Below are 57,671 nucleotides of genomic sequence, written 5' to 3'. Positions count from 1 at the left end.
TAAACACTTTACTCATCTTGACCCTTCCGTAATTTGTCGCATAGCAAAGTGCTTCTCGATGAGTCGTGAATGTTTCTTCCGTCATTTCCCCAACAATTGTTTCGACTTGAACTAAGTACTGATACTCCATATCTTTTCCCCATTTCTTTTCAAAACCGGCAGCGAGCAAAATTCATAGCGAGACTTTAGGCCAGGATCACCTAACTACTTATTTCTGTGGCTTAAGCAGTCAGTCCCTAACTCTGTTTTTATAATCATAGCGAGTTTTTATCGGGATTTCAATAACTTATGTTATATTTACTTACATAGAATAAAAATAATTTTCATTTTGCAACATTTTGTGTAACTTTTCATTACATGAAGTTGGCAAAAAAAACGGTTCAAGCAAATCTGCTTGAACCGTTTCCTACACTCATACGTATTAGTTGGTCTTTTGAAAATTTTCGATATTATCGATTACTTTCTGCGCCAAGCGTACTTTTGCCATAGAGGTCAGTCCAGCGTTGGTTTTCCCAGCAAAAACATTCGGCAAACCGATTACGTCTTCTCCTAACCCTGCTTCCGTATCGCTGAACGCATAATTTCCCGGTTGCGCCAGCCAAGTTTTTAGCGCCGAAACTTCATGGGAGGGTGCAATCGACACGTTCATCAAAATTTTTCCATTGCCATATTTGTTAAAGGCTACTTCATCTAGCAAGACAACATTCTTGTTCAGGCAAGTGATTAAAATATCGACCTTCCCTAATAAATCGTCCAATGATAGATAGTCCATACCTAATTCTTTTTCTATTTCGGGTTTGCGCGTGCGACTGTAATAACTGACGTCCATCCCAAAAAAGTTCATTGTCCGCGCTAATAGACTGCCCACTGTGCCCATACCGACAATCCCAACTTTGACATTCGTCAATTCCATCGGTTCATCTTTCCACATTGCAGGACCACGGCCTTGCAATAGGCGAACCAATTCACTGATGGCATATTCCTTCACACCTTCATCGCCATAATCCCGCACACCAGTTACCAAGATTCCCTTTTTTTCCGCATGAAGAATATCTACATTTGCATTTTCAGGTGCATATAAGCTGGCGCAAATGCCGATGTAGCGAATGTTCGGACAAGCATCCAATACTTCTTTGTCAATAAAGCTGGTAAAACTCAACATCACACAATCTGCATCGCCGATACGTTCAATGATTGTTGATGATTCAGTTGGAATATCTTCATAAAAGACGGTCTCCTCCGCCAACGTTTTCAACTTTTCATCCCACTCAGGCAATAATTTGGTTGGCTCAATCGCCACCATTTTTTTAAATTTCTTCATGTCAGCCTCCTAGATAATCATACTCCCTTCATGATAAGTCCTACAAATTTCTGCGTCAATGAAGAAGAACGATTCTGAGTCCTAAAGGCAACGAAATCTATTTACTTTCTATTTTTCTTTTTACCAAGCTGCCTGTCTACCACTCGCTTAAGACGCTTAGCTTCGCGTCCTTTCTTAATGCGCTCCATGCTTTTGCGATCATGTCCGTATGGATTATCCAACTTTGCCGCTTGCGTTTTTGTACCCACTTGACTTGATACTTTATTCTTCTCAGCCGAAAATGCCGTTTTTGCGACTGGCGATTTCAGTCCATTTGACAGTGGTTCTTCTGAAAGTAGAGGCTTTGCGTCCTTTTTCTCTGCGGTTTTTTTACCAGACCCAACAGTCGAAGCGCTCTTCGGTTGCTGAGACGACGGCTCATAATCAGCGTTCAATACATCGGTCTTGTCAGCTGAGCCATTTTGAGCAGAACTTTCCTGCTCCTCTTGAGTCATCTCATGTTCCGCATCAAGATACGTTTTATGGCTTTTGAATTTCACATATTCCGTGAAGCGACGAACACCGGCGTCTTGGAAAATTGTCAGGCTCGATAACATTTTTAAGACCTCACTCGTTTCAACTTCTGAACGAACCTGTTTGGCATCGCGCAGAGTCCAGGTGTTTTTTTGCCAGCGGCGTCTTTAAAAACGGACACAATGTTGAATTGATACTCCGAAGGTTCAGGTACCTCCTGATTTTTCTTATCTAAAAGCTTTTTATATAAACAAGTCTCCTTGGTAAACTTCTTGTATTCCTTACGGTTTTGAAAAAGGCGGTCAAGAACCTGCTGCCATTCCTCAGCTTCAAAATAATCTTGAAAAAGGACGCAGTACTGACGCAGCGTGTTATTGGGTTTCGAAGTAAGAAAAATCTCGCGGAGCAACGTTTTGCAGCAATTTGAAAAATCTGCTAAACATAAAGTGTGCCTTATGAGGGTCGCTACAGCAAACTCCACTACTTCCGCAGTATTTCCCGTTTGTTGATAAAATTGGCCTAGGCGTTTACTTAAGCTTTTTTCTCCCATAGCGAACAACTGTCTTTGCCCTAACTTTACTGCTTCCATCCTCCATCTTCCACCTTTAAAGAAACCGCTTGCATTTTATGCTTTAATAATATAACTAAAAATGCAACAATGTAAATAGTTTTTAGAAATACTCTTAATTAAAATAAATGATAAAAAGTTTGGGTATTTCAACTTTTAGAGGTTCTATTTGCGTACCTTTATAATTACACTTTTTTTCAAAAAAAAGATAAAAAAACATCAACAGAATAATCTGCTGATGTTTTCACTTTATTTTTTGGACTTGATTTCAACGATCTCATCGACTAATTCATCAATCGCTGGATCTTGCAAGTAATTTTTCAACGTCACAATCGTCATTTTCGGATGGGCTTTACGGGTTCGTTCTTCCAAGTCTTGGTGAACGACCACCATATCACTATCTGTCGGCACATCCTCGATGCGATAATTTTTCACTTCGATATCCGTGATACCCGCTTTTTGAAGTTTCTTTTTAAATGTTGTGGCCCCCATCGCACTGCTGCCCATTCCCGCATCGCAAGCGAAGGAAACTTTCTTTATTTCAGCAGTCATTAGGTTGGCTGCTTTAGAGTTTTCGCCATTCAATAATTCTTTTCCTTCTGATTTCATTGATTTTGATTTTTGAACAGATTCTTCAAAACTTTCATCGTCGTCGGCCGTCTTGTCCGCCTTCAAAATTACAGCGGTCACTAAGAATGAAACGGCTGTCGCTATCACCACTCCGGCAATTACACCAAAGAAATTTCCTCGAGGAGTCAGCGCCAAGTAAGAGAAGATCGAACCAGGACTAGGTCCAGCTACCAAACCAACTCCAAGTAGTTGGAATGTCATCGTCCCCGCCATACCACCTGCGATCATCGCCAAGATCGTAATCGGTTTCATCAACACATAGGGGAAATACATTTCATGAATTCCGCCAAAGAAGTGAATAATGATCGCTCCAGGCGCTGTCCGCTTCGCTACTTTCTTGCCAAAGAACGAATAAGCCAATAGTAATCCTAGACCTGGTCCAGGGTTTGAAGCCACCATGAAGTAGATCGATTTCCCTGCTTCTAGTGTCTGCTGCATCCCTAATGGATAATAAACACCTTGGTCAATCACATTATTTAAGAACAGGACTTTCGCCGGCTCATTGATCAGAGACAGCAATGGTAAAAATCCAGTTGAAACTAATGCCTCGATCGCATTCGTAACAAATTGGTTGGCTGATTGAATCGTCGGGCCAATCACTAAATAGGACAAACACATTAAGACAAATCCAATGATTCCGATTGAAAAATTGTTAACGACCATTTCAAAACCAGCCGGGATCTTTCCATCTAAAAAGTCATCCGTTTTCTTCATGATCCAGCCGCCCAATGGACCGATCACCATCGCGCCCATGAACATCGGAATATCCGAACCGATAATCAAGCCGATTGTTCCGATTGACCCTAACACCGCTCCGCGATGTCCGCCGATCATACGGCCGCCAGTATAAGCGAGCAATAATGGCAATAAATAACTGACTGTCGGACCGACTAATTCATTTAATGATTCGTTTGGAAACCAACCTGTTGGAATAAATAATGCGGTCGCGATCCCCCATGCGATAAATGCGCCAATATTTGGTAACACCATATTCGTTAAGAAGCCGCCAAATGCTTGGACTCTCGCACGCATTGATACCTGTTTACCTTCATTCGTTACATCCATTTCCTTCTCTCCTTTATTCCTTGATCAAATCAAACAACGCCTGCTCAGTTTCAACCTCAAATAATTTCTGATATAATTCCTCATTACTCAATAGTTCGCCTAAATTGGCGATCAACTCCAAATGCCCGTCGGGAGAATCGGATGATAAGGTAAATAATACCTCGACCGGTTCTTCACCCGGAAACATCACGGGCTCCTTCAAATGTAAGAAAGTCATCCCAATGCCGTTGCTTCCATGTTCCGGACGTGCATGAGGCATCGCAACTTTCGGCAATAGAATGATGTAATTACCGTTATCTAAAACATTTTGGATCATCGCCTCAACATACGATTCTTCAATAATACCTTTTTCCAGGAGCGGTCTGGCGCCCATTTGGATGGCCTCCTGCCAAGAATCTATCGCCTCAACAAACATCGTCTGTCCTATTAACTGTTCTTTTAACATTTCTGCCTCCTATTTCTGCGATTCATAAGCAGCAGCCACTTCTTCAAGCAACGTTCCATCCAAATTGGAAATTTTTTTAATCGTGGCTTCCAAACCTTCTTCAGCAATCAATGACTTTATCTTTTCGGCCTCTGGATCAGCGGAATTACGATAGTGATAACCGGCCGCGATAATTTTTACGCCCGCATCGTGGGGCAAATCCTCAATAGTTAGTTTTGCTACCGGAGCAACTAAACGATCCTCTGGGCCCAGCTTCCTGATTGGCGAGCCGCCCACACGAGCAATCTCATCTGAAAGCTTTTGATTTCCTTGGCGTTTCAGTGTTTTTTCGATAAACTGCTTTAAATCTTCTCGTGAAAACGAATATTTTTTTACAAAATACTCTAAATTCTCCGCTAAAAACTGATTGACCAAACGAAGAATTTTTGAATCCTGAAGCGCTGCTTGAATGGTCTTATAGCCTTGCAATGCGCCTAAATACGCTACTGCCGCATGAGCCGCATTGACGATATAAAGTTTTCGTTCGATATACGGCTGCATCTCATCGATCATGACCGCTTTTTCCAGTTCAAACGGTGTCGCCGGATCGAATTGCTGCCGATTAATCACCCATTCATAATACGGTTCGACGATCGCGATCGCTTTTCCGTCAACGATTTTCCCAAGAGATTGGCGATCGATTGCCGTATTCACAAAATAAGCATACTGATCAAAAGTAGTTTGCTCTGCTTCAGTCAATAGGGCATAAACTTCTTTTTTCAAAATATCACTGGCGTTGATTATATTTTCATTCGCCAAAATATTGAGACTGCGCTTTTGTTCAAACCGTTTACTTAACCCCTGTGCAATAACTGGAGCAATTCTTACTAAATTATTCGCACCCACAGAAGTAGTTAAAATATCTGCTTCTTCAATCGCTGTTAGCACCTTTTCTGTCTCGGTGATACTATTTAAAGCTGTCACTTGATCAATAAAATCAGTTGTCGCATCTTCATCAATGATCTCGATCGAATAACCGCCAGCCTTATTCAGTTGTTGAATCAAAGTCTCATCCGTATCAACGAAACAAAGCTCAAATCCATTTTGATGTAAAATTTGTCCGATAAAACCTCGACCAATATTGCCTGCGCCAAAATGTACCGCCTTCATTTTCTTCACCTACTCCAGATTAGCATGATATTGCCACAAACTAGGCATATCTATCGCTTTTTCTTCTACCATCATCAAAGCAATGCTGTCTCCTAGTAAGAGTAAACATTGTTCGAATAAGCTCGTCATCGGCTGAACCGAAGGAATCTCACCCGGTAAAGCCAGTTTTGTTTGTACTGGAATCCGAACAAAAAGGTCCGTATATTCCTTCATTGAACTATTAGCATTTGATCCAATATGTGCGACCGCCGCTTCAAAACTTTTGGCTTTTTTGGCAATAGCCAATGGGAAAGAGCTTTCTCCGCTGCCTGATCCGACAATCAACAGGTCCTTTTTTGTGATCGCGGGCTCTGTAATTTGACCAACCACGACTGTTTGAACACCTAAATGCGCTAAGCGCTTGGCGATCCCTTCTAATGAAAGCAGTACACGACCGACACCAACAAAGAAGACTCGTTCCGCTTTTTCAATCTCTGATACTAGCCGATTTACATCCTTTACTACGATATTATCTAATGTTGCCGCAATTTCTTTTACGATTTTTTGTTCGACTGCTGTATACCCCAACGTTTTCCCTCCTTATCTCACTAAGACTGATTTGTTCACTGCTTCAGACAATAACTGACGATTCTCTGCTAATGTGTTGCCGGCAATGAAGAGACTCGTACTGCCTAACACTAGGTTCGTTGCTCCAGCATCCAATAAATCGGGAATCGTCGCTAACGATACCCGACCGTCAACTTGAATATCTATTTCTAAATCTTGTTCCTCGACCAATCGACGTAGATCAGTAATTTTTTTCAAGGCATAAGGAATTTGTTTTTCAGCCTTATTGGTCGCAAACCCTGGATTGATCAGCATCAGACATACCCGATCGATTTCTGGTAGAGCATAATCCAAAACATTTAAAGGTGTTGCCGGATTCAATGCTACGCCAACTTTGGTTCCCGCATTTTTGATTAATTGAATATAGCGATCCACGTGCAGGCTTGTTTCATGGTGAAAAGTGATTCCTTCAACGCCGATCTTCAGCATCTCACCAATGAAGAATTCATTGTCGTTCGACATAATATGGACGTCGAAGTTCATTGAAGTAATCTCCCGCATTCTTTTAATTGTTTCAATTCCTAATGGCATGCTTGGACTAAATGAGCCATCGATGACATCGATATGCAAAGTATCCATGCCGACAGCTTCCAATTCATTGATACTTTTCTCTAAATTCACTAAATCTCCGCACATGATGGATGGCGATAGAATGATTTTCTTTTCCATAAACTTCCTCCTACTTTCAATACACCGATTCTCTCCGGAAAAAATCAGCGTGGTTCGAATGCCGTACATCCTTCATTTACAAATCCAGTGTAACCGCTTAACAATCACAAGTCAATATAAACATGCATATTTTTTATTTTTGTTTGCACGTTTATGCACGAAAACTTGTTAAATCGCTATCTATGTTGACACAAAACCGCATGCATGGCATGATGAACAGGAAGAAACCAGAAGGAGTGCGCACAATGTTAAAAGAAGAACGTCATCAAAAAATTGTCGATCTATTAAATATTGAACAAAAAGTTATTGCCAGCGATCTCAGTCAGCGCTTTAACGTTTCTGAAGATACCATTCGACGAGATTTGAAGGAGTTGGATAATCAGGGGCTTTTAAAAAGAGTTCATAGCGGCGCCTTGCGCGTTGGACCGCCAATCACAGATTTTAATTATCGCGAGACTGTAGCTAGTGACCGAAAAAAAGAGCTGGCTCATAAAGCCCTCCCTTTCTTAAAAGAAGATTCCGTCATTATTATTGATGGCAGCACGACGAATCTTGCTTTGGCTAAAGAGATTCCGCAGGATTTTCGAGCAACCATCATTACGAACAGCCCGCCGATCGCTTTGGAACTGGCCCAACATTCTAACCTCGAAATTATTAATATCGGCGGCGTTTTTTATAAACAATCGATGATCAATATCGGTGTACAAGCCTATAAACAGCTCCAGAATATTCGGGCCGATCTTTATGTCATGGGGATTTATAATTTGGATTTAGAGGCCGGAACCAGCGTTCCCACTACACAAGAATCAGAAATCAAACGCGAGATGGTCCGCATTTCGACCGAAGTCCTAGGCATGATCACTAACGACAAATTCGGTACCATCAGCAACCACATCGTCGGTCCAGTCGATGACTTGACTTATTTGATCTCAGAAGAAATTCCAGATAAGGTGCGCAAGGAATACAACAAACAAAAAATTGTTTTGATCGACTAATCCTATTACACAAAAAAGACGATGACCAGATTTTGGTCATCGTCTTTTTTAAGCTAAATCTTCATCTAAAATTGTTCCATTAACCACGATATTCGTATCGCCGATCAAATAAAGCTCATCAGCTATGACGTTCACCTGAAGCTGCCCGCCTAAAACTTCGATCACTACCGGATCATTCTTAACCAGGCCTTTTTTAGTTAAAGCAAAAGCGGTCGAACCGGTTCCCGTTCCGCAAGCCAAAGTGAAGTCTTCAACACCACGTTCATAGGTGCGCTCCACAACCGTTTGATCAGGTAAAATATCATAGAAGTTTACATTCGCGCCTTTCTCAAAAGCCGCGTGATTTCGCAACTTTCTGGCAAAATCAAAAATCGTTTCTAACTCCGTCATAGCAAGATCGGGCACGTGAACGACTAAGTGTGGAATCCCCGGATTGCCCAACTCGACATAATCCACGATTACTTCTTTTCCATCCACTTGGATCGTTTTATCTGCTTCAAAAACAGTTGGCGAATTCAGCTGTACTCGATACGTTCGGGCATCTAAACGTTCCGCCGGCACATCTCCCGCGATCGTCTCGATAATCATTTTTTCTTTCGCGATCCCCGTCTCGTAAGCCCAACGAGCAACACAACGAGCGCCGTTCCCGCACATTTCTGCTTCTGATCCATCCGCATTGAAAAAACGAGCATAAAAATCACCTGCGCCGCGGGCCTCTTCAACCGCGATCAATGTATCCGCACCGACTGAAACGCGCCGGGTACAAACACGAGCTGAAAACTTTGTTAATTGGTCACTGGAAAAATTCAATTCTCGATTATCGATCAGAATAAAATCATTTCCAGCGCCCTGCATTTTATAAAAAGGTACCTTCATGCTCCAAGCCTCATTTCAAGAATTCAGGAATCTCCTCATTTTGAATGATTTGATCCAACGTCTGTCTTTTTACAATAATCTCCGCTTGTCCCGCTTTTGTCAAAACAACTGCCGGAATTGCCAGTTTATTATAGTTGCTGGCCATTGAGAAACCATAAGCGCCCGTTGAAAAAGTAGCGAAAATATCGCCTGTCTCAACCGTCGGCAACTCGATATCTTTCACTAAAATATCGGTACTTTCGCAAGCTTTCCCAGAAACAGTCACTTTTTCAACTGCCGCATCGTCAGCCTTATTGGCCAAAATCCCCGTATACTCTGCTTCATAAAGTCCCGGACGAATATTATCAGTCATTCCGCCATCAATGCTTACATATTTTCGCAAGCCCGGAAGTTCTTTGATTGCGCCGATCGTGTGTAAACTGATCCCTGCTTCCGCAACAATACTGCGGCCCGGTTCAATAACTACTGCTGGTTGCGGGAATTGCTCTGCTTCGCAAAATTCCAGAACCTTTTCCATCATTGGATCTGTGAAATAGCTAAACGGTTTCGGTTGATCAGCATCGGTATACTGCACCCCAAAGCCTCCGCCAAAATTCAGCTCTTTGATCGTATAATCAAAACTAGCTTTTACCAATTTAACTAGATCCAAAGCAATTGTGACTGCTGACAAATGCGCGTGATTATCAAACAATTGACTGCCCACATGAAAATGGAAGCCTAGGAAATTCACTTCCGGTGTTTCAATGGCGTTTTGAATCTGTGGGAACAAAATAGCTTCATCAATTGGAATACCGAATTTCGAATCCTTTTGCCCGGTCGAAATAAATGAATGTGTCTGAACATTGACTTCCGGCGTAATTCGGAACAGAATATCCACCGTTTTGTTTTTTTCTTTGGCAATCGCGGCAATTAAGTCCACTTCTTGTAAGCTGTCGACGATGATCCGACCGACACCATAGTCGATCGCCATCGCTAATTCTTCGATTGATTTATTGTTGCCGTTCATCTCAATATGCGCCGCCGGAAAATCGGCTTTAATTGCGGTATACAACTCTCCATCCGAAACAACATCCAAAGAAAACCCCTGCTGCTGCACGATTTTTAACATCGCTAAGGTCGAAAATGCTTTACTGGCAAAGGCCACTCGTACATTTTCGTATTTTTCGACAAAATCTCGTTGCAGTTCTTGGCATTTTTCTTCGATCATTGTTTGCGAAAATACATATAGCGGTGTGCCAAATTTCTCTGCTAAAGCGACGGTGTCGCAGCCATCCCACATCAAATGTCCATTTTGTGTTTCAAATTCCATTATAAGCCCCCTCAATTAATCTTCGTTCAATCCAGCAATCAAATTTACATACGTCTGAATCCCTAAAAGCAGATTCACTTCATCAAATTTCATTTTTCCGCTATGCAGCGGATACGTGTAGCCCTTAGCTTCATCCCGAATGCCTAAAAAGAAAAACATCCCCGGAATCTCTTGCTGATACATCGAGAAATCTTCCGCGATCAAATACGGCGGTGTCTCTACATAATAATCTGCCGCAACTTTTTCCAGTGTCTCCACCATTTTCGGATCATTGTCTACCACTCGATACATGTGATTGAAATCAACCACTGCTTCACAACCGTATCCCTTTGCGATTTCACCCGCTAATAAGTTCACTCGACGAACGACTTCATCGTAGACCTGATCATCAAAAGCTCGCATAGTGCCATGCAAAACGACTTCTTTCGCCACAATATTCATCGCTTCGCCGCCATGAATGGTACCAAATGTCAAAACAACATTGTCTAACGGTCCGATATTTCTTGCTAAAATGCTATTTAAACCAGAAATTACACCGCCAGCAGCTACAATCGCATCTTCGCCTAACTGAGGTTGAGCGCCATGAGTACTGACACCTTTAATCGTAATCGTTACCTCCGCATTGCGGGCCATCATTGGCCCTGGGCGGCAGGAAATATTTCCCGCCGGCAAATCAGGAAAAACATGCAATCCGACGATTTCCTCCACACCCAGCTTCTGTAAAATCCCCGACTGCATGATTAATTCTGCTCCGCCTGGCCCCTCTTCCGCTGGTTGAAAAACAAATACTAATGTTCCCTGAATTTTTTCAGGATGTTTGTGTAAATAAGCAATGAAACCTAAAAGTGTTGACATGTGTCCATCATGCCCGCAAGCATGCATTTTTCCCGGAGTTTTTGAGGCAAAGTCATACCCTGTTTGTTCCTCTACCGGCAATGCATCAATATCTGAACGAAAAGCGAGGGTTTTTCCCGGCTTTTCTCCCCGTAAGACCGCGATCGTACCTGTTTCGATGACTTCGTACGTTTCCGTGACACCAAAGGCTGCCAACTTTTTTCGAATATACGCAGCCGTTTGCTTTTCCTTCAATCCCAATTCAGGAATTTGGTGCAATTCGCGGCGCATGGTAGTAACTAATTCTTCTAATTCTTTGACTTCCGTATCGATCATCGTCTCACTCATTTCCATAAATATTCTTAGAATAATGCTTTTTAGATTAGAAATCCATTGATAGTTTCTCATATTATAGTACAGATTGCTTCTTTGGTCATTAATTTGTTTCGCAAATTTTCAGTATATAGAAAGAAAAGTATTTCTATCTGTAAAATAGGCCTATTCGGACAGACTAAGCATCCTACTATTTGAATTAAATTGACCATTTATCCGTGAGCATCCTCACAACCCTTTTATGTTCTGCTATACTAAAATTAAAACTGCGGAGGTTTTCAATGCTTTCTCAACCCGATCATTACACTAAAAAACAAGGACTCAGTGCGTTCCTGCTTTTTCTGATTGTCTTTCTTTTCGCTTTTCTTCATGGCTTCTTAATAATGAGCTCGCTTCCCATAGCGCTGATAAATAGCTTAAATTTTGTTTTTCCTTTGTTGGATCTGCTTGTTCTGGTTATTTTTTTAAGAGCGTTTAAAGACAGACTGTCGTCGATTGGCTTGCATTCAAATCGACTTAAAAGAAGTATCTTTTGGGGAATTCTTTTGCTCGGAGTACAGCTCGTATTTTATTTCATCGTTACATTTTCTTTTAATAATGTGACTAAAATTATTTTAGGATCGACAAATTTGACCATGGTACTTCTCTTTTTGAACAGCGCTTTTGTGGAAGAAACCATTTATCGCGGATATATCGAAACGCGTCTAACAGGTCTATTCAGAAATGAGCATATCGCTTCCAGCGTTACCGCTATCCTATTCATTCTTGCCCATTACCCTGTTAAGTGGATCAGTAGTCAGCAGTTCAATGCACTGACATTTCCGCATATTCTATTGCTGCTTACCTTGCATTTCACCTGTTCCTATACCTACCGAAAATCTGGCAGTTTATGGGGATCTGTGCTGCTGCATACCTGCTATAACTTAGCAAATTCTCTGATTATTTTTATTTAGACAAAAAAACTGACGAAAACACCTAAACAGTGTTTTCGTCAGTTTTCATTTATTCTGTAAAACCATGATTGTCCGCCACTGTTTTGAACCAGTGACCAGATTTCTTGATCGTTCGTTTGCCTTCATTAGTGATATCGACCGAAATAAAGCCATAGCGATTCTTGTAGGCATTGGTCCATGACCAATTATCCATGCAAGTCCACATATGGTAACCGAGACAATTGGTTCCTTCTTGAATCGCTTGATGAACGTATTTCAGGTGATCTGAAACAAATTCAATCCGGTAATCGTCTTCGATCTGTCCATCTTGATTGATGTAGCGTTCTTCGCCTTCAACCCCCATCCCATTTTCCGAAATGAAGCAGCGGATATTTCCATAATTTTCCCGTGTATTCGTTAAGATATCATAAATCCCTTTTTCGTAGATCTCCCATCCCCGATAAGGATTGATTTTCTTTCCAGGCAGATCATAATAATCAAAATAATCATCCGGCATCGGACCATGGCTTGGATCGATCGGCGTTTCCTTTGCTTTGATCCGTCGCGGTTGATAATAATTAATTCCCAGCAAATCAACCGTATTGTTTTTTATGATCTCCAAATCTCCCGCTTGAACTTCCGGTGCAATGTCTAACTCTTTCACTACAGCTACTAATTCTACGGGAAACTCGCCCTTCACTGCTGGGTCAAGAAACGAACGATTGAAAAAGACGTCAGCTATTTCTGCAGCTTTGACATCGTCAGGATTGTTCTCGTCTCTAGGGTAGCTAGGCGTTAGATTCAAAATGATCCCAATCTCTCCATCAAGACCCAGTTCACGATAGGCTTTAATCGCTTTTGCACTAGCAAGATTTTCATGATACCCCACCATCACCGCTTCTTCCATAATGACATGCTTTGGATAATGAAATTGATAAAGGTAACCACCCTCCACTGGAACGATCGGCTCATTATGAGTGAACCATTTTTTCACTCGATCACCAAACAACTCAAAACAAGTTTTTGCGTAAGCAACATATGCATCAACTGTTTCGCGATTGGTCCAACCGCCTTTTTCTTGCAGCGGCAACGGCATATCAAAATGATATAAGTTTAGAAATGGTTCGATATCATTCGCGATTAATTCATCAATATACTGATTATAAAAATCGACTGCTGCTTGATTCACCGCTCCCGTTCCTTCTGGTATCAAACGACTCCATTGAATTGATGTACGAAAAGAGTTATGACCAATCTGCTTCATCAACTGAATGTCTTCGCGAAATTTTTCATAGACACGAGATGTTTTATTAGGACCTACCTGATTGAAAAACTTTTCTGGCTCCAACTCAAACCAGTAGTCCCAAATATTCTCTCCTTTGCCATCTCCTTCAACTCTGCCTTCTGTTTGCGGGCCGCTGGCGGAAGAACCCCACCAAAACTCTTTTGGAAATGTATACTTCATCTTCTTCTCCTCCAAATTCTTCTTTTTAATACTTATCATGGATCTCACTCAATGAATCTTTTCGAATGAGCATCCTATCTTTCATCATCATGATAAACAATTTCTAAATAAAAATCAATCATAATTAAATATATGACTAGACATACTTAAATAATCATGATAAATTATAGCTGTAATCGATTACAAAAAAATATAGAGGTGAAGAAAATGAATGGGTTTATGGATAAACTGGCGGAAAAAATCATGCCCCTAGCGAACAAGTTAGGGCAAAATCGATACTTGACTGTCCTAAGAGATGCATTTATGCTGTCATTCCCGCTGACCATGTTTGGGTCAATTGTTGTCGTTGTTAATAATCTACCTTTCTTTAATGATGCGACTAAAGGAACGTTGTCTGAGCTTTTTGGTAATGGACAAAATGCCACAATGAGCATCATGTCCGTCTTTGTCACATTCGGGATCGGCTATTATTTATCTGAATCATATGAAGTAGAAGGAATTTTTGGCGGTGCGGTTTCGTTTGCCAGTTTTCTAATTTTGACTCCCTTCGTCATGACATTAGAAAATGGTGAACAGATCAGCGGTATCTTGACGTTGGATCGTTTAGGGGCAAAGGGAATGTTTATCGGTATGCTGGCCGCATTTTTAGCTGCTGAAATCTATTGCCGTGTTACCAAAAGAGGCTGGCAGATCAAGATGCCTGACGGTGTTCCCCCTGCTGTCACAAAATCTTTCGCCGCTTTAATCCCCGCAGTCGTGACTTTGACTGTATTCCTGATCGTTAATGCAATTATGACCGGCGTATTCCATGCGAATCTGCACGATGTTATCTATGAAGTCATTCAAAAACCATTGACTGGTTTAGGCAGCAGCCTGCCAGCGACTTTGTTAGCACTTTTCCTAGTTCAGTTTTTATGGTTCTTTGGTCTTCACGGGCAAATCATTGTCAATTCTGTGATGGACCCGATTTGGAACACGTTAATGTTAGACAACTTGGAAGCCTATAAGGCAGGCAATCCTCTACCGCATATTATTACAAAACCCTTCATGGAAACCTTCACGGTTGGTTTAGGCGGTTCCGGTATGACTCTAGCCGTTGTACTATTAATGGCCTTCGTATTGAAGAAAAAGCAATACCGAGATGTCGGTCGTTTAGCTCTGGCCCCTGGTATTTTTAATGTGAATGAACCTGCAATTTTCGGTCTGCCGATTGTTTTAAATGCGACGATCTTGATTCCTTGGGTATTAGCACCTTTGGTTGTTACAACACTTAATTATTTAGTCATGGCTGCAGGGATTGTTCCCCCGCCAACCGGCGTCTCTGTTCCATGGACCGTGCCGATTGTTGCCAGCGGAATCTTGGCAACCAATTCTTGGTTAGGCGGAGCCTTACAAGTTCTTGACTTCATCATCGTTGGCTTTATCTGGTACCCATTCTTGCGTATCCTTGATCGCCAACAATCCTACGATATCGAATAGTTTCCATAAGTAGTTAAGACAAGCCTAAAAAGTTTGTCTTAACTTTTTTAGTCATTGTATAGACATATGAACTTAGGTATAATCATATTGAGGTGATGACGTTGCCAAAATACGAAGAAATCGCAAATACATTACGGAATCGAATAAAAAATGATACTTATCCCGCGGGGTCTTTGCTGCCAAAACAAATCGAGTTGGTCAAAGAATTCTCAGTTAGTCGCATGACCGTTCAAAAAGCGTTAGAAATTTTAACGTTAGAAGGGTTATTAGCGTCAAAAAAAGGCGTTGGAACCACTATTTTGAACCATCCGTTTTTGACAAAGGATACCTCTGTCCTTTCTTATTATGAAGGATTAAGCACTGAGATGGAAAAAGCAAATCGGAAATTAGAAAGCAAAGTCATTGAGTTCAATGTCGAGTTTCCTGATGCAGCGATCCAAGAAAAATTGCACATTTCGGAGGAAGAACCTGTTTATAAAATCATTCGTTTGCGAATTTTAGACGATAAGCCCTTTATCTTGGAGCATACGTATATGCCGATCCAAGCGGTGCCAAACCTAAAAAAAGAAATTATTGAATCTTCGATCTACCAGTACATCAAAAAAGAACTTGGCATAAAAATCACTGGTGCCTATCGAACGATTCGAGCAGACAAGAGCTCTGAATATGATCAAACCTACCTTGATTGTGCGGTAGATGATCCTGTTCTGGAGATCCGCCAAATCGCCTATCAGCAAAACGGTGATCCGATCGAGTATTCTCGCAGCCGCAATCGTTTTGACGTTCGTGATTATTCTTATTTAGATATGAAGGGAAATTAAATTTGAACGACAAAGAAGCCTATTCAAAAAATAGGCTTCTTTTCTTTTACTTATCAACTGGCAGAATGAGCGTTACCTTTCCGCCAACATGCGTATTTTCCAACTTCAATTGTCCATTATGGAATTTTGCTACTCGATCAACGATCGACAAACCGATCCCATAATTATGGTCAGAGGTGCGACTTTGATCCTGCTGCCAAAACATTTCTTTTGCATGCAGGATGGCCTCTCCAGAAAAACCGGGACCATTGTCTTCAACTATAAACACTATTTTTTGCTCGGCTTGTTGGACTTTGATCGTCACATCGCCTGAGTCTGTAAAGCGAATCGCATTTTCACCGATGTTCACCAAAGCGCGCATCAACATGACTGGCGCCGCCAAAATTGTTTTTACTGCACTTTCATTGCGAACAGTCAGAGTGATCTTTTTCTGTTTCGCTAACGGTGACAATGTCTTGGTCAACTCTTCCATAATACTTTCAAGTGAAACCACGATTTTTTCTTCTTGAATCACGTCAAAATTTGAAATTTGCTGCAGCAGTTCAATGTATTGTTTTGTTTTTATTCCGGAATCATGAATGTTTTCAATTAATTGTCGTTGTTCATTTCCCAGCTGATCTTCCAATAAAAGCTCCGCATTCCCGTTGATGACCGTCAATGGTGTATTAATATCATGCGTTAAAGCCGCGATCTCCTGTTTACGTTGCTGCTGTGTTTCCCACTGCTGCATCAGTGATTCTTTTAATGCCCCTCGCATGTCATCAATCGATTGCAGCACATGATCAAATTCTACAATTCCCGTTTCAGTCTTAATATCGGAATCAAGCTCTCTTTGCGCAATTTGTTGACTAGCCTTTTCGACTAAGATCAGTTTTGCTTTCAATTGTTTACTCGTCCTTCGAACAAATAAACTGAAAAAAAGCAGCAGCACAATCGTTATTCCAATAAAGAAAAGAATCTCGAAATTGGGGAAAAGCTTCCTTAATGCGTCATTTGTAAATTGAGCTTTGTATTGCCAGAAAACCAGCGCATAGGTTCCGTCAGAAAACGTGACATATGCTGCCGTCGAATAAGACTCGTTTCTATCCTTATAATCCTTAATCGTCTTTTTTAACGCATCTCCGGATACTGAAGCAGACTTGACCGTTCCATTTTCTGCAAAATGGATATAGTCATAAAACTTAGGTGTCAATTTACTCGGAAATGACTGACTCTCTTTTAGTTTGACCACTTCTGCTCGCGCTTCCGTTTCACCAGCATTGGCTGGCGCGATTTTTCCTGATGAAATCAACAATTGAAAAGAGACTAATGCGACTAATAAGATCGCAACGATTCCTGAAAAAGCCAATAATAAAACGTTGGTCACATACCTCGTTAACCCGATCGTTTTTATTTTCGCCATCGGTACCCAATCCCCCAGACTGTCTCAATTGGATCTTCATCGTAGACTTTCAATTTTGCCCGAATATTTTTAATATGCTCAACGATCACACTTTCATCTGACTCTCCCTCATACCCGAAGACCGCCTCGTATAACTGCGTCTTGGAAAAAACCTGTCCCGCAGATTTCAGCAAATGAACACAAATCAAGTATTCTGATTTTGTAAAAGAAATTTCCTCTGAACCATAAAAGATTTTCTTACCCGCAAAATCTAAAGAAAAATTTCCCACTCGCAAACTATTTGTATGCCCGCGCGTTTCCCTTCGTAAATGAGCCGAAACACGAGCACGTAACTCTGAAACAGAAAAGGGTTTCCGAATATAATCATCGCCGCCAATGCCCAGGCCGTGAATCATTTCGCTCTCATTCGTTTTAGCTGTTACGAAAAGAATCGGACAATCAACTTCATTGCGGATTCTTTGACAATACTCAAAGCCATCCTCACCCGGCATCATGACATCCAATAATAATAAATCAGCAAACTTGGTTTTCTCCGAAGTGACTGCTGCCGTGCTCGTAAATGTTTCCACTTGATGCCCTTCACGCGTCAAAGCGGTTTTGATAAAAGTCAAAATTTTTTCATCATCATCAATTGCGAAAATTGTTGCCATCTTCTCACCCCACTCCTTCCATCATACGTTTAAAAAAGCTCTGCCACAAGCGCATTACGCTTCATTACCTCGTCCTTCCCATTTGCTGAACCAAACAAAGAGAAAAATCAGCATAATTCCTGTTAAGCTGATTATACTGCCTAACCCCATTTCGATTTTTGGCAAAGCTTCAAGAGTGTTTCCGCTAAAATAAGTCGTAACTAAAGGAACCAATCGAATCCCCCATGCACATGGGAAAAAGAACCAGATCGTTTCACCTAATCCCGTCAGCAGCAAAGCGGCAAGTAAAAACTCGACTGCTGCAAGCGCAAAATTTACATTTCGGCCAAAGCAAAATCCTAACCACAAATGAAAAAAATAGAGAAAGAGCGCGCTGCCCCAGATCACTATTGTTAAGATAAAAATCAAAGAAAGCGGCAGTGAATAGTCCGAGCTGATTTGCGAAAGAACCAAATGATAGCCCAGCCCGATAAACAAACAAGAAAATACGCCCGGCGTTAACAGTAAGATTATTTTTGAGAACAGCACACGCGCTTTAGAAGACGCATTGAGGAGAAAAAAGCCGCCGCCTGCTTCGATTTCCTGATCAACTAGAATAGTCGTCATCCATGCTGCAAGTATCGGGTAGATCAGCGCAAGAAGCTGAAAGTAATTTATCGTTAACGCGTCCGCTGGATAATTCGTCAATTTTTGATAACCAAAGAAAATAATAATACCCAAGAATGGAACGACTAGGTGTAGCCAGAAAAATGCTGTTTTTCTTAGTTTAAATAAATCTGCCTGTATGTCCTGTTTAAGCCCTCTCATGGGAATACCTCCCCTTAGCAAACCACCTCGTTGTCAACAAATAACCAACAATGAATAAGATACTCGTGATAATTAATCCCGGAACAATCACGCTGGTGTCATGCAAGGGACTTCCTACTTCCAAAGGGACACCATTCGGATTGATCCCAAGAATCGGAGTCATTACACGCGGTGCAATTGCAAACGGCAAATACCAAAGATTTCCGCCCGCAACGGTTTGAATCGAACAAACAATATTTAGAAACAAGAAACTGATAAAGGTCACGATCGAGTTAAACCGAGCAGCCACAAACAGACCAAAAGGGATCTGCCATGCCCAAGAAAGCGTTAAAACCAATCCTGCTAAAAGCCCTCGCCAGATAGGATATTGCGCCGTAAAAAAAATGCCCGAAATCGTTGTAAGCCCAAAAACTAATCCATTGCCAAATAGTAAATACAGAATGCCCGTCCAAATCTTCCCTCGCCAGATTTTTGCAGCGGAAATCGGCACTACGTTGACATTGAAAAAGGACAGTTGCTTATCTGAATCAATCAGATTGATACAAATCAGCGCTGCTACCATTGGTAACAGCAGCATGTACCACCAATTATAGGCACCAATTTGAGTGAACTGCCCGCCCATTAAAAAAATTGCCATTCCGCTGACTAACAGTGGAAAGATAACCAGACCTTTTCTGCCAAAACTGCGCCTTCCCTTCAATAATTCAGCCTGAATTAGTCTACCCATGATATAGCGCCTCCTCTGTTTGCTTTTCTCTCACTACATCCATAAACAATTTTTCCAATGCCGCACTATTTTCTGGCAGTTCGCCCTGATAGCTCAGCTGACCATTGGCAATGATGCCGATCGTATCCACTGTATTTTCGACTTCTGATAATATATGGCTGGAAAGAATCACCGAAATTCCTTGTGCCGGAAAAGATCGGATTAATTCTCGCAGTGCTTGAATCCCTAGCGGATCTAACCCATTCGTCGGCTCATCCAAAATTAATAATTTAGGACGGTTCAATAAAGCCAACGCCAAGCCTAATCGCTGCTTCATTCCCATTGAAAATTGCCGAGCTCTTTTCTTACCGGTATTTCGCAGATCCACCAGCTCCAAAACTTCTGCTATGCGTGTCTCCGGCAAGCCTAAAGTCGTCGTGCGTACCAACAAATTTTCGTGTGCCGTTAAGTTTCCGTAAAGCGGAGGACTTTCAATCAAGGCACCGATCTCTGCTAAGTTCTTTCGCTGCCACAGTTGATTGTTATAAAAAATTGCTCCTTCCGATGGTTGAATGAGTCCCGCGATCATTTTCAAGGTTGTCGATTTCCCGGCACCGTTCGCACCCAAAAGTCCATAGACTTCATTTTTAGGAATTTCTAAGGATAATTTATTAACGGCTTTTTGCTGCTGATAGGTTTTAGTCAAATTTTCGGTTGTTATAATCATTTCTTTCATCATTGATTCCCCCTTGTTGTACCCTTAGTATGAAAAACAAATATAAGGAAACAATAAGGATGACAAAAAAAGTGATTCAACTCAATCAAGAGCGAATCACTTTATAGCTTAAAGATTAATTTTTACGACTTCACAGGAAAGATCTGTTGAATGCTGTTGAATCAACACTTGAATGGCCGATTCAAGCTCGGGCTCCGCACGCCACGAAATCCCACAACCTGCGGATAATTTACGCGGGATCGGCATCAAGCGCCCCTCTAACTTTGCTTGTTTGCATAAATTTGAAAAATGCAACGCATCATATTCAGTCTCAAAAGTCACGATAAGCCATTCTTTTACCACCAGAAATCTCTCCCTGCTTCATTAATTCGCGGAAGCTTCCGCTTTTTTCCCTAAATTCGTAAACGCGATAATAAACAGTAACGCAATCGATAGAATGATCGCGATCCGCCCGAAACTGGTCGTTCCTTCGCCAGACGAGGCCAAACCAAAATTATGCGCAAAAGCCGCACCGACCAGCATTCCGATCACTGTCACTCCAGCGTCTGAAGAACCTTGTCCCGTCAAAATCAATTGGCGCAACGGACAGCCGCTGAGCAATACTCCGGCAAAACCAACCACATATAGTCCAAGAATATTCCATAGATGCTCCATATGAGCGATCGGCTGATCAGCAAAACTCAAATGAAAGTTTCCAGTCGCGATATTATAGATTAAGACCACCACAAACAATGTCAGAACCCCTGTGATTCGATTGAAATTCTTCATTAAGAAGATATCTCGGATACTGCCCGAAAAACAAATCGCAGACAATTGCGCCAGCCCGCCAAAAACTAACCCGCCGACCAATGAAATCACTACAGGCGCATGGAAGCTCCCCGGTCCTTCTTTACTCACTACAAATAGTGATGGAACAACTAAGAATAATAGAAACAGCGCTAAGAAGAAGCCCGGCACCATAAATCCGCTAGATTTTTTAGTCTCTTGCGGTTTCCCCAATGAGTAGCCTTGTTTTAAAAAGATGCTTCCCGTAAATACACCGCCAACAAATCCGATTAATCCCACATAAGCGTTCAAGTCGCCGCCGCTCATCCGCAAGACCATCCGTAATGGACAGCCAAGAAAAACCAATGCCCCAATCATCATCGTAAATCCTAGTAAGAAACGCGTTGCCGTAGAAGAGCCGCTTCTGGCTTGAAATTCTTTTCTAGGAATCGCCATCAGCATCGCGCCAAAAATAATACCAATAATTTCATGTCGTAAATACTGCACTGGCGGCGCTCCATGAAGCTTCGCCGAACCAGCAATATCACGAATAAAACACGCGACACAAATTGCCATATTTGCTGGATTACCAAAATAGGCCAACATAATTGCTACTAAACCAAATCCTACCCCAACCGTCAAATACATTTTCTTATTTGCCATTGATCATTACCCCTTTTGACTAATTTTTTGTAAAGCCGCAATCGCTTCCCAAATCTCATGTTCAGTCGTAAAGGAGGAAAAACTAAAACGAACCACCCCTTGTTCTTTTGTTCCTAGCGCTTCATGCATCAAAGGTGCGCAATGACCACCAGAACGAGTGGCAATCCCATATTCATAAGACAACAAATCACTAATCTCTGCAGAATCTCTTTGACCAAGGTTTAATGACACGATCGGACAACGTTGATTCGTTGAAAAATCACCATACACGATCAGATCATCGATCTTTGAAACCTCCTCATAAAAAAGCTTTGATATCCGACCAGATTCTTGACTCAATTTTTCAAGAGTCTGATCTAACAAATAGTGCACACCGGCACCTAATCCCGCGATTCCATGACCATTCAAAGTTCCCGCTTCTAACGCTGTTGGAAAACTTGTGGGATGCTGCGGATTAAACGTATCGATCCCGCTTCCGCCAACCTTTAATGGGCGCAGAGAAATACCCGGCCGAACGTACAGCCCGCCGGTCCCTTGTGGCCCATAAAGACTTTTATGTCCAGTAAAGCACAATAAATCAATCTTCAATGCTTGAACATCAATTGATAAAATACCCGCTGACTGCGAAGCATCTACGATCAAATAGAGTCCGTGCTTTTCACAAATTCCACTGATTTTTTCCAAATCCACAATATTTCCGGTTACATTTGAGGCATGAGTGACGATTATCGCCTTCGTCTGTTCCTTGATTGCCGCCTCAAAATCAGAATAGTCTAAGTTACCTTGTTTATCCGCTGGAATTATCGTCAGCATTAATCCTTTTTCTTTTTGCATTCGATAAAGCGGCCGCAAGACTGAATTATGCTCAAGCGCAGTCGTGATCACATGATCGTTGCCAAATAGCATTCCTTCGATCGCTAAGTTCAGACTTTCTGTAGCACCCGAAGTAAAGACTATTTGCCGCGCCTGTTCACCATTGAATAACCGGCATAACGCTTGGCGCGTTTGGAAAATCACTTCCGATGACTTCAAAGAATCCTCGTGCACACCGCGCCCAGAATTTCCTAATTGACTCAATGCATTTGTCACGGCCTCAATTACGACAGCCGGTTTTTTTAGTGTTGTCGCAGAGTTGTCTAAATAAATCATAGTTCATTTCTCCTCTTGTTATGAACATCCTTCCCGATTCAGCTGGGAAAGACTCTGTTGAGCAGGGAAAATAGAGTGCTTCTTAGAAACTTCTAAGTAAGGACTTCCTCACACTCATGTAAAAGCAGCCGTATACTTCTTCATTTTCCCCACCTCCTGACATTTCATAACAACAGCATCGTTCAATCAATCACAATATTAGTGTAGCGGATTCTTTGGAAGAAAGTAAAGTTAAAAAAGCAAACTCTTCTAATCTTCCAAAAACTCAAAATTAGATGAACTTGCTTTAATATACAAAAATAGAATTAGATTGATTCTCCCAAAACTAGTCTAGGAAGAATTTTTTGGGCTTCCTCAACTATTTCACTGCCTTCGACTAAAGAAATCAGCGTATCAACCGCCAATTTACTTAGATCCTTCAAGTTATGGTCAACAGAGGTGATTCTTGGATTATTGAAAATACTCTCTGTAAAATGTTCACAGCTGGCAACACCGATTTTAGTTGATTCCTCGACTACGTCAATCAAGCCGCGTATCACGCCTTGGGCAACGCGATCATTAATAGCAATGATCGCATCGAATTCAACATTACGTTCTAGCAAATGCAGAACACCGTCATATCCGTCCTGAGCATAAAAGTTATTGTTAACAACCCGCTGTTCATCAAATGCTAGTCCATGTTGCCTTAGCGTATTTTTAAAAGCATTTACTCTAGCAACTGTAACCCACCCTGATGCATTTCCTCCTATAAAAGCTATTTTTTTATATCCCTTTTTTATTACATGAGTAACCAAAAATTGTGTTACTAATTCTTGATCTCGCTCAATAAAAATAATCTTTGCTTTTTTATTGTTCAGCTGAGAAATTCTCCTGCCTACTATGATAGTAGGTATATCATTCGCTAAATTTTGCAAACCTGTTAAATACTCATCATCTAAAGTGACTCGATCAATGAGGCCGCCTAAAAGAATCACTGCATCAAAATTGTTTTCCTGAATCTGTTTGAAAATATTTATTTCGATTTCTTTTTTCTTTGAATCACTATGGGCGTTGGCAGTTTGCGTATCAAAAAGCGAAAGTGTGTATCCCTGATCGATCAATGTCTCCTCAATATTGGCAATAAATTGATAAAAATAAGGATTCGTAATATCTGAAACGATCAGCGCTATCATATTTGTTCGTTTTGAGACCATTCCTCTAGCCAACATACTTGGACGATAGTTCTGCTCACGAATAATCGCGTCAATTTTTTCTTTTGTTTTTTTTGATACCTCATTATCATCATTAATTGCGCGTGAAACAGTACTCACTGAAACTCCAGCAATTCGAGCAATATCTTTGATGGTCACTTTAGTATTCATATACACCCTCACATTCATGAAACGTTCTCTACTCATTATGTTTTAAAACGATAACCAGGTCAAATTAAAATCAAATGTCGGTAACGTTGCCGATTATTACGTATTATTATAAAAACAATATGAAAAACACTCTTGCATTACTGAGTGAAATATTATACACTGATTCCGGAAACGTTACCGAAAATAAGGAGGCAATTTTTATGATTCAAAAAAATCCAACCATGATGACCTATATCAACGAAGAACCTGAAATCTTTAACACCATATTGAAAGGGTATCCAGAAAATGTCCCTAGCATTACGGGAACAAATTGGCTAATTCTGGCTACTGGTTCAAGTATCAATGCCGCTTTCAGCGCAAAATATTACATCGAGAAAATGACTAATATCCATATTTCGATCGAGGAACCTTTCAAGTTCGATTATTACGAGAAACTTCGTCCAGAAATCGATGTAATTATCGGTATCTCTCAAAGTGGTGAAAGCACATCAACAATCAATGCCTTGCAGAAAATCAGTCAAGAACACCCCCAGATTCAACGCATTGGACTTACTGGAAAAACAACTAGCGAAATTGCTACTGTTGTTGATACGGTAATTGACATTGAAAATGGTGAAGAACGTGTCGGCTACGTCACAAAGGGTTTTTCTGCCACTATTTTAAAATTGATGCTTATGGGATTGAAAGCAGCAAGAAACGTAAACTTATTGGATGCTTCTCAAGAAGAAAGTGAATTACAAGAGTTTAGAAAAGCCATTGCAGAGTTGCCTGCCGTGATTGAAAAAACAGAACGCTTCTTCGATCGTTGGGCAGTTCAGTTAGTTCAAGCATCCCGTTTCACTTCTCTCTGCTGTGGATCAGCGATCGGCACTGCATTAGAAATGCAAACGAAATTTTGTGAAACCGTTCGAGTTCCTAGCCAAGGAATGGATATCGAAGTATTCATGCATGGACCCTATTTGGAAGTCAATCCAAATCATCAACTATTTTTTATCGAAACGAATTCTCCGGTCAATGATCGCTTATTGCGATTGCGTGACTATGAACAGCAGCATGTGAAAAATCTCTATACTCTGACTTTGAACAAAAGCAATGATGACCGAACACTTGGACTGGACTTAGAGATTGATGAGTACAAAGCACCTCTATTCATGATCGTTCCCTTCCAACTGCTGGCTCATCATATCGCTGAAGCATTAGGTAATAATTTACCCAAACGAATTTATACGGACTTTGGCGTAGCCATGAACAGTAAAACGAAACCTGGGGATTATGCATAAAAAATTAGGAGGAAAATGAAATGACTGCAAATTATGATGAAACTGCTAAAGTGATTTTAAGTAATGTCGGCGGAAAAGAAAATGTTTTGAGTTTGACCCATTGCGCAACACGACTTCGTTTTACGTTAAAAGATTATGGGAAAGTTCAACAAAGTCAATTTGATAATCTGCCGATTGTCATGAAAGCTCTAAAAACCGGCGGACAATATCAAGTAGTTATCGGACCAAAAGTAACAGATGTCTACGAGACACTCACTCAATTCGTAGGTGATCTAGGAACTGCCGAAGGAGAATCTTCGGCAGAACCGCAAGAAAAGAAAAAAATCTCAGATCGTTTACTATCAACAATTTCTGCAATTTTTACACCTTATATTAATATTCTAGCAGCTGTCGGCGTGCTAAAGGGATTAGTTGTTCTTTTACAAATGACTCAAGTAATCGATGAGGCTTCTTTTGTATTCGCCGTTTTGAATGCCTTATCATCCGGAGTTTTTACTTTATTACCTATTTTTATCGCGATCACTGCTGCTGACAAGTTTAAAGTTAGTCGCTATACTGCAGTCGCTCTTGCTGCAGCGTTAATTTTTCCATTGACTTCCGCAGATTTTCCAAGCGAGGTAGTCATGGGAGCATTCACGATTCCGTTGAAAATATATGGCGGTGCCGTTTTACCGACTGTTTTCGCTGTTTACTTTTTGGCTCACGTGGAGAAATGGATGAAGAAAATCATTCCTCAAGTTGCGGCCTTAGTCTTCGTACCTACTTTTTCTCTATTAATTACTGGTTTTATCGTTTTTGCACTCATCGGTCCCCTTGCCAACTATATTGGGATTGGAATTGCGAACGGATATGCTTGGCTCTATGAGTTGAGTCCAACAATCTCCGGTGGCTTGTTAGCGGGAATCGGACAATTCTTCGTTATTTTCGGTGTACATTGGGGAATCATTCCAATTGGGCAAATCAATACGCAAGTGCTGGGATTTGATACCATCATGGCTATGTTTATGTCAGCCGTCTTCGGTCAGTTTGGTGCAGTCGTGGGTTCTATTGCCACCGCAAAAAATCGTGATGAAAGACAAATTTCTATTTCCGCCGCCGTTTCTGCTTTCTTCGGAATTACCGAACCTGCACTTTACGGTGTGAATGTGAAGAAAAAGTATCCATTCATTGCAGGCTGTATTGGTGCGGCTGTTGGTGGCGCGTTAACTGGATTCTTCCGAGTAAAACTTTATGGCTTTGCCCCTGTTTTGAATGTCTTCATGCTAGGAATGTTCAATGGTCCGGAATCAAAAATGATTTATGAAGTCATCGCAATCTCAGCTACGTTCATCATCGCGGCGGGTTTAACGATTCTTATCGGAAAAAGACAAAACAGCAAGGAAGATGAATTGTCTAATGTATCTGAAAAAATCAGTACAAACCTTTTTAATCCGGTAAAAGGAAATGTCATCAACTTAGAAAAAGTGAATGATGATGTCTTTTCAACTAAAATGATGGGCAATGGTTTTGCAGTTATTCCAGAAAATGGAGAAATCTACTCCCCCATTGCTGGAACTATTAAATCAATTTTTCCAACAAAACACGCGATCATCATCCAGTCTGAAACTGGCACAGAAGCTTTAATTCACATGGGCTTGGATACCGTTTCTCTAAATGGAGAAGGCTTCGATATCCTTGTTAAAGAGGGCCAGCAGGTTTCGGAAAAAACACAAATTGCAAACATTGATCTTGATTTCTTTAAACAAAAAGAAATTGATGATACGATTATTGTGGTGTTCCCAGAGAATAATGAGCTTCAAGTCGATGTAAGAGAATCCATTCTATCTGCGCAAGAAAGAATTTTTGCCTAACCTTTTGATTGATCTATCTCACTTCAGCCAATGTGAAGTGAGATTTTTTATAAATAAAATAGTCATTCTGTTTTATTTGCTTAAACAATTAGGGTATTTATTCTATAGACATCAAGAACTTCCTTCTATAGAATAGAAAGAAAAATTCTTGGAGGTCGTGCTGTTGGCTGGTTTAGTCTTAGGAATCCGCTTTTTACTCGAAGTCTGTACGGTTATTGGACTTTTCAGCGGTGTATTTATTAAAAAGGAAATCTATCAAAAATTAATTTTCGTTGCTTTAGCGGTGATCATTACGTTCGTTTGGGCAAAATACGGTGCGCCAAAATCACCTACTGTACTGACGGGCGGCGCAAAATTAATTTTGGAGCTTGCCGTTTATTCAATCGGTACATTCGCCTTCTTTTCGCTTTTCGGCAATAAAATCGGGATCGCTTACTTTTTGATTGCCAGTCTGGATTTATTGTTGATGTATCTCTTAAACTTACAAGGACACTAATTGTCCTTGTTTTTTTTGATTACCCTTGATTAAAAAATCCATGAGATTTACGTTGGCATTCACTCATAATTAAGATATAATTCTACTATTAAAGAGCCTTTCTTATAGAAAGGCCTTTTCTAAAAATAAAAAATGAAGAAGGAGTTGTTTCCCTTGAGAATATTTGAAGGATCTGGTGTCGCATTAGTCACACCTATGAAAGCCGATGGTGCTGTTGATTACAAGAAATTAGAGGAACTTGTTGAGTGGCAAATCAGCGAAGGAACCGATGCAATTATCGCTTGCGGAACTACCGGCGAGGCATCTACCTTAGCCAATGACGAACATATTGCTGTAATTGAGGCAGTCGTCAAAAAGGCCGACGGACGAGTTCCAGTCATTGCTGGAACAGGTGTAAACGACACACAGCACGCTATCGAGTTATCGACTGGTGCGGAAAAAGTTGGCGCCGATGCCCTATTAATCGTGACTCCTTACTACAATAAAGCCTCAGACGAAGGCCTGTTTTTACATTATCAAAAAATCGCACAAAGCGTGAAATTACCGATCATTTTATATTCTGTAGCTTCACGTACCAATATGAATATCGCGCCAGAAATGGTTAAACGCTTAGCGGAGATCCCAAATGTGGTAGCAATCAAAGAAGCCAGCGGAAATATTTCCCAGATCGCTGAAATCGCTCGGATCATGCCGGAAGATTTCACCATCTATTCTGGAAATGATGATCAAGTATTGCCAATTATGGCGCTTGGCGGACGCGGTTCTATTTCAACAATCGCAAACATTGCTCCCCGTCAGACCCATGAATTGACCCAAGCATTACTGGACGGTGATTTCCCATTAGCGAAGGACCTGCAATTAGCTCAATTACCATTGATCCATTCAATTTTCTTTGAAGTAAATCCAATTCCAGTCAAAACTGGCGTTGGACTATTAGGAAAAATCGAACCGAACTTCCGCCTTCCCCTTTCAGCTGCGAAAGCAGAAACAGTTGAAGGTTTGAAAAAGGAAATGACTGCTTACGGTTTGGAGGTCGCTAAATGATCGAAATTATTTTAAGCGGCGCCAATGGTCGAATGGGCCATGTTTTGCAGACAATGATCGCACAACAACCTGAAATGCAAGTCGTGGCCGGAATCGACCGCGAAACGTTTTCCGCTGACTTCCCTACTTACCAATCTATCGCAGATTGTCAGGTAGATGCGGACGTAATCATTGATTTTTCTCATTATTCAGCCGTTCCTGCGGTATTGGACTATTCAGCAGCAAAAAAAATCCCGGTAGTCGTGGCGACAACCGGACTGACTGATGAGATAAAAGAACAAATTACAAAAACGGCTGAACAAACGGCAGTTTTCTTCTCAGCTAATATGTCTTTGGGAATCAATCTGTTAGCAAAAGCGATTCGTGAAATCACTCCTGTTTTAGAGGACGAATTCAATATCGAGATCGTTGAGAAGCACCACAATCAGAAAAAGGATTCTCCAAGCGGCACCGCCCTTCTGCTGGCCGATGCGGTCAATGACGCAGTCGAAGAAAAGAAAACCTATATCTATGGCCGTCATGGCAACGATTTAGAAAATCCTTTGTCAGAGTTAGGTATCCACGCTGTTCGCGGAGGAACGATTCCAGGTGAACATACAGTAATCTATGCTGGTCCTGATGAGGTGATTGAGTTGAATCATTTAGCTTTATCACGTAATATCTTTGCTAGCGGAGCAGTCAAAGCCGCAAAATACGTAAGTGATAAAACGACCGGCCTATACGACATGGAAAAATTAATCGACGAAAGCTAGTTTTCGCTGTTGAAAAAAACTACTTATATATATGTCAAGAAGCAGATTTATTTTTTACTTTTTGAAAAATAATTACTTTTATACGAGATAGGATGTCAGTCCAACTTTTCGCAGTAAGACCTGATTTTATATCAGGATAACCGCCGAATGCTAAACTTCGTATTCAATGTTTAGTTGGATGATATACGTGATGAGAATCAAACTTATTTTTTCGTTTTTTAGAAAAAATAATTACCTTTATACGAGATAGGAGCAGATTCAATGACTTTAACCGATCCTTATGAAATTGCCAAATATATCAAAAACGCCGAAAAAATGACCCCGGTGAAAGCCTATATCCAAGGAGACTTAGCGGGGATTACAAAAGAAAAGGTTCAATTTTTCGGTCAAGAAAAGACTTGGATCTTGATTGGTGAAAGTCAGGCCGTACAAGAAGTATTAAATGAACAACAAGGCAAAATCACAGATGTTCATGTAGAAAATGACCGTAGAAACTCAGCGATACCGATGCTGGATATCTCATCCGTCAATGCACGAATCGAGCCAGGTGCTTTGATTCGTGACCGTGTGGAAATTGGTGATAAAGCAGTCATCATGATGGGCGCGATCATTAATATCGGCGCGTCAATTGGTGAAAGTACGATGATTGACATGGGAGCTATTTTAGGTGCTCGAGCAACCGTTGGAAAGCATGCGCATATTGGCGCAGGTGCAGTGTTGGCAGGAGTCCTTGAGCCACCTAGTGCTTCACCGGTCGTTGTGGAAGATAATGTTTTAGTTGGTGCCAACGCCGTTATTTTAGAAGGTGTTCACATTGGCAAAGATGCCGTTGTAGCAGCTGGTGCAGTTGTTACAAAAGATGTCCCTGCTGGCGCAGTCGTTGCGGGTACCCCTGCTAAGATCATTAAAATGAAAGACGAGATCGACCCAGGAAAAACTGAATTTTTGGATGATTTAAGATAAGCAAAGCAGTTACGAAATGGTACTTTAATTTCGTAACTGCTTTTTATTTATACCTCGAGAAATGATAAAAGGACAAGAGACCGATCGGTATAAAATAAATACTCCAAAACAACAAAACCGCCACACCGATCCACTCCCCGCCTACCATTCCTGGCTTAAATAAACCAAGCATTGGCATAAAGAAGCAGCTGAAAAAGAAAATACCGTGAATCAATAATAAAATTTTTAACCATTTGTCAGACCTGCTACTCGCGGTTAACGTTAATCCAGCAAAAAAAGTGGCTAATGACATTAACGCATAACCTAACATATCGTAGTTGAAAAACAGTCCGAATTGCTGAAAATCAAGAATGGCGGTCATTTCATTAGATAAACCGCCAGCCTGAACAGCAGTCACCTGAGCATAGTAAACCAGCAAGATCAGCGAAGCATACATTACCGAAAATACTATAGCCAGATTCCCCGCCAATTTCACTTCCGGCTTTGCGTAAAAACAAAAGGCACACATCATTGGGACAAAACTAAACGCGATAAAAATGGCACTGAAGTAACTTAAAAAATCTGAACCCGCAATCATAGATAATGCAAAGCTGAAAACTGCCAGAACATTGATCAATGAGGAAATTTTTACAATTTGCTTATTCATCGGCTCACCCCTTTTAATCGTCGACCAAAATTGTAGTTACTAACATCTCAATGTATCGCGCTCGATCCGTTGACTTTTTGAAGTCGTAACCCAATAAATCCTTCATCGTACCGCCGCCTAAAAAAGCGACCTGCATCGCAGCTGTTAGGATAAATGAGACATTTGCTTTTTTCGAACTATCCGTTTCTTTTTTCAATGCATTTTTGAACCCTAATTGAGTAGATACCGAGTTGCTCTTCAGCGTATAATTTTGCAAATCAGATAGAATTGAAATTTTGGCAATGGCTGGATGCTCAAACAGAAAGTGAAAAACATGTGTCGCACTGGCGATAAGTCGTTTCCTATCTGTCGAATATTCCTTTGTCGGATCAAAATTTGAAATCACTTCGCTAATAATTCGTTCCACACAAATCGAAATCAACTTTTCCTTACTGCCAAAATGATAATTGATCAGTCCTAATCCAATATTGGCTTTTGCTGCGATCACTCGGGCGGTAATACGATCTACGTTTCCATTATTTTCTTCAATAAGTTCAGTAGTTACTTTAATAATTTCCTCTTTAACATTGTTTCTTTCACTCATGATTCCACCTCCCTGAACATCGTTCAGCTCCATTATACTGAACGATGTTCAAATAGTCGACAAGTTAATGAAAACTAATTTAAACTCTATTTAACCAAAATTTCGTTCATTTTTTCGAATCAAATAACATCTTTTACCTTATTCTTACTGCACTTTTAGTGAAGTATGCTATAATACAATCGGATTAGAACAATTCTTAAAAGAAAGCGACTGAATTATACTCGTGAATTTAAAAAGTATCAAAAAAACAATCAAAAATCGCAACAAACAAATTAACAAAACTTTTGCTCAAGTCGAAGAAACATTAGCTAGTCATATCCATAGTGATGTAAAGATTTATTTCGACAAAGCAGAAACTCACCGAATCCATCTCGATGAGAAAACACCTGACGGAAAAACACGTCATATTCAAAGTGCTGAGCAGGATCACTCATTCAAGGACCTAGTTGATGCGCATATTAAAAAACCGCAAACAGATACGTTGAACCAATTGACTAATAGTATCTATAACCTATGGTCAGAAAGCTTCAAAAAAAAGACTCCTGTCGATGTTGATACTGATAAAGCAACGGAACTTGCTCAAGATATCTTAACTGATGTAGTCAAAGAACCAGCGAGTACTGGAGTAACTGCCGAACAAGCAGAAGCTTTGAATCAATCATTAAAATCAAAGACAAACTACTCTGCAGAATGGTCAGACACTGACAAATCAATCGAGGTTTTCTATAACCCGCCTAAAAAAGACCGTCAATTATTAGCAACGGTCGTAGCTGATCAAACAATTACTTATACTGACGCTCTATCAACAAAACGCGTTATGAAAAAAGAATTGCCAGATATGATCGCAGCTGTCTTAGCGTAAGCAAAAGTCCCATCGCCATAATTGACGATGGGACTTTTCTATTACTCCAACACCCCGTAGAAAAAAATTTCCACGGCTTTGTTTAGATTTTCTTGTTTAATCTCTGCTGGCAGATCAAGATATGCGGAGATTAAAATGAACAATTGGCGCACCGCAAACTCCGAATCGACCGTGGACCGAATCTTATCTTCTTGCTCAAACACAGTGACAAAGGGCTGTTTGTAGCCTTGTTCCCACAGCGAAAAGAGTTTTTTTGATACTTCTGGTGAAACAGTGTGCTGAATATCATGCATCATCATAAACAAGCTGAACGGATGTCTTTCTTGTAAATAAAAAGCCATTGCCTTGATTTTCTCTTCAAAGGTTGTGTCCTTAGCGGATAGTTCGCTCAAATTTTTTCCAACCTCATTTGCCAGACGCAGCATCACCTGATAATAAATCTCTTCTTTATTTTTGAAATGATAGTAAATGTTCGGTTGCGTAATCTCAAGAATCTTTGCGATTTGCCGAGTGGAAGTGTCATTATAGCCTTGCTTCATAAACAGTTCTTCGGCAACATCCAAAATCTCTTCGTACATCGAATCGCCTCATTTTTCTTTGATACTTTATTATACGCTATAAGACTCCTTTTCATCCTCATTCATTGACTTTTCTTTTAATTGACCGTCCTTCATTTCCAACACACGATCACAATATTTCACTAAACGAGTATCATGGGTCACCATGATCGTCGCCTTATTTTTTTCTTTGGTTTCCTTCGCCAAAATTTTAACGACTTCATAGGCTTTCTCGGAATCCAGACTTGCTGTCGGTTCATCGGCCAAAATAATCGTTGGATCATGATACAATGCGCGAGCGATTGCGACACGCTGTCGTTCCCCACCGGATAATTCTTCTGGATATTTATTTTCTAAACTGTCGATGCCCAGCTGTTCGAACAGCTTTTCAGCAACCTCGGAATTCTCTTTTTTGCTGACTTTATCGACCAATTTTAATTGCTTTTTGACCGTCAAAAACGGAACAAGATTCGATGCTTGTAAAATAAAACCAATCTCTTTGAACCGCAGCTTCGCCCGATCTTTCTCTTTCTTTTCGCTAAAGTCTTCATCATTGATCAACACCTCGCCGCTTGAGGGTGATTGCAGACCGCCCGCAATCGTCAAAAAGGTACTTTTCCCTGAACCAGAAGGACCGATGATCGCGACAAACTCTCCTTTTTCGACTGAAAAATTGGTTTCCTTTAACGCTTCGATCGTTGAATCGCCATCTTTAAATGTTTTTTCTACTTGTTTAAATTCAATTGCACTCATGTTTTCTCCCCCTTACCCGATTGCTTTCAATGGATCGATCTTGACGATTGTTCTAACTGAGAAGAACGCACCGATCAACGCTACCGCAATCATCATCAAACTAATACCGCCAAAGAACAGCATATTGACTTGGAAAGGAACCGCATCGGGCAGCACCAGTGCCGTTCCCAATGTTGCGGCCAGTCCGATCACTACTCCAACAGTCGCAAGTAAAAAGGTTTGCGCAATTACGGAATTAGAAATGTATCTGCTAGAAATACCTTGGGCCTTCATAACACCGAAGATCTCTGCCTTTTGCATCGTTAATACATAGATAAATATACCGATTACGATCGCGGCAATTACGATCAAGAAGCCGATCATAAAGCCAAAGGTCAATACTTGAGCACTATAGCCTGGCAGATCATTGATAAAACTTTTTATATCCGTCTTATCTAAATCGTCAGGAGTGGATTGAACTTTCCCACGAGTGATGATCGCGTTAATTCGAGTGTTTTCACTCGTTCCTTGCGTTTCAAAGCGAATTTCCTGATATGCGCCGATTGTTGTGTAAAGAACCGGTGCTACATTAAATTTCGCGTTGTTTGTAAAACCGACGATTTTCAATGTTTTATCATTTCCGGCCATTTTAACAGTCTCACCGATTTTCAAATCGTACTCATCCTTCAGAGAAATATCAGCGACAGCTTCATCATCGGAGGAGAACATTTTTCCGCTGGTCAATTTCGGTGCTAAAAATTGATCCTTGTCGATCCCGAAAAAGCTGACATCAATTTTTTCTCCGCCCTCGCCTTTTATGACTCCGGCCGTTTGCGCAAGATACGCTTTTTCATCCGCCTTCACCTCATCAAAGGTTTTCAAAGGGATCATAGACATATTCAAATTATTATTCGCTTCCTCTGTCAAAAGAATACTGTCGGCATCCCACTTGTCTACTGCCGTCCGATTGTCCTGTGCCAGCCCATAAGCCAACCCTGTTAAAAAGAACACCAGATAGGCAATCAAAAACATGACACCCATCACTAACGTATAACGCAGCTTGGAATGTTTGATTTCATTAATCGCTAAAAACATAAAAAAGACCTCCACTTATCAGTTGATAAAATTACCGTAACACGATTAATTTTCGAAGGAAACTAATCTGCTCGGAGGGCAAAATTAATATTTTCTTTTCATTCACTTTTTTGGGGACAGACTGTGACCTTAAAAACGATTCATTATTTCGCTTTTAAACATCCCAATTTACGAAAACTGGACATACTTTGTCAAGATTTGTATAGTACACTGATTTTATAGGAGGTTAGAAGATGAATATTAAACAGGAAATTGAAAAAGAGGTTGGCAGCGATCCGCTGGTTTATTTGAACGACATCACTATCGATCCAGCATCGATAAAGGCAATCATGATCAATGAAGTCGTTCCAGCCTATCCAGAAAATGATTTCTATGGATCAGAAGATGCAACCTATCTAGAAACGACAATTCCATTATTTCAAAAGGCCGGTATCGAGGTCACAACGGTTCAGGAAATTTTAGATCAAGGCATTTATCTGACAAATGCGATAAAGATGCCTAAGACAGAATCCACAGTCGATAATGCCAGTATCGAGAAAAGTTTGCCTTATTTGGAAAAAGAACTGTCCCTTTTTCCAAATGTTCAGGTTATTATGCTGATGGGTGATGTCGCAAAGAAATGCTTTAATCGAATAACAAAAAAAGCGACCAAGAAAAATGCCGTTCCTGCCATCTCTACTTACAAAATACGGAAAAGTGAAATTTTCTATCAGGACATTCGAATCATGCCCTCATATATCATGACTGGCAAAAACATTTTGATTGAAAAGTCAAAGGTGCAAATGGCGTCTGAGGATCTTGCCACTATGTTTCGTATTATTACGAAAAAACCAGAATAACAAAATATCGGTTCTCCTATCTTTGTTTATAAGATAAGAGAGCCGATTAACTATTTATTATAATTTTCTTGTAAAAAGAGCCTCATATCCAGCGGTGCGTGCCCAGTAATCGTCTCGAAATCGTTCGTCACTTCTCCTAATAATCCCAATGCACCGCCTTGATACATGGAAGCCAGTTCTTTGCCATCGCCGTCACCACGATAAATCTCCGCAAATTCTTCTAGCGTAACAGGCTGATAGCCGATTTCTTTTCCCGTCACATCGCTCATTATCGAGCCCAACTGATCCATCGAATAGTTTTCCTTCTGGCTGAGCAAATAAGTTTGACCTTGATCTCGTAAATCTGGCTGAACAACTAACTTGGCCAACGCTTCCGCACTATCCTCCAGTGAGATAAATGACAGTTTTTCTGCCCCAATCGGATAGATGATTTGTTTTCTTTCAATCAATTCCGGCAAATACGGAACCAACGGATCAGCATACAGCGTATTTTTAACGACCGTATACTCAAATTCAGAGCCGGCCAAACGTCTTGGCGCGTAACCATAATAAGGAGACATAGTGAAAGGATTCTTTTCCTGATCGGCAAAGAAACTAACGAAAATAATCTTCTTGACTCCTGCTTTCCTCATCGCAGTCAGCGTGTTCTCTAGTTCCAAGACACGCTGAACCACATCATAAGTCTTGCTGGGAATATAAATCACCAGATCAATCTCCCTCAATGCCGCAATCATGCTGTCAACATCCGTATAGTCGCCTGCTCTGACTGTTACGCCCTGTTCTTTTAAGTTTTGTGCTTTAGCTGGTGTGTGCACGAGCGCCACGATATTTTTCTTATCGACTAAAGCAGCCAGCTTAGTCACCACACGACTCCCTAAATTTCCAGCGGCACCAGTTACTGCAAAGTTCATTCCATCCACTTCCTTCTCCTCAATCAAAATACACGCCTATCCTCATCACTTAGGCTAATAATTCTTTAAATCCAGCTTCTAAACTAACCAGCGGTCTGCCCAATGCCTTTTCAAAATCAGCGGAAACGACATCCAACTGATCATTCTTAATATCATATTGGAAAGATAAAAAGATTTCCGCCACTGATTCAGGAAGACCGCTCGCTGCTAAATTTGCCACAAAGCCCTTATCGTCTGAATTGACCACGTCGAATTCTTTCCCGGCTGCTTGTTTTAATGCCTGAGCCAATACTTCGTAAGTCACAGGTTTTCCTGATAATTCAAGAATTGCTGGGAAATCTTCACCTAATAATGCTTTTGCCGCAACTTCTGCATACTCGCGTTTCAATGCCCAACCAGTCTTCCCATTACCAGCCGCGTAAACAAATTTATCGCCAGTCAATGCCGCTTGAACGATCGGCATTTCATTTTCTAAATACCAATTATTTCGTAAAAAGGTATGAGGGATTCCTGATTCTTCAATGCGTTTTTCAGTAAAGAGATGATCAGCAGCTAGAGGACTTGTTGCGTGATCCGCTCCTGCAAAACTTGTATAAGCAATATACGATACACCGGCTTCCTTAGCTGAATCAACAACATTTCCATGTTCTTCTTGCCGATTGCCTGGCGCACCGGAAACGAATAGCAAACGATCGATACCCTTTAAGGCTGCTTTCATCGATTCCGCATCCGCGTAATCACCAATACGTGTATTAAAACCAGCTTTCTTTAATGCCTCGCCTTTTTCCTCACTGCGAACTAAGGCATATATTTCAGAGTCAGGTACACTTTCCTTCAAGAAATCTAAGGCATAACCGCCAAATCCACCAGTTGCTCCTGTTACTAAATAGTTCATAATAGCCACTCCTTCATTTTTTTGCTGTACATTTATAATTTACACCTTTGATAATACGTAGTATGATAAGATATGTCAAGAAAGAGTTTTTGAAGGGACGAATAAAAATGAAATATTCGATGCAGTTTAGTGATGCGCTCCACATTCTCACTTATATCGAAATTTATAAAAATACGGAGTTTCTCTCCAGTGATATGATCGCTAAAAGCGTGGAGACCAATCCCGCCAATATTCGAAAAATCATGAGCCAATTGAAAAAATTTGGTCTGATTCTGACACAAATAGGAAAACCCAATCCAACGCTGGCAAAACGACCAGAGGAAATTACACTGCTGGATGTCTATCAGAGTATTGAGGGCAATACAAAGCTGATTCAAGTAGATCCAAAAACCAATCCTGATTGTATCGTCGGCGCCAATATCCAAGATGTATTGAACGAGAACTATGATGCCCTGCAGAAAAAGGTCGAAGATGAAATGAACGAAGTCACTTTAGATACTCTGATCCAAAAAATTGCTCATTTAGAGCTAAAAAAAAGACCCGAAAATCGGGACTTCATTCAAGATTTCTTATAATCATTGGCACACAAACGTGCACTTCTTGTATATAAGAGGTGCACGTTTTATTACTGACAAGTAGTCTTATTTGAAATTATGTCGGCTTTTTTGATAGTCGCTTGGAGACATCCCCATCTCTGCCTTGAAAACCTTAGCAAAATAGTTTCCGTTCGACATTCCAACTAGCTTGGCAATCTCATGTATAGTTCGCTGATTATCCAGCAAAAATGGTAATGCTCGTTTGATTCGATATTTTTTTAAATAGGCCATCGGAGAAACGGTATAGGCTTTTTCAAATAAGCGAATCGCTTTATACCTAGATAATTCAAGGTGCTCTTCGATATCCATTAAACCAATTTCCTTTTGATACTGCTGCTCCAAATAATCTTTTATTTCTTTTGCCAACGGATATTTTTCTACTCGTACCGTCAGCAATTCTTTTTTTAGCGCTACGATTAAGGAATAAGCCAACTGAGAATTTTCAAAAAAATCGACATCTGTTTGCCCCTTCAATTGATCATGTATAGTCAGCAGCAATTCTTGAAACCGCGAGGAACTATCCAGATGCGTTTGATTTATTGGAAAGAACCATTGAAGAGCTTCCTTGGAAAATTCAAAATACAAAAACCGCCAGTCTTTTTCGCCATAATAACAACAATCGCTAGGAATCTCGGCCAGGAAAAAACTATTTTTTCTTTGAATGGTCCGTTGCCCCTCCATTTCAAAATATCCTGTTCCTGCCAACGTATATTGCAGCACAATTAGATGATCTTTTCGCTTTTTGTTATCCCAGAAATAATGTTCCCCACCATGTCCAAATCCAAGTCCTTTGAGATAAGGCAACCCATAATTTTCCAAATAATAATAGCTCTCTGAAAAATAATCCTGCAATTTTTTACCCCCTAGTTCAAATTTTTTATTCTTGTCCGCCTCTGTCTATTTACTTATGATTATAGTATACAGCAGAAAGGAGCAATATCCATGCCTATTACATTTGATTTCGAAAAGCAAACGTTCCACCTGTCTAATTCACATATCAGTTACATTATCGGAATAGAAAAAGAAAAATATATTACCCATCGCTATTTTGGAAAAGTTCTCCCCTTTTATACTGGGAGCAATGCTTTGCAGCGAATCGATCGCGGCTTTGCGACAAATCCAGATATAGCGGATCGAACCTTTTCATTAAATGCTTTGCCTATGGAAACAAGCACTCAAGGAACCGGAGATCATCGGATCAGTAATTATCAAATCCGACGAATGAACGGATCAAATGTTACAAATTTCTTTTATCGTGATCACACTATCTCTTCTGGGAAAGTGCCTTTGAATGGACTGCCCAGTTTACGCGGGGAAAATGCCACAACTTTAGAAATCATGCTGGTTGATGAGATCCAACAGCTAGAAATGACGCTTGTCTACAATCTTTATGAAGATCATCCCGTCATCACCCGCAATGTTCGCTTTATTAATCACGGAAAAGAAACTGTTTTTCTCGAAAATGCCGGTTCGATGATGCTCGACCTGCCGCGAAATGATTTTGATATGGTCACATTAACAGGCGCTCACACTAATGAAGCCAACATAGCTCGACAAGCTCTGCATACTGGCATCCAAAAAATTGAGAGCTCTCGCGGTACCAGCAGCCCGCAGCACCAACCATTTTTGGCTTTGGCTGATTCTACAACTGATGAATTTCAAGGAGAAGTTTACGCGTTTCATTTAGTTTATAGCGGGAATTTTGCTGCTCAAGTGGAAGTTGAACAGTATGGCTCTAGCCGTGTGCAGTTGGGAATCCAACCTGAAACGTTTGAATGGTGTTTGGCTCCGAAAGAAACCTTTCAGACACCAGAAGTCGTAATTAATTATTCGAACGAAGGGTTTAACGGCATGTCACAAACATTCCACAAAGTTTATCAAGAACAGTTGGTTCCTATTTCTTGGCAAAAACAGGAACGGCCGATTCTGCTAAACACTTGGGAGGCCAACTATTTCGATTTTAAAGAAAAGGACTTGCTTGACCAAGCGGACTTGGCTAAAGACACAGGAATCGAACTCTTTGTTTTAGATGATGGCTGGTTTGGTCACCGTGATGATGACACTTCTTCACTGGGGGATTGGTTCGAAAATCCAGCAAAAATGCCGCAGGGTATTGCCGGCTTGGCAAAAAAAATCCAGCAAAAAGGAATGAAATTCGGTTTGTGGTTCGAACCTGAGATGATCTCGAAAAACAGTCGTTTATATGGAAAGCATCCAGATTGGGTTTTACAGGTTCCTGATTATCCGATGACTGAAGGGCGCCGCCAACTGGTGCTGGATCTAAGCCAAGTTGTTGTCCAAGATTATCTTATTGAGGTTTTGAGCAACTATTTAGCAACGGGAAAAATTGATTATATCAAATGGGATATGAATCGGCATTTAACTGAAGTCGGTAGTTTGGCTTTCCCAGCAGCTCAGCAAAAGGAAATTTCGCATCGCTACGTACTCGGCCTTTATCGCATACTTGAAACAATCACTAAGCAGTATCCAGATTGTTTATTCGAAAATTGTTCAAGCGGCGGCGGCCGCTTTGATCCAGGAATGATGTGTTACATGCCGCAAACTTGGACGAGCGATAATACCGATGCGCTTTGCCGCAGTCAAATCCAAGCTGGTTATAGCTATTTATATCCGCCGATCATGTTGGGAGCCCATGTTTCTCCTGTGCCAAATCATCAAGTAGGTCGAAAAACAAGTCTGCATACTCGCGGGTTGATTGCCATGAGTGGGAATCTAGGTTATGAATTAGATCTTACTAGTCTGCCAGACAATGAAAAAAATAAAATTATCGAGCAAATCACTTTCTATAAGGTGCATCGCCTCTTATTCCAATTTGGAAAATTCTATCGCCTGCAAGCACCAAATGAGTTCTTTGCTTCCGCATGGTTGTTTGTCAATGATACAGAAGCTGCGGTAATCTATTTCAATGGATTAGCTCGACCAGCCGTACCTGTGAAAAATTTGAAAACACATTATTTAGATGATCAAACAATCTATGAAAACATAGATACAGGACAATGCGTGTCTGGATCCGAATTAAATTATGCCGGTATCGCAATTCCACGAATCAAAGAAGACTTCTCCACACTCCTATTCCATTGGAAGAAAGTGTAAAAGAAAAAGCATTGCCCGCAAGTAATATAGCGGGCAATGCTTTTATTTTGCTTTTCGAACGGCGTACGCTTCATAGGGAGCTAATTCATGCCACTGTTCCGAGCGTTCAGGATAATTATGAATTAATCGTTCATTATCCGACAATAGAATCTCTAAGCTGTATTGTTGAGTGGTGTTCGAAAAATTGACCACCACTGTCACTACATCGTTCTGATCAAATCGTTGATAAGCCAAAACTAACGGATTGTTTGTTTTAATTGCCCGATATTTTCCATACACGATCACATCATATTTTTTTCTTAATTGAATGAGTTGTTTATACGTGTAAAAAAGAGAATTTTCATCTGCCAATGCATCCTCTACATTGACTGTTGGATAATTCGGATGTACCGGCAGCCAAGGTTCGACCGATGAGAACCCGGCATTTAATTGTCCATCCCATTGCATCGGATGGCGTGCATTGTCGCGTCCCTTTGCATTGATTGATGTAATCAACTCACTTTCGGGATACCCCTGCGCAAGTCGTTCATTGTACATTCGAATACTTTCAATGTCATCAACTTCTTGAATTTCCTTGATCGGATAATTAATCATCCCAAGCTCTTCCCCTTGAAAAATATAAGGAGTCCCCTTCATAAAATGTAGATAGATCGCCAACATCTTGCCGCTCACTAGTCGAAACTCTTCTGAATCGTCACCCCAGCGGGAAATAATGCGCGGTAAATCGTGATTATTCCAGAACAAAGAATTCCAGCCCTTTTCATCCAACTCGGTTTGCCATTTTGAAAAAACTTCATGCAATTCTTGCGGATTTAAGGGTTTTAAATCCCATTTTCGTTTACCTGATTGTTTGTCCAAATTGATATGCTCAAACTGAAAAACCATCGATAATTCATTTCTTGCTGGATTCGAATACAGTTCTGCAATCTTAGGTGTGGCTCCCCACGTTTCGCCGACAGTGACAACATCATGCTTGCCAAAGGTGTGGCGATTCATTTCTTGCAGCAGATCATGCAACTTAGGACCATTCTTCGTGATCCCGCGATCAGGTTCTTTGCCGATTAAATCAATCACATCTAAGCGAAAACCGCCGACTCCTTTAGCCAGCCAGAAATTCATCATGTCCCAGATCGCCTGCTTCATTTGCGGGTTTTCCCAATTTAAATCCGGCTGTTTTTTTGAATGCAGATGCAGATAATACTCATCTAAGTGTGGAACATAGGTCCAAGCAGAACCGCTAAAATTTGATTGCAGATCATTCGGCGCGCCGCCATCAACTGGACTTCGCCAAACATAGAACTGATGATAAGGATTATCCTTACCTTTCAATGCCTCTTGAAACCATACATGTTCATCTGAGGTATGGTTCACCACTAAATCCATAATAATTTTAATTTTTCGCTGCGCAGCTTCTTGAATCAATCGATCCATATCAGCCATCGAGCCGTACTCAAATCCAATGGCTTCATAATCACTGATATCGTAGCCATTATCATCATTCGGCGAAGAATATACCGGGCTCAGCCAAAGAGCGTCAACCCCTAAAAAAGCGAGATAATCCAATCTTTGGATGATTCCATTTAAATCGCCGATTCCATCGCCGTTACTATCTTGAAAGCTTCGTGGATAGATTTGATAGATGACTGCTTTTTGCCACCAGTTATTACTCATTGGCGGCACTCACTGCGACTAAATCATCGCCAGAAACGACCTGTATCTTATTTAAGCCGCTGACTTCACCATAAGCAGCAGAGTTCGTAATCACCATCATGACGGTGTCATCATATCCGGCATTTTTAATCGCTGCTCTATCAAAGGTTCCTAACAATTCACCTTTTTTAACTCGTTCACCCTTCTTTTTATCGGTCGTAAAGAATTTCCCCGCCAAATTAACCGTATCGATACCGATGTGAATGAGAATCTCCGCACCACTGTCCGCTTGAATTCCATAGGCATGTTTCGAATCATACATGACCGTCAGCACACCATCCGCTGGTGCGAATAACTGATCGCTTTCAGGTTCAATCGCAATACCTTTACCCATCATTTCAGTAGAAAACACGGGATCATTGACATCCTTCAATGGAACAACTTTTCCAGAAACCACTGCCGCCAATACATCATCTTGAACAGCCATCGCTTGTTCAGGATCTTCATTGATCACAACAGCTTCTTGACCGTCAGCTGTTGAAGTTGCAGGAACATCCATTTTATTTTTTCCGTAAACAAAGGTTAAAGCAAACCCTAATACGAAGCTAATTACGACACCAATCATAAAGAATGGGATCGATTTTGGTGCGATTGAAATGAAGCCAATCACACTCGCAGGCCCCATCGCTACAGATAATACATGAAATAATCCAAGTGCAACACTTGCTACGCCAGAGGCGATCATGGCACAGATGAATGGGAATTTAAGTTTCAAATTAATCCCGAAAATCGCCGGTTCTGTAATCCCAAGCAGTGCAGAAATACTTGCAGAAGAAGCTAAACTTTTTTGCTTTTCATTTTTTGTTAAAACAAAAATTGCCAAGGTCGCAGCCCCCTGCGCGATGTTAGCCATGGAAGCTACAGGGAAAATAAACGATCCCCCTGTTCGGGCAACATCCGCTAGCAAAGTCGTCTCAATTGCTGGGAAACTTTGGTGCAAACCGGTAATTACGATTGGTGAATAAAATAGACCAAAAATTCCTAATCCGACTGCTCCAGTCGTTTGATATAACCAGACTAAGCCATCGGTTAATCCATCTGAAACTGTCCGCATCACAGGTCCCACGAAAATAAAGGTCAAGAAACCAGTAATAATAATTGCTAACATTGGTGTGAAGGTAAAATCAAATGCGGCAGAGATTTTTTTATGGAAGAATTTTTCTAGCGTTGCTAAAATCCAAGAAACAGCTAACACTGGTAATACAGAACCTTGATATCCAGCCTGCGCTACTTGCAAGCCGAAAATATTCCAATAAGGCATCGTTCCTTCTGTAATCGCGTTGGCAACACCGTATCCGTTAATCAGATCGGGCATAACCATAACCATACCCATCGCTGCCCCCAAATACCCGTTACCACCGAAGCGTTTAGTTGCCGAGAATCCAACTAAAATCGGTAAAAAGGCAAACGGTGCTGAAGCTAATAAATTAATGATGCTGGCAATATCCTTAATATTGGGAAACATTTCAACTACTGATTGCGGACCAAATAGATTCGGCGAGGTCAACACATTGTTGATCGCCATCAATAGCCCACCCGCTACTAACGCAGGAACGATCGGTACAAAAATATCTGATAAGACTTTGATAAATGCCATAATCGGATTTAGTTTCTTACCCTCGGCAGCGACAGCCTTCAAATCTTCTGTAGACGCTTCCTTTACATTCGTCAATTTTACCAATTCCGCATAAACCTTGTTCACATCTCCCGGACCAATAATAATTTGGAATTGACCATTAGCTTCAAATGTCCCCTTGACATCCTCGTTATTGTCTAAAGCAGTGTGATCAACCTTGCTAGGGTCTTTTAGCACTAACCGTAATCGAGTCGCACAATGAGCGGCGGCTTGAATATTCCCCTCTCCTAATGCTTTGTTTACTTCTGCGGCTACTTTTTTATGATTCATAATTTTTCCCCTTCCAATGTAATCGCTTTTTTCACTTTTATCATACAACATATTCCATAAATGTCAAACGTTTATCAAAATGATTTTAATAAAAAATTTTATTGGTAATAAATCAAGCAAATATAAGATTTATACATTTGATATACGTTTGACAATCATCCGTTTTTGAAGTATCTTTATAGCGAAAGAATGCGTTTGCTAAAAAAGATATGGAACATTTAACAAACGAATAAACTTTGCATCTGTATAAAAGGAGATATCAAAGATGGAACTAATAAAAAAATGGACCGATGACCTGCGCTACCTGCCTTACCATCAATGGGACGATAAATATCAACTTTTTTTGAACGAAACTATTCGCAAGTCTCATTGGCGGCAAAGTTACCATGTCCAACCAAAAAGCGGACTGCTAAACGATCCCAATGGCTTTTCTTATTTCAATGGCAAGTGGCACCTCTTCTATCAGCTTTATCCGATGGGACCCGTTCATGGAGTGAAATCTTGGGCCCACGTTTCATCCGAAAATCTCGTAGACTGGCAATCTGAAGGAATCGCTCTGCTCCCCGACTCGCCTTATGATAAGCATGGTGTTTACTCAGGCTCAGGAATCGTCATCGGCGATGAGTTAGTTTTGGCATATACAGGAAATGTCCGTGATGCTGATTGGACGCGAACTTCTTATCAAATGTTGGCCCATATGGGTAGAGATGGCGTAATCACTAAAGATGCCACACCGATTATTCCTGCACCGCCTGAAGGATATACTCATGAATTTCGTGACCCGCAGGTTCTTTTTTATCAAAATAAATATTGGCTGCTGATTGGTGCACAAACCGAAGAGCTTGAAGGAAAAGTATTGGTTTACTCTGGTGAAACATTAGAAGATCTGCAATTTGAGGGGCCTTTAGATTTCACAAATCAGTCAATGGGCTTCATGGTGGAATGTCCAAACCTAATCTTTATTGAAGACAAACCGGTTTTACTATTCTGCCCGCAAGGTCTTGATAAAAACATTATGGACTATCAAAATATTTATCCAAATACTTACGTTATTGCTGATACCTTTGACGGTGAGCAGCCTGCTCTAAAAAACGCAAGTTCGTTAAGCAATTTAGACCATGGATTTGATGTCTATGCTACTCAAGCCTTTAATGCGCCAGACGGAAGAGCTTTAGCGGTGAGCTGGATCGGACTTCCTGAAGTGGAATACCCTAGTGATTCAGAAGGCTGGGCTCATTGCCTCAGTATCATCAAAGAATTGCAGCTTAAAAATGGTCAATTGTACCAAACTCCTGTAAAGGAACTGATCGAGTTGAGACAAGATCAAACCTCTGTTAGTGGAAAGTTGTCACCAAAAGCCGCTGTGATTGCTGATAAAACCAATAATTGTTATGAGTTAGTGCTCGATTTTTCCGCAGACAGTCAAGGGCGTCTTCTACTTTACTCAGATGAGGAAATGGAGCACTCATTAGTCCTCGATTTCGACGCAAAAAATGGTATGATTAGTGTAGATCGTACACACGTCAGCAATCCATTTGCTCAGGAATACGGCACAACTCGCAGCCTCTCACTTGAAGAGAACAAACCATTGTCCTTACAGATCTTTGTGGATCATTCTGTTTGCGAAATTTTCGTGAATGGCGGACAGCACGTTTTGACTGCGCGAGTATTTCCGGCTGAAAATGAAAAGGATGTTTACCTTGAAGGAACATCCGGAGATTTTTCTGGTGATTTCTGGTGTTTGCGCAATATGAAAAACGACTAAGGAGTACAATGATACGATGGCAATCAAACTGACAGATGTCGCAAAAAAAGCAGGCGTTTCTCCCACTACAGTATCGCGCGTAATCAATAATTATGGATCATTAAGTCAAAAGACTATTGATAAAGTACATTTAGCGATGAAGGAATTAAATTATCAGCCAAATTCTCTCGCCCGTTCTTTGCAGGGAAAAAATACTCAATTAATCGGAGTTATTTTTCCAACAGTTTCCAATCCTTTTTTTGGTGAGCTGGTCGATAAGCTGGAGACCACCTTATTTGAGCAAGGCTACAAGACCATTCTCTGCAACAGTGCCAACAATAAGGAAAAAGAACGTGCCTATATCAATATGCTTTCCGCAAATCGCGTGGATGGGATCATCGCCGGCGCACATAATTTGGGCATCAAAGAGTATGAAGACATCGGCTTGCCGATCGTTTCATTTGACCGCCATTTGTCTGAATCAATTCCGATTATCGGCAGCGATAACTTCCACGGCGGCTATCTAGCAACCGAAAATTTATATTTGCGTGGATGCAGAAAAATCGGGATTCTTACTGGAAGTTTAAAATCAAACTCCCCTACTAACGGACGTTTAGAAGGTTATGAACAATTTTTAGCAGAGAAAGAATTGGAGTCTAGAGTGTTTGCGATTGATTCCAGAGCGAATTCAATGGCTCTGAAGACTTTAGAAATCAAGCGGATTTTGGAAAATGAAGATTTGGACAGCTTGTTTTGTACAGACGATTTAACTGCTATCTTAGTCTATAATATCTGCCAAGAAATGAAGATCTCTATTCCAGAGGACTTAAAATTGATTGGTTATGATGGAACAAAATTTGTTCAAAATTATTTCCCGCAATTATCGACGATTGCCCAACCAATTTCTGATTTTGCTGATTTATTGGTAGATTTATTGATTCAGCGAATTACAGACCCAGAAAAAGAATTGGAGCAATACTACGCGCTGCCGATCAAACTCATCCAAGGCAAAACGACCTAATTTAATAGATTTTTCCCAACATATAAAGGCCGCTTCTTTTTTGAAGCGACCTTTTTTTCGATCTTTTTAAATAGTGTCCTTTCTCTTGCGAAACTTCACCAAAATAATAAGCGACAAAACCAATAAACAGACCTTCGTCACCGGGATACTTCCCATTGCGTAAAGAACCACATTTTGTATAAGATAGGTATTCATTTTTGCAAACATACCGATAAATGGCAGAACCAAAGCAACTATTTCGATGATATAAAAAATTAGGGAAAGAAGGACGGGTCTCCTTTTCGCAGGAAAATTCTTATTCACACGGAAACAAATAATTTCACAAATAAAGCCGACAATATGCAGAAAACCGATGAAAAAAGGCGGTCCAACAAATGGCGTCAAAATAACGGCTCCTCTGGAAGCAACCGTAAAGACACCAATCGTTACTAACAGAATAAAGCTGATAATCGCATACATCATCGTATAAATCGCGGTGATTTTCGTGAAATTCATTTCGTTCCTCCTCTTTCGATTTTTCTTATAAATCAAGTATACGCTAAAATGAGAAGGCATCACAAAAGCCTTTTTGGCCCATACAATAGCAAAAACGAGCTGATCCAAGAGTCGGACAGCTCGCTTTTGTACGTACTGTTTAGTTGTAATTCTCTTTTAGATATTTCAACAATTCTGGAACCATTCCCACGGCCGACTTGCTGTCTGGACGGTCTTCTAAAAATTGCAGGACCGAAAATTTTTGATTCTGACTGTCAAAGGCGTAAAGGAAACTGTTTTGCTGCCCGCGTTCATCTTGTTTTTCTTTGATTTCTGCGGTTCCAGTTTTTGCCATGAGCGGAATCCCTAAGGACTGCAGACTATTGGCGGTGCCGTTAGGGTCTTCCACAACTGCCTGCATGTCTTGATTAATACGGGCGACCGTTTCAGCAGAGACTGCATTCTTCTTTGTTTTATTTTCCTGCGACAGCAAAAGTTTCGGATAAACGATCGTTCCATTATTAGGAAAAACTGAGTAGGTCGCGATTTGCTGAATCGGATTTAATAGCAGCTGCCCTTGTCCGTAACCGGTATCGGCCAATAAAATATCTGAGCCGAAATTCTTTTCGGTGGATATTTGCGCGGGATTCATTTCGATCGGCAAATCTAGCTCTTCTCCGAAAATAAATTTGTTTAAGCCCGCACGAAATGTTTTCTCCCCCATTTTTAAAGTTTCTTGAGCCATGTAGATGTTGTCGGAATAAATCATCGCCGTCCTTAAATCGACTGGCGAAACATCGGAAACACGAGTTACTTTGTATCCTCCCCAAGAAGCATCCTGCTGCCATTTTAATCCATTGATCGCTAAAGCTTGGTTCGGATCAATTGTTCCGGCATCCAATCCGATTGCGGCTGTGATCAACTTGAAGGTCGATCCTGGCGCATAACCGTTTGAATATCTTGCTAAAAATGGCAAAGCTTCGTCTTTCGAAAGTTTGTCGTAATCCGTTTGACTAATTCCATGAACGAATTTATTGGGATCAAAGCTCGGCGAACTGGCGACAGCCAGCAAATCTCCCGTTTTCGGTTCCGTCACTACACTTGATCCTCGCTCATTATCTAATGATTTATAGGCCAAGTATTGCGCTTGGACATCGATCGTTAATTGGATCTTTTTCCCTTCAACGACATTGATTTTTTGCAGAATTTCCTTTTCTTTCCCTTCGCTGTTCGTTATAGCAATATACCCGCCATCGCGACCTCGCAGTTTTTTATCAAATACTCTTTCCAGCCCAGTCCGACCAATAATACTGCCTTCGGATAAACCTTTATTTTTTTTCATGTCCTCTGCTGTTACCGCTCCAACATATCCAATAAGATGCGCGGCCGCCTCACCGATTGGATAGGTTCTCCCAATATCCGTTTGCACCTCTAATCCGTCTGGGGCCTCGAAGTTTTCTGGTACCTTCGTTTCAGTCTTTAATGGAACAAAATACTCTTCCTTGACCCAGCTTTGCTCCAATGCCGTATTGATGGCTTTTTCAGTCAAACCTAGAGCTTCACTGATTTTTTTGATTTTTTCCTGTTTTTGCTCCCCTTCGCCCAGCGCTTTAGGCACGACCCCAAAGTTAACGATCTCACCATTATTGGCTAGGCCATGTCCATTTCGATCCACGATCTCTCCTCTTGTGGCAGAAAGGTAATGATAAGCCACCTTATCTGTTCGTTTCATTCCAGAAAAAATCAAATTCGGCGCCCATTCGATTAAACTATTTCCTTTCGTGAATGTTCCTTGATAATTTTGCTTCAACGACTTTCCTAAGCCTGTATAAAGAACCGCCGTATACGCAAATTGATTCTTCTTTATTTTAAGATTCTTAATCTTGATATCATGAACACCGATACTGCCATAAATATTTTGGTACTTTTCATTTACTTGCTGCTTTGAAAAATCCAGCGCCTTTAACGAGTCTTCAGAAAGATATTTTAAAGACTCCTGATATTTCCCTTTCGAAAGTCGATCAACAAAGACCTTAATCGTTTCCTTACCTTTTGCCTCCATCCGTTGTTCATTTATCGTGCGGTAGCCGAAAAAGAAAAGACAACCGATAATCAAAATTCCCGTAACGATAACGATTCCCTTGCCGCGCTTGTGTTTCTCACTTCGTTTCATTTTTTCTGCACCTTTCCATATACTACATCTGTAGTTTTTGATAGTAATAAGAAACTAGAAATCAATAAATTTCTAGCTCCTTTAATATTGCTAATGTTTTTTCAGCCGCTGCTGATCCAGTTGCCTTTGCTCCTTGTAAATGACAGGCAAAATAATAGTTTCCCTTATTCGTTTCCATCGACCCAAGGAACCAGCCTGTACTCGTTGTTACACTGTTGCCGGTCCCGGTTTTTCCGTAAAGTGCATATTCCGGCTGTGTTTGTAAATGAATGGCCTCCTTTACAAAAGCCACATTATCGGTCGAAAATGACAGCTTTCCTTCCAGCAGCTTTCTAAACAGATCCACTTGTTCAAATGGCGATATTTTCAAGGACGATTCCAGCCAATAATTATCAATTCCACCTAAAAGATTCATATTTCCATAGTTGATTGAACGAAAGTTTTCTTTTAACTTCGTTTTTCCCAATTCCGAATCAAGCTGCTGGAAATACCAATTCGTGGAATTCGTTAAGGCTGTTTGAAGATTCTGATCATGATTCCAGCTGTCAATTGGATAGTCCGTTCCATCCCAAGCCCGTACATTACTTGTCTGATCAATCTTATGTGCATCAAGTGCGAACAGCGCACTCCAAATTTTGTAGGTACTGTCAGGCGAATAGCGTTTATGCCCTGCCGCTTGATTGTAGGTCAGATAGCGATCCTTGCTCTCATCATAAATGACCAGCGAATTATTTTCGTTTTGATCAAAAAGCGGATCGGATTTCTGTTCAACCAGCGGTTCTTGCCGCGAAAATTGATCCGTTTCGTCAGTCCGCGCTTGCGGGACTATCAAGAAAATACCGACAACTAGAGCGATCACCACCATGAATTTAGCAGCCAATTTTTTGGTCGATGAGGGCTGAAAGCTGCTGATGCATTCGATTCTTCTCGTCAGCTCTTTGCGCTTACCGGAAAAACCAAGCAAATATGAATTCTGATTTTTTTGCGCATAATCCAGCAATGTCGTTCCATAAAAGAAAACATCCTCTTCATTCAATAAACGCATCACAGACTGATCACAAGAAATTTCTCGGTCGCTTCTTGCTTGTTTGACGAGCCAATAGCTTACGGGATTGAACCAGTTTAGAATCGACAGCCCAAATAAAAGATTATTTTGAACCGTGTCCCTATTTCTCTGATGAACCAGTTCATGTAATAAAATGAAAAATAGCTGTTCATTTGAAGCTTTAGCAATAAAGCTGTTCGGCAAAACAATCTTGGGGCGAAAAACACCAAATGTCGCCGGGCTATCGACTCCATCAGTCTGTAGGAGAACCAATCCTTTTCTGCTGTATCCCAAACAGTTCTCTGCTTTTGCCAATTGTTTTTGAACTCTTTGATCATCTACTTGTACAGCCGCTCGAATCATTTTCCGAAATTGGCTATAAGAATAGATTGCTCGAACCAGAAAAATCACAACACCGATCGACCATACAGCTGCCATCGACCATAAAAAAATAGAGCCGAAATCATTCGCTGGAAGTGCATTGTCATTCATCCAGCCAGAGGCCGTTTCTCCCATGAAACTTTGAGCATTATCCAAATGAAGCGAAGTCGGAAGTGCTCGACCTGGCATTACACTTTGCATTCGGTAATAAATAAGATCCCTGAATCCCGTAAGAAGCTGATTGGGAATAAAGAAGAAGACGGTCAATCCCGCTAGATTCCAATATTTGCCTTGATAGATTGGTGAAAGCTGTTTGTCGAGCAGCCTTCTAAGTATGAATAAAAGAATCAGGTACAGGTTGGCAGAAATGATATTCAAAAGAAAATGAGTCATCTATTTTCTCCTTTTATTTAATAATTCCCGCAACTCGTCGATTTCCTTTTCATCAATCGATTCATCCTCAACAAAATTCGAAACGAAATCACTGACCTTGCCATCAAAAAATTTGTGAATAAACTTTTGGCTTTCCTGCTTCACGAAATATTCTCTCGGGATTAGTGCGTGATAGACATACACTCTGCCTGATTTTGAATGGTCGACAACCCCTTTTTGTTCCAAACGAACCAATAGCGTTCGAATCGTATTCGGACTCCACTCTTCCTCTTTTTCAAATGCTCGGATAATCTCCTTTGAATCAACAGAGGCTCTTTTCCAAACGTATTCCATAATTTTTAGTTCCGCATCGGTAATTTTTATCTCTTTTTCCATCACTGACTCCCTTCAAACTACATCTGTAGTTTAATCGATTCAAAATGATTTGTCTATAAAAGTTTTCTTGATTCCTCTTTCCTCTGTCTGACTCGTAAAAAAATGAAGAAAACTTAAGACTTCTCAACTTCTTTCTGCTCTATGCGTTTGCTACACTTATAAAGAGACCATAAAGTGAGGTAGCGTAAATGAGCAGAAAAACAAGTATCCTAGCGTTTATTTTATTAAGCATCGTTCTTTTTGTCGGATTGTATTTTCTCTTTAATCGAACCGATTTGCATCATACTATTTTTGACGGTTTTTATAATACCTTAGTTCGTTCAAATTCTGTTCCTACCTCTGATGGCGCAGAGTACACTCAAACCTATATTGACTGGCCGAACGTCAAATTGTTTCTTATTCTTTATGCGCTCACCATCATCTTCATTGTGTCATTGGTCAGTTATATTATCCATCGCATCCAACTGACAAAGAATACTCGGCTGCTTGCGGGGAAAATCGCTGTTTTCTTTTCAGAACCTTCTGCCGCTCCGACAGGCGAACTGATGATTGATAATGAGCTGCTGAAAATTAAGTCGAATATTGAGAACAACGAAATTCTGTTAAAACGCGAAACACAGCGAACCAAAGATTTGATTACTTATTTGGCTCACGATTTACGGACGCCTTTAGTATCCGTTATCGGCTATCTCAATTTGATGATCGATTCAGATGATTTAACAGACGCACAAAAGAAGCACTTTTTGGCGATCACCTTGGAAAAATCGACAAGGCTGGAACATCTGATTGACGATTTTTTTGATATCACCCGCTTTAATCTGCATGATATTCAGCTGTATAAAGAGAAACTTGATTTTGTCTTTCTATTAAATCAGCTGGCGGATGAATTTTATCCTTTACTCAAAGAAAAAACTCAATCTCTGGTTTATGAAGGCCCCGAAACGTTGACCATCTTCGCGGACAATGAACAGTTGGCTCGGGTATTGAATAATTTATTAAAAAATGCGATGAACTACGGGACCGCACATTCAACGATTCGGCTGCATCTTTCAAGTGATGCTGAAAGGATGACCTTTAGTATCTCGAATGAAGGAATGACTATTCCTGAAAATCAATTATCAAATATTTTTGAAAAATTCTATCGATTGGATAAATCACGATCGACCAAAACCGGCGGCGCTGGGCTAGGTTTAGCGATCGCGAAAGAAATCATTTTGGCTCATCAAGGAACGATTACAGTAACTAGTGATAATGGAGTCACCACTTTTACGATCGCACTGCCTTTAGAAAAAGCGTAGAAAATTCTACGCTTTTTTATTGAATACTATTATAAAAAGTACGACTCTCGATCACATTGAATTGCTTAGATTCATCGCTGCCCTTACAGCCTGCGATAATCAATAAATATTCCTCGCCATCAATCTCTGCTAAACTAGCCAAACATAAACCAGCTTTTGGTGTATAACCCGTTTTTCCACCGATAATATTCCCTTTTGAAAGCTCAAGACTTTCTCCTCGACTGATCATACTGCTGGTGAAATAATTTCCTTCTGGATGCCTGTTGGTTGCTGAACCTTGATAATTCAATGAAGTAAAAATTTGATAAAAGGAGTCATTTTTGAGCGCGTATTCCAAAAGGATCATCATATCCTTGATGGTCGAATAATGACCGGCCGCATCCAATCCTGTTGAATTGGCAAAATGAGTGGCTGTCATTCCGAGCTGTGCCGCTTTTTCATTCATAATTTCAACAAATGATTGCTCATCTTCACAGATTCCTAAAGCAGCAGTCAATGTTGCATCTGCACCCGAAGGCAAAATAATGCCGTGCAATAAATCCCAATAGCTAATCTTCTCACCGAGCATTAATCCAGCCACAGCCAAATTATTTTGTTCAATTTCGAAAAAAATATTCTGAGGGACGGTCACGGACTGATCAAGACCCGTTGCATGTTCAATAATACAAATTGCCGTCATTATTTTCGTCAAGGAAGCGATCGAAATTCTTTGTGTTTCGCCTTTGCGATAAATCTCCGACCCGTTTCTTGATTTTAGTAAATAATGATCGGACGAAATTTGTTTGTTTAAGATCAACGATTCCGATTTTGATAAATTGGCACTGCTAAATGTATTTCCTACCCGATACAAAAGTACACCTGCTAGGATGAAAAAAATTAGCAAGAGCAAAGCCATCCAATTTTTAAATTGCCTTTTCATAAAAAAACCTCCCTATAGACCTATTTAAGCATCTACTAGAAAGGCAATTTTTAATATTCACTTATTTCTATCTTAAGTTCTCTTAAGGAGTCAGATTTTATAGCCAATGCCCCAAACGGTTTGAATATATTTGTATTTTTCGCCGGTATCCTGCAGCTTTTCCCTTAGATGACGAATGTGTACCATGATCGTATTATTGGAGTTTACGTAGTATTTTTCGCCCCAGACTTCTCTGAATATTTGTTCCGAGCTCACCACCTGATCCTGTCTCTCCATCAATAGTTTTAGGATTGAAAATTCAATCGGTGTCAAATACAGCTCCTGCTCATTCAGAAACACTTTCCGTTTCTCCACATCCAGTTCGATCCCCTTGACCATCAGGATATTACGACCTAAATTACTGTATTGAGTTGCTCTTCGCAACTGCGCCTTCACCCGTGCGACTAACTCCAAGGGGCGAAACGGCTTCGTCATATAATCATCTGCTCCAAGTGTAAGCCCGGTTATCTTATCGATCTCTTCACCCTTAGCCGTCAGCATGATAATCGGATAGGTATATTTTTTTCGAATCGCCTGACACAATTCGAATCCGCTAATATCCGGCAGCATCACATCTAAAATCGCCAGCGCAAAATCTTCTGTGTGAATCCTTTCCAAGGCAGCTTGCCCAGTTTCACAAGTAATCACTTCATAATTTTCGTTTTTTAAATAAAAGACAACCAGCTCGCTGATTTCCTGCTCATCCTCGACCATCAAAATTTTTACCATAGGCTCACCTTCTCATAGATATTTTATGGACCTGTTTCTTTAATATATCATGAAATATTCTTATTTGTTTTAAGACTGTAATAAGATACACAGAATGTAAAAAATCAAAAAATCCATCGGGCAATCGATCATTGATCAACTCGATGGTTTTTTTATATTCGACGAAACGTATTTCATTTAAGAATCAATAAGTTCCTCTGTTTGATTAAAAATAATGGTCGTACTCTCATGTACTTTTTTCTTAAAACAATTCACAGCTGCCCCTTGAATAGCTCCTTCTTTTAAGAACTGTTTCAATTCGCTAGTTGAAAGATCCAGTTTAGCTTTAAGCAGATTGAACAATTTAATCTTTAGTGGAAAGTCACTTTGAATTTCTAAAATGACGGGTTCATCCAGTTCGAACCTCTCGCCTAAAATTTCATACTCAACTCTTCGAAGAGTCACGCCGTTTTGATTTAAAATCGTGCGATCAGAGCCGTATTGTCTTGCAAGCATCGGATCATTGTTTTGGAAAAGTGCCAGTAATTCTTGATCCATTTTGTTCGTATGAACTCTTGAAAAAATGGTTGAATTCCAACTAGTTTTACATTTTTTACAGTTATAAATCAGCCAGACATCCAGATACTTTCCCTGAGCATTGATGCGAAAACGTTCTGAACAAGAAAATTCCATATCTCTGTTACAATTCTTGCAATGACGCGTTATCGTCGGAGTACTCAAAAAATTTATCGTCCAGACAACTTTTCTCACCTTTTATCCTTCCTTTCCTGGGCAATCAAACTATTGCCCAAGATAAGGTGGAATCACCATTCTCATACAAATACCTCCTTTACAAAAAAATTCTTTTCTACATAAAAATTATCTGTCTTAGATAACTTTATTGTAGAAAAGAATCGCTTGTGAAACTTCTGAATTCTTGCTCTATTTTATTGGAATACAAATATCCATTTGAACATAGCCCGCTTCCCAATCAATATTGCGATAAATATTCAACCCATATTTCTTGCTCATTTGATACTTGCTTTGCGGCAGCCAAATCGTAAACAGTCCTTGGATCGCTGAAAAGATATCCTCGATAGCTCCTTGAAAAGGAAAAACCGCACATCGTCCACCTTCGACCTGTTTTGTATTCTCAGCATCAAAGGCTTTGTCCACTGTAAAACATAGATCGCAAATACTATGATCTTCAAGCGCTACAGAAGGATCACTATAATATTTTTCCATCAAAATCGCCGATTCATCATAGTAGGCATTCTCAGCAATAAAGGACGCCCATTCTTGCTTTAGCTCGATGTAATTGCCAATCTGTCGTTTGTAAACAACAAATAGGTGATTGACCTCGCGTATTTGAATCTTTTCTTGATATTCTTCGTACGAGGATAGATGCTCTTGCTTCTGTGAATCGAATGGATTTTGGATTGTATTGGCTTGGACAGATTTCCTAAATTTAATGGGCGATTGATCATACATTTCTCTGAATACAGAGCTATAATTTGAGGCACTGTAGCCATATTCCAGGCCGATCTGCGAAATTTGTTTCTCCCTTTTTATCTTTAAATCAATCGCGCTTTGTTCTAGCTTGACTCGCTTGATGAAGGAATAGACGCTCTCGCCAGTTACGTCCTTAAACATGCGGCAAAAATAATACTTTGAGTAAGAAAGATGATCGGCCACATCAGCTATCGTGATGGGTTCTTCTAAATGAGACAAAATATAGTCGATGCTATCGTTTATTAATACACTCTTGTCCATTTCGAAGCCTCCCGTAATTGTTTTTGAATTTTTTATCTGTACTATTACAATTATAAAAAGAATTCAGCATCTATGCTGAATCTTTTATCACTTATACTTAAATAGCTTATGTCAGAAAAATTATTTATCCGGCACAGACATTTCTCCGTTAATAATTTTTTCCTTGGCATCCGAAACAGCTTTATAGGCTTCTTCAGATAGCTGCCCTTTCGTTAGATCAACACCTTCTTCTTTTAGACCAAAGGTTA

General features: G+C 40.5%; 58 protein-coding genes (2 of these 58 only partly in view). 17 read left to right on the top strand and 41 right to left on the bottom strand.

Annotated features, from left to right (window positions below):
• From I585_RS23395 to I585_RS11505, 9 genes are all read right to left on the bottom strand, one after another.
• Window positions 1–130, bottom strand: the 5' portion of a protein-coding gene (locus I585_RS23395) for a hypothetical protein (protein WP_010741959.1). It extends 35 nt beyond the left edge of the window; only the first 130 of its 165 coding nucleotides appear in the window; its start codon is at window positions 128–130; its stop codon lies off the left edge, out of view.
• A gap of 291 nt (window positions 131–421) precedes the next feature.
• The gene (locus tag I585_RS11535; RefSeq protein WP_010741958.1) at window positions 422–1,321 is read right to left on the bottom strand and encodes an NAD(P)-dependent oxidoreductase; all 900 of its coding nucleotides are present in this window, start codon (window positions 1,319–1,321) and stop codon (window positions 422–424) included.
• A gap of 101 nt (window positions 1,322–1,422) precedes the next feature.
• Entirely contained in the window at window positions 1,423–1,917 is a 495-nt protein-coding gene (locus I585_RS22640; protein WP_010741957.1) for a hypothetical protein, read from the bottom strand.
• A 2-nt stretch (window positions 1,918–1,919) separates the two neighbouring features.
• Window positions 1,920–2,423, bottom strand: coding sequence for a hypothetical protein (locus tag I585_RS22635; protein WP_010741956.1), 504 nt, complete (start codon window positions 2,421–2,423; stop codon window positions 1,920–1,922).
• Between the two features lie 228 nt (window positions 2,424–2,651).
• Window positions 2,652–4,097: a PTS mannitol transporter subunit IIBC gene (locus I585_RS11525; protein ID WP_010741955.1), complete on the bottom strand. Its 1,446-nt coding sequence runs from the start codon at window positions 4,095–4,097 to the stop codon at window positions 2,652–2,654.
• A gap of 13 nt (window positions 4,098–4,110) precedes the next feature.
• Window positions 4,111–4,542 (bottom strand): PTS sugar transporter subunit IIA, encoded by a 432-nt coding sequence (locus I585_RS11520; protein ID WP_010741954.1) that lies wholly within the window; start codon window positions 4,540–4,542, stop codon window positions 4,111–4,113.
• Window positions 4,543–4,551: 9 nt separating this feature from the next.
• Window positions 4,552–5,691 carry a mannitol-1-phosphate 5-dehydrogenase gene (locus tag I585_RS11515; protein ID WP_010741953.1) on the bottom strand — a complete coding sequence of 380 codons (1,140 nt, stop codon included), beginning with the start codon at window positions 5,689–5,691 and terminating at the stop codon, window positions 4,552–4,554.
• Between the two features lie 9 nt (window positions 5,692–5,700).
• Window positions 5,701–6,258, bottom strand: a complete 558-nt coding sequence (gene hxlB, locus I585_RS11510) for a 6-phospho-3-hexuloisomerase (protein ID WP_010741952.1) — start codon at window positions 6,256–6,258, stop codon at window positions 5,701–5,703.
• A gap of 12 nt (window positions 6,259–6,270) precedes the next feature.
• Window positions 6,271–6,966, bottom strand: coding sequence for a ribulose-phosphate 3-epimerase (locus I585_RS11505; RefSeq protein ID WP_010741951.1), 696 nt, complete (start codon window positions 6,964–6,966; stop codon window positions 6,271–6,273).
• A gap of 245 nt (window positions 6,967–7,211) precedes the next feature.
• Between I585_RS11505 and I585_RS11500 the strand changes: the two genes are divergently transcribed.
• A complete protein-coding gene (locus I585_RS11500; protein WP_010741950.1) occupies window positions 7,212–7,961 on the top strand; it encodes a DeoR/GlpR family DNA-binding transcription regulator in 750 nt (249 codons plus the stop codon).
• A gap of 48 nt (window positions 7,962–8,009) precedes the next feature.
• On the opposite strand, the gene dapF is transcribed toward I585_RS11500, so the two are convergent.
• The 3 genes from dapF to I585_RS11485 are packed head-to-tail and all read right to left on the bottom strand — an operon-like array spanning window position 8,010 to window position 11,316.
• Window positions 8,010–8,837 (bottom strand): diaminopimelate epimerase, encoded by an 828-nt coding sequence (gene dapF / locus I585_RS11495; RefSeq protein ID WP_010741949.1) that lies wholly within the window; start codon window positions 8,835–8,837, stop codon window positions 8,010–8,012.
• 10 nt (window positions 8,838–8,847) lie between these two features.
• Window positions 8,848–10,146 (bottom strand): diaminopimelate decarboxylase, encoded by a 1,299-nt coding sequence (gene lysA, locus I585_RS11490; protein WP_010741948.1) that lies wholly within the window; start codon window positions 10,144–10,146, stop codon window positions 8,848–8,850.
• A gap of 15 nt (window positions 10,147–10,161) precedes the next feature.
• On the bottom strand, window positions 10,162–11,316 hold the full coding sequence (locus I585_RS11485) for a M20 metallopeptidase family protein (RefSeq protein ID WP_010741947.1): 1,155 nt from the start codon (window positions 11,314–11,316) through the stop codon (window positions 10,162–10,164).
• Window positions 11,317–11,948: 632 nt separating this feature from the next.
• Here I585_RS11485 and I585_RS23210 point away from each other — a divergent pair.
• The gene (locus I585_RS23210) at window positions 11,949–12,266 is read left to right on the top strand and encodes a CPBP family intramembrane glutamic endopeptidase (protein ID WP_244266004.1); all 318 of its coding nucleotides are present in this window, start codon (window positions 11,949–11,951) and stop codon (window positions 12,264–12,266) included.
• A 49-nt stretch (window positions 12,267–12,315) separates the two neighbouring features.
• Here the strand turns inward: I585_RS23210 and I585_RS11475 are convergent, their stop codons facing one another.
• Window positions 12,316–13,710 carry a glycoside hydrolase family 1 protein gene (locus I585_RS11475; protein WP_010741945.1) on the bottom strand — a complete coding sequence of 465 codons (1,395 nt, stop codon included), beginning with the start codon at window positions 13,708–13,710 and terminating at the stop codon, window positions 12,316–12,318.
• A gap of 207 nt (window positions 13,711–13,917) precedes the next feature.
• Here I585_RS11475 and celB point away from each other — a divergent pair, with 207 nt between their 5' ends.
• Entirely contained in the window at window positions 13,918–15,189 is a 1,272-nt protein-coding gene (celB, locus tag I585_RS11470; RefSeq protein ID WP_010741944.1) for a PTS cellobiose transporter subunit IIC, read from the top strand.
• A gap of 101 nt (window positions 15,190–15,290) precedes the next feature.
• Window positions 15,291–16,010: a GntR family transcriptional regulator gene (locus tag I585_RS11465; RefSeq protein WP_010741943.1), complete on the top strand. Its 720-nt coding sequence runs from the start codon at window positions 15,291–15,293 to the stop codon at window positions 16,008–16,010.
• Window positions 16,011–16,056: 46 nt separating this feature from the next.
• On the opposite strand, the gene I585_RS11460 is transcribed toward I585_RS11465, so the two are convergent.
• The 9 genes from I585_RS11460 to I585_RS11420 all read right to left on the bottom strand — a co-directional run bounded on the left by I585_RS11460 (window position 16,057) and on the right by I585_RS11420 (window position 24,249).
• Entirely contained in the window at window positions 16,057–17,412 is a 1,356-nt protein-coding gene (locus I585_RS11460; protein ID WP_010741942.1) for a sensor histidine kinase, read from the bottom strand.
• On the bottom strand, window positions 17,400–18,062 hold the full coding sequence (locus tag I585_RS11455) for a response regulator transcription factor (protein ID WP_010741941.1): 663 nt from the start codon (window positions 18,060–18,062) through the stop codon (window positions 17,400–17,402). Before I585_RS11455 ends, I585_RS11460 begins: the two co-directional genes overlap by 13 nt.
• Window positions 18,063–18,116: 54 nt before the next feature.
• A complete protein-coding gene (locus I585_RS11450) occupies window positions 18,117–18,869 on the bottom strand; it encodes a lantibiotic immunity ABC transporter MutG family permease subunit (RefSeq protein ID WP_010741940.1) in 753 nt (250 codons plus the stop codon).
• Entirely contained in the window at window positions 18,856–19,596 is a 741-nt protein-coding gene (locus I585_RS11445) for a lantibiotic immunity ABC transporter MutE/EpiE family permease subunit (RefSeq protein WP_010741939.1), read from the bottom strand. The genes I585_RS11450 and I585_RS11445 overlap by 14 nt, the downstream gene beginning before the upstream one ends.
• Window positions 19,589–20,311 carry a lantibiotic protection ABC transporter ATP-binding protein gene (locus tag I585_RS11440; RefSeq protein ID WP_034708951.1) on the bottom strand — a complete coding sequence of 241 codons (723 nt, stop codon included), beginning with the start codon at window positions 20,309–20,311 and terminating at the stop codon, window positions 19,589–19,591. Before I585_RS11440 ends, I585_RS11445 begins: the two co-directional genes overlap by 8 nt.
• A 108-nt stretch (window positions 20,312–20,419) precedes the next feature.
• Window positions 20,420–20,653 carry a putative Se/S carrier protein gene (locus I585_RS11435; protein WP_010741937.1) on the bottom strand — a complete coding sequence of 78 codons (234 nt, stop codon included), beginning with the start codon at window positions 20,651–20,653 and terminating at the stop codon, window positions 20,420–20,422.
• Between the two features lie 21 nt (window positions 20,654–20,674).
• Window positions 20,675–21,739: a YedE family putative selenium transporter gene (gene yedE, locus I585_RS11430; RefSeq protein WP_010741936.1), complete on the bottom strand. Its 1,065-nt coding sequence runs from the start codon at window positions 21,737–21,739 to the stop codon at window positions 20,675–20,677.
• Window positions 21,740–21,745: 6 nt separating this feature from the next.
• Entirely contained in the window at window positions 21,746–22,888 is a 1,143-nt protein-coding gene (locus tag I585_RS11425) for an aminotransferase class V-fold PLP-dependent enzyme (protein WP_010741935.1), read from the bottom strand.
• A gap of 305 nt (window positions 22,889–23,193) precedes the next feature.
• Window positions 23,194–24,249: a LacI family DNA-binding transcriptional regulator gene (locus I585_RS11420; protein ID WP_010741934.1), complete on the bottom strand. Its 1,056-nt coding sequence runs from the start codon at window positions 24,247–24,249 to the stop codon at window positions 23,194–23,196.
• A gap of 200 nt (window positions 24,250–24,449) precedes the next feature.
• On the opposite strand from I585_RS11420, the gene I585_RS11415 reads away from it, so the two are divergent.
• From I585_RS11415 to dapD, 6 genes are all read left to right on the top strand, one after another.
• Window positions 24,450–25,529: an SIS domain-containing protein gene (locus tag I585_RS11415; RefSeq protein ID WP_034708949.1), complete on the top strand. Its 1,080-nt coding sequence runs from the start codon at window positions 24,450–24,452 to the stop codon at window positions 25,527–25,529.
• 20 nt (window positions 25,530–25,549) lie between these two features.
• Window positions 25,550–27,379, top strand: a complete 1,830-nt coding sequence (locus tag I585_RS11410; protein WP_010741932.1) for a glucose PTS transporter subunit IIA — start codon at window positions 25,550–25,552, stop codon at window positions 27,377–27,379.
• 163 nt (window positions 27,380–27,542) lie between these two features.
• A complete protein-coding gene (locus tag I585_RS11405; RefSeq protein ID WP_010741931.1) occupies window positions 27,543–27,875 on the top strand; it encodes a DUF2568 domain-containing protein in 333 nt (110 codons plus the stop codon).
• Window positions 27,876–28,028: 153 nt separating this feature from the next.
• Window positions 28,029–28,919, top strand: coding sequence for a 4-hydroxy-tetrahydrodipicolinate synthase (gene dapA, locus I585_RS11400; RefSeq protein WP_010741930.1), 891 nt, complete (start codon window positions 28,029–28,031; stop codon window positions 28,917–28,919).
• On the top strand, window positions 28,916–29,671 hold the full coding sequence (dapB, locus tag I585_RS11395; RefSeq protein WP_010741929.1) for a 4-hydroxy-tetrahydrodipicolinate reductase: 756 nt from the start codon (window positions 28,916–28,918) through the stop codon (window positions 29,669–29,671). The genes dapA and dapB overlap by 4 nt, the downstream gene beginning before the upstream one ends.
• A 261-nt stretch (window positions 29,672–29,932) precedes the next feature.
• On the top strand, window positions 29,933–30,634 hold the full coding sequence (dapD, locus tag I585_RS11390; RefSeq protein WP_010741928.1) for a 2,3,4,5-tetrahydropyridine-2,6-dicarboxylate N-acetyltransferase: 702 nt from the start codon (window positions 29,933–29,935) through the stop codon (window positions 30,632–30,634).
• 43 nt (window positions 30,635–30,677) lie between these two features.
• On the opposite strand, the gene I585_RS11385 is transcribed toward dapD, so the two are convergent.
• Both I585_RS11385 and I585_RS11380 read right to left on the bottom strand, forming a co-directional pair.
• Window positions 30,678–31,280 (bottom strand): hypothetical protein, encoded by a 603-nt coding sequence (locus I585_RS11385; RefSeq protein WP_010741927.1) that lies wholly within the window; start codon window positions 31,278–31,280, stop codon window positions 30,678–30,680.
• A gap of 13 nt (window positions 31,281–31,293) precedes the next feature.
• The gene (locus I585_RS11380) at window positions 31,294–31,863 is read right to left on the bottom strand and encodes a TetR/AcrR family transcriptional regulator (protein ID WP_010741926.1); all 570 of its coding nucleotides are present in this window, start codon (window positions 31,861–31,863) and stop codon (window positions 31,294–31,296) included.
• Window positions 31,864–32,086: 223 nt separating this feature from the next.
• Between I585_RS11380 and I585_RS11375 the strand changes: the two genes are divergently transcribed.
• Window positions 32,087–32,725: a hypothetical protein gene (locus I585_RS11375; protein ID WP_010741925.1), complete on the top strand. Its 639-nt coding sequence runs from the start codon at window positions 32,087–32,089 to the stop codon at window positions 32,723–32,725.
• A gap of 41 nt (window positions 32,726–32,766) precedes the next feature.
• On the opposite strand, the gene I585_RS11370 is transcribed toward I585_RS11375, so the two are convergent.
• From I585_RS11370 to I585_RS11360, 3 genes are read right to left on the bottom strand one after another with little or no spacing between them, the layout of a single operon-like run.
• Window positions 32,767–33,303, bottom strand: a complete 537-nt coding sequence (locus I585_RS11370) for a TetR/AcrR family transcriptional regulator (RefSeq protein ID WP_010741924.1) — start codon at window positions 33,301–33,303, stop codon at window positions 32,767–32,769.
• 30 nt (window positions 33,304–33,333) lie between these two features.
• Window positions 33,334–34,035, bottom strand: a complete 702-nt coding sequence (locus tag I585_RS11365) for an ABC transporter ATP-binding protein (protein WP_010741923.1) — start codon at window positions 34,033–34,035, stop codon at window positions 33,334–33,336.
• Window positions 34,036–34,047: 12 nt separating this feature from the next.
• Window positions 34,048–35,109 (bottom strand): ABC transporter permease, encoded by a 1,062-nt coding sequence (locus tag I585_RS11360; RefSeq protein ID WP_010741922.1) that lies wholly within the window; start codon window positions 35,107–35,109, stop codon window positions 34,048–34,050.
• A 233-nt stretch (window positions 35,110–35,342) separates the two neighbouring features.
• Here I585_RS11360 and I585_RS11355 point away from each other — a divergent pair, with 233 nt between their 5' ends.
• Window positions 35,343–35,948 (top strand): uracil-DNA glycosylase family protein, encoded by a 606-nt coding sequence (locus I585_RS11355; protein ID WP_010741921.1) that lies wholly within the window; start codon window positions 35,343–35,345, stop codon window positions 35,946–35,948.
• A 50-nt stretch (window positions 35,949–35,998) separates the two neighbouring features.
• Here I585_RS11355 and I585_RS11350 read toward each other — a convergent pair whose 3' ends face one another.
• Together I585_RS11350 and I585_RS11345 are read right to left on the bottom strand one after the other, a co-directional pair.
• The gene (locus tag I585_RS11350; protein WP_010741920.1) at window positions 35,999–36,859 is read right to left on the bottom strand and encodes an SDR family oxidoreductase; all 861 of its coding nucleotides are present in this window, start codon (window positions 36,857–36,859) and stop codon (window positions 35,999–36,001) included.
• Window positions 36,860–36,908: 49 nt separating this feature from the next.
• The gene (locus I585_RS11345) at window positions 36,909–37,754 is read right to left on the bottom strand and encodes an SDR family oxidoreductase (protein WP_010741919.1); all 846 of its coding nucleotides are present in this window, start codon (window positions 37,752–37,754) and stop codon (window positions 36,909–36,911) included.
• Window positions 37,755–37,861: 107 nt separating this feature from the next.
• Here I585_RS11345 and I585_RS11340 point away from each other — a divergent pair, with 107 nt between their 5' ends.
• Complete coding sequence (locus tag I585_RS11340; protein WP_010741918.1) at window positions 37,862–38,329, top strand: Rrf2 family transcriptional regulator; 468 nt, start codon at window positions 37,862–37,864, stop codon at window positions 38,327–38,329.
• A 66-nt stretch (window positions 38,330–38,395) separates the two neighbouring features.
• On the opposite strand, the gene I585_RS11335 is transcribed toward I585_RS11340, so the two are convergent.
• Window positions 38,396–39,202 carry a helix-turn-helix transcriptional regulator gene (locus I585_RS11335; RefSeq protein ID WP_010741917.1) on the bottom strand — a complete coding sequence of 269 codons (807 nt, stop codon included), beginning with the start codon at window positions 39,200–39,202 and terminating at the stop codon, window positions 38,396–38,398.
• A gap of 90 nt (window positions 39,203–39,292) precedes the next feature.
• Here I585_RS11335 and I585_RS11330 point away from each other — a divergent pair, with 90 nt between their 5' ends.
• Window positions 39,293–41,464 (top strand): alpha-galactosidase, encoded by a 2,172-nt coding sequence (locus I585_RS11330; RefSeq protein WP_010741916.1) that lies wholly within the window; start codon window positions 39,293–39,295, stop codon window positions 41,462–41,464.
• 42 nt (window positions 41,465–41,506) lie between these two features.
• Here I585_RS11330 and I585_RS11325 read toward each other — a convergent pair whose 3' ends face one another.
• Together I585_RS11325 and I585_RS11320 are read right to left on the bottom strand one after the other, a co-directional pair.
• Entirely contained in the window at window positions 41,507–43,135 is a 1,629-nt protein-coding gene (locus I585_RS11325; RefSeq protein ID WP_010741915.1) for a glycoside hydrolase family 13 protein, read from the bottom strand.
• Window positions 43,128–45,080, bottom strand: a complete 1,953-nt coding sequence (locus I585_RS11320; RefSeq protein ID WP_010741914.1) for a sucrose-specific PTS transporter subunit IIBC — start codon at window positions 45,078–45,080, stop codon at window positions 43,128–43,130. The genes I585_RS11325 and I585_RS11320 overlap by 8 nt, the downstream gene beginning before the upstream one ends.
• 265 nt (window positions 45,081–45,345) lie before the next feature.
• On the opposite strand from I585_RS11320, the gene I585_RS11315 reads away from it, so the two are divergent.
• Together I585_RS11315 and I585_RS11310 are read left to right on the top strand one after the other, a co-directional pair.
• A complete protein-coding gene (locus I585_RS11315) occupies window positions 45,346–46,845 on the top strand; it encodes a sucrose-6-phosphate hydrolase (protein WP_010741913.1) in 1,500 nt (499 codons plus the stop codon).
• 16 nt (window positions 46,846–46,861) lie between these two features.
• The gene (locus I585_RS11310) at window positions 46,862–47,845 is read left to right on the top strand and encodes a LacI family DNA-binding transcriptional regulator (RefSeq protein ID WP_010741912.1); all 984 of its coding nucleotides are present in this window, start codon (window positions 46,862–46,864) and stop codon (window positions 47,843–47,845) included.
• Between the two features lie 66 nt (window positions 47,846–47,911).
• On the opposite strand, the gene I585_RS11305 is transcribed toward I585_RS11310, so the two are convergent.
• The 4 genes from I585_RS11305 to I585_RS11290 all read right to left on the bottom strand — a co-directional run bounded on the left by I585_RS11305 (window position 47,912) and on the right by I585_RS11290 (window position 52,686).
• Complete coding sequence (locus I585_RS11305) at window positions 47,912–48,340, bottom strand: hypothetical protein (RefSeq protein ID WP_010741911.1); 429 nt, start codon at window positions 48,338–48,340, stop codon at window positions 47,912–47,914.
• Between the two features lie 139 nt (window positions 48,341–48,479).
• A complete protein-coding gene (gene pbp4, locus I585_RS11300; protein ID WP_010741910.1) occupies window positions 48,480–50,492 on the bottom strand; it encodes a penicillin-binding protein PBP4(5) in 2,013 nt (670 codons plus the stop codon).
• A 61-nt stretch (window positions 50,493–50,553) separates the two neighbouring features.
• The gene (locus I585_RS11295; protein WP_010741909.1) at window positions 50,554–52,311 is read right to left on the bottom strand and encodes a BlaR1 family beta-lactam sensor/signal transducer; all 1,758 of its coding nucleotides are present in this window, start codon (window positions 52,309–52,311) and stop codon (window positions 50,554–50,556) included.
• Window positions 52,312–52,686 carry a BlaI/MecI/CopY family transcriptional regulator gene (locus I585_RS11290; RefSeq protein ID WP_010741908.1) on the bottom strand — a complete coding sequence of 125 codons (375 nt, stop codon included), beginning with the start codon at window positions 52,684–52,686 and terminating at the stop codon, window positions 52,312–52,314.
• A gap of 188 nt (window positions 52,687–52,874) precedes the next feature.
• Here I585_RS11290 and I585_RS11285 point away from each other — a divergent pair, with 188 nt between their 5' ends.
• Complete coding sequence (locus tag I585_RS11285) at window positions 52,875–53,984, top strand: sensor histidine kinase (protein ID WP_010741907.1); 1,110 nt, start codon at window positions 52,875–52,877, stop codon at window positions 53,982–53,984.
• A 16-nt stretch (window positions 53,985–54,000) separates the two neighbouring features.
• On the opposite strand, the gene I585_RS11280 is transcribed toward I585_RS11285, so the two are convergent.
• The 5 genes from I585_RS11280 to I585_RS11260 form a co-directional block, all read right to left on the bottom strand.
• Window positions 54,001–54,903, bottom strand: a complete 903-nt coding sequence (locus tag I585_RS11280; protein WP_010741906.1) for a D-alanyl-D-alanine carboxypeptidase family protein — start codon at window positions 54,901–54,903, stop codon at window positions 54,001–54,003.
• 90 nt (window positions 54,904–54,993) lie between these two features.
• Window positions 54,994–55,671 (bottom strand): response regulator transcription factor, encoded by a 678-nt coding sequence (locus I585_RS11275; protein WP_010741905.1) that lies wholly within the window; start codon window positions 55,669–55,671, stop codon window positions 54,994–54,996.
• Between the two features lie 177 nt (window positions 55,672–55,848).
• Window positions 55,849–56,343, bottom strand: coding sequence for a DUF1062 domain-containing protein (locus I585_RS11270; protein WP_244266002.1), 495 nt, complete (start codon window positions 56,341–56,343; stop codon window positions 55,849–55,851).
• Between the two features lie 249 nt (window positions 56,344–56,592).
• Window positions 56,593–57,423: an AraC family transcriptional regulator gene (locus I585_RS11265; protein ID WP_010741903.1), complete on the bottom strand. Its 831-nt coding sequence runs from the start codon at window positions 57,421–57,423 to the stop codon at window positions 56,593–56,595.
• A 120-nt stretch (window positions 57,424–57,543) separates the two neighbouring features.
• Window positions 57,544–57,671 carry the final stretch of a BMP family lipoprotein gene (locus I585_RS11260; RefSeq protein ID WP_010741902.1) on the bottom strand. Its footprint extends 925 nt past the window's final position, so only the last 128 of its 1,053 coding nucleotides appear in the window; its start codon lies beyond the right edge, outside the window; it ends in the stop codon at window positions 57,544–57,546.

It is taken from the genome of Enterococcus malodoratus ATCC 43197, assembly GCF_000407185.1.
Taxonomy (GTDB): Bacteria; Bacillota; Bacilli; order Lactobacillales; family Enterococcaceae; genus Enterococcus_A; species Enterococcus_A malodoratus.
This window is presented reverse-complemented; position numbering and strand designations above follow the sequence as displayed.

Bases quoted from the DNA above. Each gene is read 5' to 3' on its own strand.
- I585_RS11535 (WP_010741958.1), bottom strand. From the start codon at position 1,321: ATGAAGAAATTTAAAAAAATGGTGGCGATTGAGCCAACCAAATTATTG.
- I585_RS22640 (WP_010741957.1), bottom strand. From the start codon at position 1,917: ATGTTATCGAGCCTGACAATTTTCCAAGACGCCGGTGTTCGTCGCTTC.
- I585_RS22635 (WP_010741956.1), bottom strand. From the start codon at position 2,423: ATGGAAGCAGTAAAGTTAGGGCAAAGACAGTTGTTCGCTATGGGAGAA.
- I585_RS11525 (WP_010741955.1), bottom strand. From the start codon at position 4,097: ATGGATGTAACGAATGAAGGTAAACAGGTATCAATGCGTGCGAGAGTC.
- I585_RS11520 (WP_010741954.1), bottom strand. From the start codon at position 4,542: ATGTTAAAAGAACAGTTAATAGGACAGACGATGTTTGTTGAGGCGATA.
- I585_RS11515 (WP_010741953.1), bottom strand. From the start codon at position 5,691: ATGAAGGCGGTACATTTTGGCGCAGGCAATATTGGTCGAGGTTTTATC.
- I585_RS11505 (WP_010741951.1), bottom strand. From the start codon at position 6,966: ATGGAAAAGAAAATCATTCTATCGCCATCCATCATGTGCGGAGATTTA.
- I585_RS11500 (WP_010741950.1), top strand. From the start codon at position 7,212: ATGTTAAAAGAAGAACGTCATCAAAAAATTGTCGATCTATTAAATATT.
- dapF (WP_010741949.1), bottom strand. From the start codon at position 8,837: ATGAAGGTACCTTTTTATAAAATGCAGGGCGCTGGAAATGATTTTATT.
- lysA (WP_010741948.1), bottom strand. From the start codon at position 10,146: ATGGAATTTGAAACACAAAATGGACATTTGATGTGGGATGGCTGCGAC.
- I585_RS11485 (WP_010741947.1), bottom strand. From the start codon at position 11,316: ATGATCGATACGGAAGTCAAAGAATTAGAAGAATTAGTTACTACCATG.
- I585_RS23210 (WP_244266004.1), top strand. From the start codon at position 11,949: ATGGTACTTCTCTTTTTGAACAGCGCTTTTGTGGAAGAAACCATTTAT.
- I585_RS11475 (WP_010741945.1), bottom strand. From the start codon at position 13,710: ATGAAGTATACATTTCCAAAAGAGTTTTGGTGGGGTTCTTCCGCCAGC.
- celB (WP_010741944.1), top strand. From the start codon at position 13,918: ATGAATGGGTTTATGGATAAACTGGCGGAAAAAATCATGCCCCTAGCG.
- I585_RS11460 (WP_010741942.1), bottom strand. From the start codon at position 17,412: ATGGCGAAAATAAAAACGATCGGGTTAACGAGGTATGTGACCAACGTT.
- I585_RS11455 (WP_010741941.1), bottom strand. From the start codon at position 18,062: ATGGCAACAATTTTCGCAATTGATGATGATGAAAAAATTTTGACTTTT.
- I585_RS11450 (WP_010741940.1), bottom strand. From the start codon at position 18,869: ATGAGAGGGCTTAAACAGGACATACAGGCAGATTTATTTAAACTAAGA.
- I585_RS11445 (WP_010741939.1), bottom strand. From the start codon at position 19,596: ATGGGTAGACTAATTCAGGCTGAATTATTGAAGGGAAGGCGCAGTTTT.
- I585_RS11440 (WP_034708951.1), bottom strand. From the start codon at position 20,311: ATGAAAGAAATGATTATAACAACCGAAAATTTGACTAAAACCTATCAG.
- yedE (WP_010741936.1), bottom strand. From the start codon at position 21,739: ATGGCAAATAAGAAAATGTATTTGACGGTTGGGGTAGGATTTGGTTTA.
- I585_RS11425 (WP_010741935.1), bottom strand. From the start codon at position 22,888: ATGATTTATTTAGACAACTCTGCGACAACACTAAAAAAACCGGCTGTC.
- I585_RS11420 (WP_010741934.1), bottom strand. From the start codon at position 24,249: ATGAATACTAAAGTGACCATCAAAGATATTGCTCGAATTGCTGGAGTT.
- I585_RS11415 (WP_034708949.1), top strand. From the start codon at position 24,450: ATGATTCAAAAAAATCCAACCATGATGACCTATATCAACGAAGAACCT.
- I585_RS11410 (WP_010741932.1), top strand. From the start codon at position 25,550: ATGACTGCAAATTATGATGAAACTGCTAAAGTGATTTTAAGTAATGTC.
- dapB (WP_010741929.1), top strand. From the start codon at position 28,916: ATGATCGAAATTATTTTAAGCGGCGCCAATGGTCGAATGGGCCATGTT.
- dapD (WP_010741928.1), top strand. From the start codon at position 29,933: ATGACTTTAACCGATCCTTATGAAATTGCCAAATATATCAAAAACGCC.
- I585_RS11385 (WP_010741927.1), bottom strand. From the start codon at position 31,280: ATGAATAAGCAAATTGTAAAAATTTCCTCATTGATCAATGTTCTGGCA.
- I585_RS11380 (WP_010741926.1), bottom strand. From the start codon at position 31,863: ATGAGTGAAAGAAACAATGTTAAAGAGGAAATTATTAAAGTAACTACT.
- I585_RS11370 (WP_010741924.1), bottom strand. From the start codon at position 33,303: ATGTACGAAGAGATTTTGGATGTTGCCGAAGAACTGTTTATGAAGCAA.
- I585_RS11365 (WP_010741923.1), bottom strand. From the start codon at position 34,035: ATGAGTGCAATTGAATTTAAACAAGTAGAAAAAACATTTAAAGATGGC.
- I585_RS11360 (WP_010741922.1), bottom strand. From the start codon at position 35,109: ATGTTTTTAGCGATTAATGAAATCAAACATTCCAAGCTGCGTTATACG.
- I585_RS11355 (WP_010741921.1), top strand. From the start codon at position 35,343: ATGAATATTAAACAGGAAATTGAAAAAGAGGTTGGCAGCGATCCGCTG.
- I585_RS11350 (WP_010741920.1), bottom strand. From the start codon at position 36,859: ATGAACTTTGCAGTAACTGGTGCCGCTGGAAATTTAGGGAGTCGTGTG.
- I585_RS11345 (WP_010741919.1), bottom strand. From the start codon at position 37,754: ATGAACTATTTAGTAACAGGAGCAACTGGTGGATTTGGCGGTTATGCC.
- I585_RS11340 (WP_010741918.1), top strand. From the start codon at position 37,862: ATGAAATATTCGATGCAGTTTAGTGATGCGCTCCACATTCTCACTTAT.
- I585_RS11330 (WP_010741916.1), top strand. From the start codon at position 39,293: ATGCCTATTACATTTGATTTCGAAAAGCAAACGTTCCACCTGTCTAAT.
- I585_RS11325 (WP_010741915.1), bottom strand. From the start codon at position 43,135: ATGAGTAATAACTGGTGGCAAAAAGCAGTCATCTATCAAATCTATCCA.
- I585_RS11320 (WP_010741914.1), bottom strand. From the start codon at position 45,080: ATGAATCATAAAAAAGTAGCCGCAGAAGTAAACAAAGCATTAGGAGAG.
- I585_RS11315 (WP_010741913.1), top strand. From the start codon at position 45,346: ATGGAACTAATAAAAAAATGGACCGATGACCTGCGCTACCTGCCTTAC.
- I585_RS11310 (WP_010741912.1), top strand. From the start codon at position 46,862: ATGGCAATCAAACTGACAGATGTCGCAAAAAAAGCAGGCGTTTCTCCC.
- I585_RS11305 (WP_010741911.1), bottom strand. From the start codon at position 48,340: ATGAATTTCACGAAAATCACCGCGATTTATACGATGATGTATGCGATT.
- pbp4 (WP_010741910.1), bottom strand. From the start codon at position 50,492: ATGAAACGAAGTGAGAAACACAAGCGCGGCAAGGGAATCGTTATCGTT.
- I585_RS11295 (WP_010741909.1), bottom strand. From the start codon at position 52,311: ATGACTCATTTTCTTTTGAATATCATTTCTGCCAACCTGTACCTGATT.
- I585_RS11290 (WP_010741908.1), bottom strand. From the start codon at position 52,686: ATGGAAAAAGAGATAAAAATTACCGATGCGGAACTAAAAATTATGGAA.
- I585_RS11285 (WP_010741907.1), top strand. From the start codon at position 52,875: ATGAGCAGAAAAACAAGTATCCTAGCGTTTATTTTATTAAGCATCGTT.
- I585_RS11280 (WP_010741906.1), bottom strand. From the start codon at position 54,903: ATGAAAAGGCAATTTAAAAATTGGATGGCTTTGCTCTTGCTAATTTTT.
- I585_RS11275 (WP_010741905.1), bottom strand. From the start codon at position 55,671: ATGGTAAAAATTTTGATGGTCGAGGATGAGCAGGAAATCAGCGAGCTG.
- I585_RS11270 (WP_244266002.1), bottom strand. From the start codon at position 56,343: ATGGAATTTTCTTGTTCAGAACGTTTTCGCATCAATGCTCAGGGAAAG.
- I585_RS11265 (WP_010741903.1), bottom strand. From the start codon at position 57,423: ATGGACAAGAGTGTATTAATAAACGATAGCATCGACTATATTTTGTCT.